Source organism: Mesorhizobium hunchu (genome assembly GCF_040081975.1).
Lineage (GTDB): Bacteria > Pseudomonadota > Alphaproteobacteria > Rhizobiales > Rhizobiaceae > Mesorhizobium > Mesorhizobium hunchu.
In genome coordinates this window covers 1-56,588 of record NZ_JBEBMG010000012.1, presented here as the reverse complement: position 1 = coordinate 56,588, position 56,588 = coordinate 1, and the positions used below count along the sequence as shown (strand labels likewise).

General features: G+C 64.2%; 51 protein-coding genes (1 of these 51 running past the window's edge). 23 read left to right on the top strand and 28 right to left on the bottom strand.

The features are described 5' to 3' along the window. The 3 genes in view from ABMA46_RS18240 to ABMA46_RS18230 are tightly spaced (each overlapping or abutting the next) and all read left to right on the top strand, a layout consistent with a single transcriptional unit that may run on beyond the window. On the top strand, positions 1–1,232 hold the 3' portion of the coding sequence (locus tag ABMA46_RS18240; RefSeq protein WP_349001428.1) for a sugar ABC transporter ATP-binding protein. Its footprint begins 304 nt before the window's first position; 1,232 of the gene's 1,536 nt are visible here — the last part of the coding sequence; its start codon lies beyond the left edge, outside the window; it ends in the stop codon at positions 1,230–1,232. Beyond that, positions 1,229–2,203, top strand: coding sequence for an ABC transporter permease (locus ABMA46_RS18235; RefSeq protein ID WP_349001427.1), 975 nt, complete (start codon positions 1,229–1,231; stop codon positions 2,201–2,203). Before ABMA46_RS18240 ends, ABMA46_RS18235 begins: the two co-directional genes overlap by 4 nt. Beyond that, a complete protein-coding gene (locus tag ABMA46_RS18230) occupies positions 2,200–3,189 on the top strand; it encodes an ABC transporter permease (RefSeq protein WP_349001426.1) in 990 nt (329 codons plus the stop codon). The genes ABMA46_RS18235 and ABMA46_RS18230 overlap by 4 nt, the downstream gene beginning before the upstream one ends. A 34-nt stretch (positions 3,190–3,223) precedes the next feature. Here the strand turns inward: ABMA46_RS18230 and ABMA46_RS18225 are convergent, their stop codons facing one another. From ABMA46_RS18225 to ABMA46_RS18215, 3 genes are all read right to left on the bottom strand, one after another. After that, positions 3,224–4,453, bottom strand: coding sequence for an NAD(P)/FAD-dependent oxidoreductase (locus ABMA46_RS18225; protein WP_349001425.1), 1,230 nt, complete (start codon positions 4,451–4,453; stop codon positions 3,224–3,226). 18 nt (positions 4,454–4,471) lie between these two features. Further along, on the bottom strand, positions 4,472–4,786 hold the full coding sequence (locus ABMA46_RS18220) for a MocE family 2Fe-2S type ferredoxin (protein WP_349001423.1): 315 nt from the start codon (positions 4,784–4,786) through the stop codon (positions 4,472–4,474). Between the two features lie 80 nt (positions 4,787–4,866). Then, a complete protein-coding gene (locus ABMA46_RS18215) occupies positions 4,867–5,982 on the bottom strand; it encodes a fatty acid desaturase family protein (RefSeq protein WP_349001422.1) in 1,116 nt (371 codons plus the stop codon). Positions 5,983–6,150: 168 nt separating this feature from the next. On the opposite strand from ABMA46_RS18215, the gene ABMA46_RS18210 reads away from it, so the two are divergent. Beyond that, complete coding sequence (locus tag ABMA46_RS18210; RefSeq protein ID WP_349001421.1) at positions 6,151–7,182, top strand: LacI family DNA-binding transcriptional regulator; 1,032 nt, start codon at positions 6,151–6,153, stop codon at positions 7,180–7,182. Between the two features lie 175 nt (positions 7,183–7,357). Here ABMA46_RS18210 and ABMA46_RS18205 read toward each other — a convergent pair whose 3' ends face one another. The 10 genes from ABMA46_RS18205 to ABMA46_RS18160 form a co-directional block, all read right to left on the bottom strand. Beyond that, a complete protein-coding gene (locus tag ABMA46_RS18205; RefSeq protein WP_349001420.1) occupies positions 7,358–8,155 on the bottom strand; it encodes a transporter substrate-binding domain-containing protein in 798 nt (265 codons plus the stop codon). Between the two features lie 51 nt (positions 8,156–8,206). Beyond that, positions 8,207–8,935, bottom strand: a complete 729-nt coding sequence (locus tag ABMA46_RS18200; RefSeq protein ID WP_349001419.1) for an amino acid ABC transporter ATP-binding protein — start codon at positions 8,933–8,935, stop codon at positions 8,207–8,209. Continuing rightward, positions 8,913–9,572, bottom strand: coding sequence for an amino acid ABC transporter permease (locus tag ABMA46_RS18195; protein WP_349001418.1), 660 nt, complete (start codon positions 9,570–9,572; stop codon positions 8,913–8,915). The genes ABMA46_RS18200 and ABMA46_RS18195 overlap by 23 nt, the downstream gene beginning before the upstream one ends. 8 nt (positions 9,573–9,580) lie before the next feature. Continuing rightward, positions 9,581–10,264 carry an amino acid ABC transporter permease gene (locus tag ABMA46_RS18190; protein ID WP_349001417.1) on the bottom strand — a complete coding sequence of 228 codons (684 nt, stop codon included), beginning with the start codon at positions 10,262–10,264 and terminating at the stop codon, positions 9,581–9,583. Further along, positions 10,261–11,016, bottom strand: coding sequence for a 2-dehydro-3-deoxy-D-gluconate 5-dehydrogenase KduD (gene kduD, locus ABMA46_RS18185; RefSeq protein ID WP_349001484.1), 756 nt, complete (start codon positions 11,014–11,016; stop codon positions 10,261–10,263). Before kduD ends, ABMA46_RS18190 begins: the two co-directional genes overlap by 4 nt. An 11-nt stretch (positions 11,017–11,027) precedes the next feature. Beyond that, positions 11,028–11,864, bottom strand: a complete 837-nt coding sequence (gene kduI / locus ABMA46_RS18180; protein ID WP_349001416.1) for a 5-dehydro-4-deoxy-D-glucuronate isomerase — start codon at positions 11,862–11,864, stop codon at positions 11,028–11,030. A 24-nt stretch (positions 11,865–11,888) separates the two neighbouring features. Beyond that, positions 11,889–12,653, bottom strand: a complete 765-nt coding sequence (locus ABMA46_RS18175) for a GntR family transcriptional regulator (protein ID WP_349001415.1) — start codon at positions 12,651–12,653, stop codon at positions 11,889–11,891. 669 nt (positions 12,654–13,322) lie between these two features. Continuing rightward, a complete protein-coding gene (locus tag ABMA46_RS18170) occupies positions 13,323–14,195 on the bottom strand; it encodes an efflux RND transporter periplasmic adaptor subunit (protein ID WP_349001414.1) in 873 nt (290 codons plus the stop codon). Continuing rightward, positions 14,192–14,401, bottom strand: coding sequence for a DUF1656 domain-containing protein (locus tag ABMA46_RS18165; RefSeq protein ID WP_349001413.1), 210 nt, complete (start codon positions 14,399–14,401; stop codon positions 14,192–14,194). The genes ABMA46_RS18170 and ABMA46_RS18165 overlap by 4 nt, the downstream gene beginning before the upstream one ends. A gap of 7 nt (positions 14,402–14,408) precedes the next feature. Next, complete coding sequence (locus tag ABMA46_RS18160) at positions 14,409–16,454, bottom strand: FUSC family protein (RefSeq protein ID WP_349001412.1); 2,046 nt, start codon at positions 16,452–16,454, stop codon at positions 14,409–14,411. A gap of 263 nt (positions 16,455–16,717) precedes the next feature. On the opposite strand from ABMA46_RS18160, the gene ABMA46_RS18155 reads away from it, so the two are divergent. Then, entirely contained in the window at positions 16,718–17,173 is a 456-nt protein-coding gene (locus ABMA46_RS18155; RefSeq protein WP_349001411.1) for a MarR family winged helix-turn-helix transcriptional regulator, read from the top strand. Between the two features lie 48 nt (positions 17,174–17,221). Here the strand turns inward: ABMA46_RS18155 and ABMA46_RS18150 are convergent, their stop codons facing one another. After that, on the bottom strand, positions 17,222–18,178 hold the full coding sequence (locus ABMA46_RS18150) for a sugar-binding transcriptional regulator (RefSeq protein ID WP_349001410.1): 957 nt from the start codon (positions 18,176–18,178) through the stop codon (positions 17,222–17,224). Between the two features lie 250 nt (positions 18,179–18,428). Then, positions 18,429–19,958: a glycerol-3-phosphate dehydrogenase gene (locus ABMA46_RS18145; RefSeq protein ID WP_349001409.1), complete on the bottom strand. Its 1,530-nt coding sequence runs from the start codon at positions 19,956–19,958 to the stop codon at positions 18,429–18,431. Positions 19,959–20,764: 806 nt separating this feature from the next. Between ABMA46_RS18145 and ABMA46_RS18140 the strand changes: the two genes are divergently transcribed. The 8 genes from ABMA46_RS18140 (at position 20,765) to ABMA46_RS18105 (ending at position 30,102) form a co-directional block, all read left to right on the top strand. Then, positions 20,765–21,421 carry a DUF2291 family protein gene (locus ABMA46_RS18140; RefSeq protein ID WP_349001408.1) on the top strand — a complete coding sequence of 219 codons (657 nt, stop codon included), beginning with the start codon at positions 20,765–20,767 and terminating at the stop codon, positions 21,419–21,421. Continuing rightward, entirely contained in the window at positions 21,418–22,971 is a 1,554-nt protein-coding gene (locus tag ABMA46_RS18135) for a sugar ABC transporter ATP-binding protein (protein WP_349001407.1), read from the top strand. The genes ABMA46_RS18140 and ABMA46_RS18135 overlap by 4 nt, the downstream gene beginning before the upstream one ends. 13 nt (positions 22,972–22,984) lie before the next feature. After that, positions 22,985–24,037: an ABC transporter permease gene (locus tag ABMA46_RS18130; protein WP_349001406.1), complete on the top strand. Its 1,053-nt coding sequence runs from the start codon at positions 22,985–22,987 to the stop codon at positions 24,035–24,037. A gap of 108 nt (positions 24,038–24,145) precedes the next feature. Next, entirely contained in the window at positions 24,146–25,093 is a 948-nt protein-coding gene (locus ABMA46_RS18125; protein WP_349001405.1) for a D-ribose ABC transporter substrate-binding protein, read from the top strand. A gap of 123 nt (positions 25,094–25,216) precedes the next feature. Continuing rightward, on the top strand, positions 25,217–26,074 hold the full coding sequence (locus ABMA46_RS18120) for a DeoR/GlpR family DNA-binding transcription regulator (protein ID WP_349001404.1): 858 nt from the start codon (positions 25,217–25,219) through the stop codon (positions 26,072–26,074). Positions 26,075–26,150: 76 nt separating this feature from the next. Beyond that, complete coding sequence (locus tag ABMA46_RS18115) at positions 26,151–27,677, top strand: FGGY-family carbohydrate kinase (protein WP_349001403.1); 1,527 nt, start codon at positions 26,151–26,153, stop codon at positions 27,675–27,677. After that, a complete protein-coding gene (locus tag ABMA46_RS18110; protein WP_349001402.1) occupies positions 27,674–28,441 on the top strand; it encodes a DeoR/GlpR family DNA-binding transcription regulator in 768 nt (255 codons plus the stop codon). The genes ABMA46_RS18115 and ABMA46_RS18110 overlap by 4 nt, the downstream gene beginning before the upstream one ends. Beyond that, positions 28,438–30,102 carry a glycerol-3-phosphate dehydrogenase/oxidase gene (locus ABMA46_RS18105; protein ID WP_349001401.1) on the top strand — a complete coding sequence of 555 codons (1,665 nt, stop codon included), beginning with the start codon at positions 28,438–28,440 and terminating at the stop codon, positions 30,100–30,102. Before ABMA46_RS18110 ends, ABMA46_RS18105 begins: the two co-directional genes overlap by 4 nt. 78 nt (positions 30,103–30,180) lie before the next feature. Here the strand turns inward: ABMA46_RS18105 and ABMA46_RS18100 are convergent, their stop codons facing one another. The 6 genes from ABMA46_RS18100 to ABMA46_RS18075 are packed head-to-tail and all read right to left on the bottom strand — an operon-like array spanning position 30,181 to position 38,069. Continuing rightward, positions 30,181–31,476 (bottom strand): NAD(P)/FAD-dependent oxidoreductase, encoded by a 1,296-nt coding sequence (locus tag ABMA46_RS18100; protein ID WP_349001400.1) that lies wholly within the window; start codon positions 31,474–31,476, stop codon positions 30,181–30,183. A gap of 57 nt (positions 31,477–31,533) precedes the next feature. Further along, positions 31,534–33,096 carry an ABC transporter substrate-binding protein gene (locus tag ABMA46_RS18095; protein ID WP_349001399.1) on the bottom strand — a complete coding sequence of 521 codons (1,563 nt, stop codon included), beginning with the start codon at positions 33,094–33,096 and terminating at the stop codon, positions 31,534–31,536. 20 nt (positions 33,097–33,116) lie between these two features. Next, positions 33,117–34,445, bottom strand: coding sequence for an MmgE/PrpD family protein (locus ABMA46_RS18090; RefSeq protein ID WP_349001398.1), 1,329 nt, complete (start codon positions 34,443–34,445; stop codon positions 33,117–33,119). 20 nt (positions 34,446–34,465) lie between these two features. Next, the gene (locus ABMA46_RS18085; RefSeq protein ID WP_349001396.1) at positions 34,466–36,250 is read right to left on the bottom strand and encodes an ABC transporter ATP-binding protein; all 1,785 of its coding nucleotides are present in this window, start codon (positions 36,248–36,250) and stop codon (positions 34,466–34,468) included. After that, a complete protein-coding gene (locus ABMA46_RS18080) occupies positions 36,250–37,131 on the bottom strand; it encodes an ABC transporter permease (protein WP_349001395.1) in 882 nt (293 codons plus the stop codon). Before ABMA46_RS18080 ends, ABMA46_RS18085 begins: the two co-directional genes overlap by 1 nt. Next, positions 37,128–38,069 (bottom strand): ABC transporter permease, encoded by a 942-nt coding sequence (locus tag ABMA46_RS18075; protein WP_349001394.1) that lies wholly within the window; start codon positions 38,067–38,069, stop codon positions 37,128–37,130. Before ABMA46_RS18075 ends, ABMA46_RS18080 begins: the two co-directional genes overlap by 4 nt. Positions 38,070–38,296: 227 nt before the next feature. Here ABMA46_RS18075 and ABMA46_RS18070 point away from each other — a divergent pair, with 227 nt between their 5' ends. Further along, positions 38,297–39,073, top strand: coding sequence for an IclR family transcriptional regulator (locus ABMA46_RS18070; RefSeq protein WP_349001393.1), 777 nt, complete (start codon positions 38,297–38,299; stop codon positions 39,071–39,073). Between the two features lie 120 nt (positions 39,074–39,193). Here ABMA46_RS18070 and ABMA46_RS18065 read toward each other — a convergent pair whose 3' ends face one another. Continuing rightward, positions 39,194–40,384 carry a GNAT family N-acetyltransferase gene (locus ABMA46_RS18065; protein ID WP_349001392.1) on the bottom strand — a complete coding sequence of 397 codons (1,191 nt, stop codon included), beginning with the start codon at positions 40,382–40,384 and terminating at the stop codon, positions 39,194–39,196. A gap of 248 nt (positions 40,385–40,632) precedes the next feature. Here ABMA46_RS18065 and ABMA46_RS18060 point away from each other — a divergent pair, with 248 nt between their 5' ends. Further along, positions 40,633–42,384 carry an alpha/beta hydrolase gene (locus tag ABMA46_RS18060; RefSeq protein ID WP_349001391.1) on the top strand — a complete coding sequence of 584 codons (1,752 nt, stop codon included), beginning with the start codon at positions 40,633–40,635 and terminating at the stop codon, positions 42,382–42,384. Here the strand turns inward: ABMA46_RS18060 and ABMA46_RS18055 are convergent. Next, complete coding sequence (locus ABMA46_RS18055) at positions 42,381–43,178, bottom strand: polysaccharide deacetylase family protein (protein WP_349001390.1); 798 nt, start codon at positions 43,176–43,178, stop codon at positions 42,381–42,383. The genes ABMA46_RS18060 and ABMA46_RS18055 overlap by 4 nt on opposite strands. Before the next feature lie 70 nt (positions 43,179–43,248). After that, the gene (locus ABMA46_RS18050; RefSeq protein WP_349001389.1) at positions 43,249–44,421 is read right to left on the bottom strand and encodes a glycosyltransferase; all 1,173 of its coding nucleotides are present in this window, start codon (positions 44,419–44,421) and stop codon (positions 43,249–43,251) included. 247 nt (positions 44,422–44,668) lie between these two features. On the opposite strand from ABMA46_RS18050, the gene ABMA46_RS18045 reads away from it, so the two are divergent. The 7 genes from ABMA46_RS18045 (at position 44,669) to msrA (ending at position 52,445) form a co-directional block, all read left to right on the top strand. Continuing rightward, positions 44,669–46,102, top strand: coding sequence for a lipopolysaccharide biosynthesis protein (locus tag ABMA46_RS18045; RefSeq protein WP_349001388.1), 1,434 nt, complete (start codon positions 44,669–44,671; stop codon positions 46,100–46,102). A gap of 222 nt (positions 46,103–46,324) precedes the next feature. Then, a complete protein-coding gene (locus ABMA46_RS18040) occupies positions 46,325–47,887 on the top strand; it encodes a GumC family protein (protein WP_349001483.1) in 1,563 nt (520 codons plus the stop codon). 44 nt (positions 47,888–47,931) lie between these two features. Beyond that, positions 47,932–48,954 (top strand): glycoside hydrolase family 5 protein, encoded by a 1,023-nt coding sequence (locus ABMA46_RS18035; RefSeq protein WP_349001387.1) that lies wholly within the window; start codon positions 47,932–47,934, stop codon positions 48,952–48,954. Positions 48,955–49,012: 58 nt separating this feature from the next. Next, a complete protein-coding gene (locus tag ABMA46_RS18030; RefSeq protein WP_349001386.1) occupies positions 49,013–50,305 on the top strand; it encodes an O-antigen ligase family protein in 1,293 nt (430 codons plus the stop codon). Between the two features lie 4 nt (positions 50,306–50,309). Further along, positions 50,310–51,344: a glycosyltransferase family 4 protein gene (locus tag ABMA46_RS18025; RefSeq protein ID WP_349001385.1), complete on the top strand. Its 1,035-nt coding sequence runs from the start codon at positions 50,310–50,312 to the stop codon at positions 51,342–51,344. Between the two features lie 142 nt (positions 51,345–51,486). After that, the gene (gene msrB / locus ABMA46_RS18020; RefSeq protein WP_349001384.1) at positions 51,487–51,936 is read left to right on the top strand and encodes a peptide-methionine (R)-S-oxide reductase MsrB; all 450 of its coding nucleotides are present in this window, start codon (positions 51,487–51,489) and stop codon (positions 51,934–51,936) included. Beyond that, entirely contained in the window at positions 51,933–52,445 is a 513-nt protein-coding gene (msrA, locus tag ABMA46_RS18015; RefSeq protein WP_349001383.1) for a peptide-methionine (S)-S-oxide reductase MsrA, read from the top strand. The genes msrB and msrA overlap by 4 nt, the downstream gene beginning before the upstream one ends. Positions 52,446–52,648: 203 nt before the next feature. On the opposite strand, the gene ABMA46_RS18010 is transcribed toward msrA, so the two are convergent. Then, positions 52,649–53,587 carry a DUF4238 domain-containing protein gene (locus ABMA46_RS18010; protein ID WP_349001382.1) on the bottom strand — a complete coding sequence of 313 codons (939 nt, stop codon included), beginning with the start codon at positions 53,585–53,587 and terminating at the stop codon, positions 52,649–52,651. 71 nt (positions 53,588–53,658) lie between these two features. Further along, the gene (locus tag ABMA46_RS21405; protein WP_425475770.1) at positions 53,659–54,225 is read right to left on the bottom strand and encodes an HNH endonuclease; all 567 of its coding nucleotides are present in this window, start codon (positions 54,223–54,225) and stop codon (positions 53,659–53,661) included. 698 nt (positions 54,226–54,923) lie between these two features. Between ABMA46_RS21405 and ABMA46_RS18005 the strand changes: the two genes are divergently transcribed. Beyond that, positions 54,924–55,559, top strand: coding sequence for a recombinase family protein (locus tag ABMA46_RS18005; protein WP_349001381.1), 636 nt, complete (start codon positions 54,924–54,926; stop codon positions 55,557–55,559). Between the two features lie 339 nt (positions 55,560–55,898). Here ABMA46_RS18005 and ABMA46_RS18000 read toward each other — a convergent pair whose 3' ends face one another. Together ABMA46_RS18000 and ABMA46_RS17995 are read right to left on the bottom strand one after the other, a co-directional pair. Then, the gene (locus ABMA46_RS18000; protein WP_349001380.1) at positions 55,899–56,342 is read right to left on the bottom strand and encodes a hypothetical protein; all 444 of its coding nucleotides are present in this window, start codon (positions 56,340–56,342) and stop codon (positions 55,899–55,901) included. A 112-nt stretch (positions 56,343–56,454) separates the two neighbouring features. Continuing rightward, a partial coding sequence (locus tag ABMA46_RS17995) for an integrase core domain-containing protein (RefSeq protein ID WP_349001482.1) occupies positions 56,455–56,588 on the bottom strand: 134 nt, incomplete at its 5' end.

The window sequence follows — 56,588 nt, the reverse complement described above, 5'->3', positions numbered from 1 at the left end:
TCAGGCTGACGCGCACGCCCGTCGAGCCGTTCCGAAATTGGGTGCGCGAACTCGGCGTACCGGATCTCAACCTCGGCGACATGGCGCGCGACGTTCCACTGGCGATCCTGCGCGTGCTGGATCTGGCGCGCGCGCTGGCTGTCGAGCCGGACGTGCTGCTGCTCGACGAGATGACGGCGGCGCTGCCCGCCAACCTCGCCGAACGGGTGCTCGACGTGGTGCGCCGCCAGGCCGCCGCCGGCCGCTCGGTGATCTTCATATCGCACCGCTTCGTCGAGATTTCCGCCCTGTGCGACCGCGCCACGGTGTTGCGCGACGGCCGGACCGTCGGCGTCGTCGACATCGAGCCGGGCGTGGAGGAGAAGATCGTCGAACTGATGCTCGGCACCCGCGTCGACAAGAGCCGCCCGGCCTCCGCCTCGCAATCCGCATCACGGCAGGTCGGCGAAAAACCACGCATCAGCGTGCGCAACCTCAGCATCGGCACCAAGCTCAACGACATCTCCTTCGACCTCTCCAACGGCGAAGTCGCGGGCGTTGTGGCGCTGGAAGGGCAGGGGCAGGACGAACTGTTCGGCGCGCTCGCCGGGTCGATCCGCCCTGCCGGCGGCACCATCAAGGTGGACGGTGCCGCCGTGCGGTTCGGCCATCCCGCGGATGCCATCCGTGCCGGTATCGCCTATGTGCCCGGCGATCGCTCCGAGGCGCTGCTGATGCAGCGTTCCGTGCGCGAGAACATCGCCCTGCCGTTCAGCGCGCGGCTGCGCAACTGGGGGCCGATCGGCTCGCAGCGCGAGCGTGGCGCGGTATCCATGGCCATTGAACGGCTGCAGATCGACACCCGCGCGCAGCGCGAGGTGCAGCGGCTTTCCGGCGGCAACCAGCAGAAGGTCACCATCGCGCGCTGGGTGGCGGCGGACGCCCGCACCATCCTGTGCTTCGACCCGACGCGCGGCATTGATGTCGGCACCAAGCAGGAGATCTACAAGCTGCTGCGCGAACTGGCGGCACAGGGCAAGTCGATCCTTTTCTACACGTCGGAACTGGAAGAGGTGCGGCGCGTCTGCGACCGGGTGATCGTCATCTTCGGCGGCCGCGTGGTCGATATATTGCCCGTGGAGATCGCCGACGAGGCGGCGCTGACGCGGGCCTCCTACGGCCTGCCGCGCGGAGCGGCGGCGGATGTCGGCGTTCTCGCCGCCACCGCGCAGAAAGAGGCGGGTACGCCGTGAGTTCGTTTCTCCGTCGTCAAAGCTGGGTAGTCGGGCTCTTCGGCCTGCTGATCGTTCTCTTCATCCTGACCAAGGTGATCCAGCCCGGCTACGGCTCCGGCGACTTCGGCTCGTTGGCCCGGGCGGTGCTGCCTTACGCCTTCGCCGTCGCTGCGCAGACCGTCGTGGTCATCGCCGGTGGCATAGACCTGTCGGTGGCATCGCTGATGGCGCTGACAAGCGTCATCGCCGCCTCGATGATGAACGGCGCCAGCGAGGAATATGCGCTGTTCGTGGTGCCTTTCGTGCTGGTGGTCGGCCTGCTGGTCGGCGCCCTGAACGGCCTGCTGATCGTCGTGACACGCGTGCCCGACATCGTCGTGACGCTGGCGACTCTGTTCATCCTGCAAGGCGCGGCGCTTATGGTGCTCGAAGCGCCGGGCGGCGCTGCGGCCGAATGGCTGAAGGCGTCGATCGTCGGCACCATCGGCATTCCCGGCATCCCCGAAAGTATCACGGCCTGGATACCGAAGGCGCTGGTCGTCCTGCTCGTCTGCCTCGGCCTTGTCTGGATTCCGTTGAAGCGCTCGGCGCTCGGCCTGTCGATCTACGCCATCGGCTCGAGCGAACTGGCTGCCTTCCGCAGCGGTGTGTCGGTGGCGCGCACCCGCATCGCCGCCTACGCCGTCGGCGGCCTGTTCGGGGCCATGGGCGGCCTGTCGCTGACCATGAGCACCGGCATCGGAGCCCCCATCCCAGGCCCCTACCTGCTGGCCAGCGTCGCGGCGGTGGTTCTGGGTGGCGTCACCCTCGGCGGCGGCAAGGGCGGTCTGGTCGGTCCGATCGTGGCGGTGTTCATCCTGCGGCTGATGCGCACGGATCTGACCCTGCTCGCCATCGACCCCAACGTGACATCGATCGTGGAAGGAACCGTCATGGTGGCCGTCGTCATGCTCGGCGCCTTCCTCGCCATGCGGGAGCGCAGGCCATGAGCAGCGTCACCTCCACCACCCAGCCGGTTTCGCTCGGCCGCCGCATCAAGCGCTTCATGAGCGACCAGCCGCTGGTGCCGCTGGTCATCCTCCTGATCGCCCTGGTGGCCGTATTACAGATTCTGCGGCCGGGCATCGTCAACGAGCGCTGGCTGGCCAACACGATCAAGTTCTCCATACCCCTGGCCCTGCTGGCGGGCTCCCAGACCATGACGATGCTGACGGGCGGCATCGACCTGTCGGTCAGCACCGTCGCCACCATGGCCGCCTTCATCATGGCCTCGCAGGCAGCGGCGCACGGCGCACCCGTGGCGGTGATGCTGGCTCTGCTGCCGGCCCTTTTAATCGGCGTCGCCAACGGTATCGGCGCCGGCGTCTTACGCGTCCACCCGCTGATCATGACGCTGGGCACAGGCCTGATCGGCGCCGGTTGTTTGCAGGTCTACCAGCGCACCGTCATCGCCACGGGCACACGTATCCCCGACCTGTTCACCTGGCTGGGAACCGGCGTGACCTTCGGCATTCCCAATGCGCTGGCGCTATTCATCCCGGTCGCTGCGCTCATCCTGTTCATCCAGAAGCGCACCGGTTTCGGCCGCCTGCTTTATGCTGTCGGCGACAACGAGAAGGCCGCCCGGCTTTCCGGCGCGCATTATTGGCAGGTCATCCTGGCGCTCTACGTCTTCTCGTCGCTGCTGGCCGGCGTCGCCGGCCTGCTCTATGTCGGCCTGATTCGGGCGCCCTCGTCGCTGTCGCTGGCCGAGCCGCTGCTTCTGCCTTCGGTGGCGGCCGCCGTCGTCGGCGGCACGTCGATCTTCGGCGGGCGCGGCGGCTATACCGGCACCATCGTCGGCGCGCTGATCCTGACGGTGCTCACCACCCTGCTGACGATTTTGCAGATGCCGGAAGGCGCGCGCCGCGTGCTGTTCGGCGCCATCATTCTTCTGGTCACCGCCGTCTATCTGCGCATCACGGAAGACCGCTGACCTCTTCGTGCGGCCGCCATCCGGCCACGCGCGATCAGCCGGCGAGCAGCTTCTTCAGCTTGATGTCGGGGGAGGCGAGGGCGTCAGGATCGGGCCGTGCCCTCTTGGCGATCAGCATCTCTGCCAGCCTGATGTCACGCGCCACGGCGTTGTCGGGGCCGATGCCGCTTGCCGCGACCAGACGCCCGTCCCCGGCGAGATGGAAGAGGATGAAGGCATTTTCGCTGATGTCGCGGCGGACGGCGGTCTCTGCCTCGTCGCAAAGCCCGGCTATCTGCATGGTTAGCTCATATTGATCCGACCAGAACCATGGCACGGAGGAAACCGGCAGGTCGAGGCCGAGCATATTCGCACCGGCGAGCGCGCCCTGATCCTGTGCGTTGCGCCAGGCTTCTAGCCTCACGCGCCGTCCGCCATAGACGGAAAGAGGGAATGAGCAGCAGTCGCCGGCGGCGAAGATATCCGGGTCGGAGCTGCGCAGCATGGCGTCCACTGCGATGCCGTTCTCGATCCTGAGCCCGGCCTGTTCGGCCAACCCGGTGTTCGGCACGGCACCGATGCCGATGACGGCGAGGTCGGCATCGATCACGCGGCCGTTGGCGAGCGTCAGGCGTACTTTTTGGCCGTCATCGTCGATCGCGGCGATGCCGCTGCCGCAGACGATCTCTGCGCCGTGGGCCTCGTGCGCCGCATGAACGACAGCGGCAATCTCGGTCGGTACGCCGCGCATGAGAATGCGCGGCTGTGCCTCGACGACGGTGACCGCAGCGCCCAGTCGGCGCGCCGCGGCTGCCAGTTCCAGTCCGATGAAGCCGCCGCCGACGATGACGATGCGGCTTTGCGGCTTGAGGTGCTGCCGGATAGCCAGCACATCGCTGAACGTTCTCAGATAGACGCAACGCGCGCCGAGTCCCGGCATCGGCAATCTGCGCGGCGTGGCGCCCGTCGCCAAAAGCAGCCTGTCATAGGCAAGCTCGCCGCCTTTGGCCAGTTTCACCCGCTTGGCCGCCCTGTCCACGGATGCGACCGTGACGGGACGCAGATGGGTTATGGATTTGTCCGCCAACTCGGCTTCGCTGGCGATCGCCTGGACCGCCGGGGTATCCGCCATCATGGCGTCCTTGGACAGCGGGGGGCGCTCGTAAGGCAGGTGCGGCTCGTCCCCGACCAGCGTCACCGGACCGTCATAGCCGTGCTCGCGCAGCGCCAGCGCCGCGCGCGCGCCGCATTCCCCGGCGCCAACAATGACCATTCCCCCGTCCATGGGCCTATCCTGTCCGGCCTATCCGACCTGAATCAGCACCTTGCCGCCTTCGACCTTCACCGGATAGGTCTTCAGGTTGACGCAGACGGGCGCGCCCTTGGCCTCGCCGGTCTTGTAGTTGAAGCGGCCGTTGTGCTTCGGGCACTCGATGATGTCGTCCATCACCAGTCCGCCGGAGAGGTGGACCTGCTCGTGCGTGCACAGGCCGTCGGTGGCGAAGTAATCGTCGTCCGGCGATCGGTAGATGGCGAAGGTGCGCCCCGCATGGTCGAAGCGGATGACGTCTTCCTCGTCGATGTCTTCGGCGCCACAGGCCTCGATCCATTCACTCACGTCTGCGTCTCCCTGGATAGTGTCTCTGGGTTGTAGCAGAGGCGGCGCCCGCCGCGCCGCCTCCATGAGCCTTGGGAGGCTTATTCGGCTGCTGCCAGCACGCGGTCGTCCTGATGCAGTTCCTCGCGATAGGGTTTGGCGGTCTGCGGCAGCTCACGCCTGAGATGATAGTCCTCGTAGCGGAGCTGGCGCAGGAAGGCCGGAATCATCTCCCTGTAGCCGGCCCATATGGAAGGGCAGGGCGCCGGCAGGTCGTGCCTGATCAGTTCATGCAGCTTCGGCAGCGCATGGTAGGGTACCATCGGGAACATGTGGTGCTCCACATGATAGTTCATGTTGAGATAGATGAAGCGGCTGAGCGGGTTCATGTAGACGGTGCGGCAGTTCAGCCGATGGTCGATGACGTTGTCGGCCAGCCCGCCATGCTGCAACAGGCCGGTCATCACCATATGCCATGCGCCGTAGAGGCGCGGCAGGCCGATCAGCATCAGCGGCAGCCATGAGTGCAGATAGACGGCGAGCGCAACGGTCGCGCCATAAATGACCAGCCAGATGCGGGCGACGCGGATCGCCTTGGGCCGCTCGGATTCGGGGATGAAAGTGGCTTCCTCGGCACCGATGATGCCGGCGGCATTGCGCACCATGTCGACCATCGCCTGCCAAGCGTCGAGGATGCCGAAGAAGTTGAGCACCAGCCGCGCGAGATCCGGCGGCCGCATGACGGCGATCTCGGGATCGCGGCCGACGATGACGGTGTCGGTGTGGTGGCGGGTATGGCTCCAGCGCCAGGTCACCGGATTGCGCATGATCATGAAGCAGGCCGCCTGGTAGACGGCGTCGTTCATCCACTGCGTGCGGAAGGCGGTGCCGTGGCCGCATTCATGCCAACGCGAGTCCGACGAGGAGCCGTAGAGCACGCCGTAGACGAAGAAGAACGGCACGCACCACCATGTGCCCCAGAACCAGATGCCGCCGGCAGCGCTTAGGAGGAAGGCGGCGATCCAGACGAGCGTATCGCAGATGGCCGGGCCGTCCGAGCGCTTCATCAGTTCCTTCATCTGCTTGCGCGGTACGTCGGTGTGATACCATTCAGCGGCCGCCAGCCCGTTCTCGACGGCAAGCCGGGAGTCGCGGCCGATCAGGCTGTAGTCCCGCTTCGTCGGCCGTACGGCGGCATCAGTGACGGCTATGCCCATCCTCATCTCCCTTGCAGCGCCCCCTGCTGGATCACATGGCCGGGCCGCATGGTGTGCAGGCTCGAAGGTAGCAGGCATCGCTAAATTGCTCAACATTCATCATTCATATTGCAATGATTTCTATCATTATCTATCATTCTTCCATTCAACCTGCCCAACCGGACGAACATGGTGAAGCGACCGACCATTGCAGATCTTGCTCGCGCCGCCGGCGTCAGCATCGCGACCGTCGATCGCGTCCTCAACGGCCGGCTGCCGGTGCGCGAGGACACGACCCGGCGCGTCTACGAGGCGGCGACGGAAATCGGCTTTCACGCCGCCGACCTGATCGGTCGGCGTCTGCACCGGGACCTGCCGGAGCTTCGGTTGGGCTTCCTGCTGCTCAGGCCCGACGATCCTTTCTACCGGGCCTTCGCCGCCGAGCTGCAGGCCACGGTTTCGCGCTCGCATCGCTTCCGCGGCACGGCAGTGATCGACTTCGCCGAGACGCTTTCGCTGGACGAGATCGTCGAGAAGCTGCGCCGGCTGGCGGCACGCTCGCGCGCCGTTGCCGTCGTCAGCCCGGACCATCCGACGCTGACCAGGGCGGTGGAGGAGTTGAAGCGGCGCGGCATCCCGGTTTTCGCCCTGCTGTCGGACTTCGCCGCCGGCGTGCGGGCGGGCTATGTCGGCATCGACAACCTCAAGGTCGGACGCACCGCAGCATGGATGATCGCAAACAGCGCGAAGCGCCCGGGCAAGGTCGCGCTGTTCGTCGGCAGCCATCGGTTCCACGGCCACGAGTTGCGCGAAATCGGCTTCCGCGCTTTCTTCCGCGAGCACGCGCCGGACTTCACCGTCATGGAGACGCTGGTCAACCAGGAATCGTATCGGCTCGCCCACGACGCTCTGGTCGAACTGCTGCGCCGGCACGACGACCTCGCCGGCTGTTACATCGCAGGCGGCGGCGCGGAAGGAGGGATTTCGGCGCTGCGCGAGGTCCGGCCGGCGCATAGGCCGATTATGATCTGTAACGAGATCACCGCCGACCGGCGGGTCGCCCTTGCCGAAGGGCTGCTGACCATGGTGATCGATACGCCGCTCGGGCCGCTCTGTTCGGAGTTGGTGGAGCTTATGGCGCACGCACCGGAAGGCGGGGCGGCGGGCACGCAGGGGCAGACCTTCGTGCCGTTCGGCGTCTACTTGCCGGAGAGTGTCTGAAGGTTTGCCAGTTGAAAACCAGCCTGCCTGGACTGCGCGCAAGCCTGGCGATCTTGCGATAGCGTAGCGGCAAGCGTGGGGCCACTGCTGCCGCTTGTCTGCGAGCGCCGCCGCGTCATCGAGCGGTTGCACGATCGGCTTCCCTTGGCGGGCTTGCCCGCCAAGGGAACATCCGTCAGTCCTTGCGGGTGAGAAGGTCCGCCGGCAGATCGCGGTTGTGGAATTTCTTGAACATGGCGGGAAGCTCGCCGCTCTTGAACTTCTCGGTGATCCAGTTGTTGAGCCATTCCTTCAGCTTCGGCTCGTTCTGCGGCAGGGCGATGCCGAGGTCGAGCGACTTCTGCACGAACTTCACGTCCAGCGGATCGCCGCCCTTCTTCTCGTTCATGGCAGCGAGCACGGCCGTCTGTGTCGAGACGACGTCGACCTGGCCCGATGCCACCGCGGTAATCAGCGTCGCGTCGTCCTCGAAACGGACGATCTCGGCGTCCTTGGCATTCTCGGAGACCATCATGTCGTTGACCGTCGCGCGGGTGACGCCGATGCGCTTGCCGGCGAGGTCCTTGTAGTCGCTGATCGCGACTCCCTTGGGTCCGGCGACGATGATGTCGAGCGTCGCATAGGGAATGGTGAAATCGACGGCCTTCTTGCGCTCGGGCGTGATGGCGAGGTTGGCCACCAGGATATCGGCCTTGTGGGCCTGGATGGTCGGAACGCGGGCGGCATTGGTGATCTGCACCAGTTCCAGCTTCACGCCGAGGCTGTCGGCGATCATCTTGGCTGTCTCCACGTCGGAGCCGGCGGGCTGCAACTGCGGGTCGACATAGGCGAAAAGCGGCACGCCCATGGCGGTGGCGACGCGGATCTTGCCGGCCGCCTTGATGTCCGAAAGCGCGTCGGCGCGAGCGGCCGGCGCGGTTGCGACGAAGGCGGCCATCATGGCGGCCACGCCGAATGCGAGTTTGAATTTCATGGTTGTTTCCTCCTTGGTTATGCCGACCGCCTCGCCCCTTGCGGTCTTGCTTCACAGTTCGTTGGCGAGAAAGTTCCTCAGTTCCGGCGTCTGGGGGTTGCCCAGCATGACGCCCGTGCCGGTCTCCCAGACCTTGCCGGTGTGCATGTAGATGACGCGGTCGGCGGCACGACGGGCAAAGCTCATCTCGTGGGTCACCATGATCATCGTCATGCCGCCCTTGGCGAGCTTCTCCATCACGCGCAGCACCTCGCCGGTCAGTTCCGGATCGAGCGCGGAGGTCACCTCGTCGAACAGCATCACCTTGGGCGACATCGCCAGCGAGCGGGCGATGGCCACCCGTTGCTGCTGGCCGCCGGACAATTGCTCCGGATAGGCGTCGATCTTGTCCGAGAGGCCGACCTGCTCCAGCGCGGCGCGGGCGAGTTCATGCGCCTGCGCGCCCTTGACGTGCTTTACCCGGCGCGGCGCCAAGACGATGTTCTGCTCGACCGTCAGGTGCGGGAAAAGATTGTAGCTCTGGAAGACGATGCCGACGTTCTGCCTGAGCGCCCTAAGGTCGAGATCGGGGGCGTCGACCCGCCTGCCGCAGACCTCGATCGAGCCCGACTGGATCTTCTCCAGCCGGTTGATGCAGCGGAGCGCCGTGCTCTTGCCCGAACCGGAACGGCCGATGATGGCGACGACCTCTCCGGCGCTCACCTCGAAGGAGATGCCGCGCAGAACCTCGACCAGACCGAAGCTCTTGTGCACGTCCTCAAGCTTGACGACGACTGACATTGAGCCTCCTTTCGAGCGCGCGGCTCCAGACCGAGAGCGGGTAGCAAAGAGCGAAGTAGAGAAGCCCGGCAATGCCGAAGATCAGAAAGGGCTGGAAGGTGGAATTGTTGATCACCTGCGCGGCACGCGTCAGTTCGACGAAGCCCACCACGGAGGCAAGCGACGTGCTTTTGAGCACCTGCACCAGGAACCCGACGGTCGGCGGCGTGGCGATGCGGGCCGCCTGCGGCAGGATCACGTCGCGGAGCGTCTGCCAGCGCGTCAGCGCCAGGCATTCGGCCGCCTCCGTCTGGGTGCGCGGTATGGCCTCGACGCAGCCGCGCCAGATCTCGCCGAGAAAGGCGCTGCAATAGATCATCATGGAAAGGCCGGCGGCGAACAGCGGCGGCATTTCGATGCCGAAAATGCCGAGCCCGAAATAGACGACGAACAGGATGATGAGCAGCGGCGTGCCCTGGACGATCTGGACATAGACGAAGACGAGCCGCCGCAGCAGCGCCGAATGGGAGATCCGGGCGAGCATCACGAGGAAGCCCGCCGCCCCGCCGGCCACGAAGGCGATCGCCGACAGCACGATCGTCCAGCCCATGCCCTGCAGCAGGTAGTAGAAATAATAGAGGCTGAAGCCGCCGTTCATGATGCCTCCTAAAGCGGGGTGCCGAGAAGACGGCGGCGTGGAAACAGCGCCTGGCCGAGCAGCCAGAAGCCCGATTTCAGGAGGACGGTCAGCACGAGATAAAGCAGCGCCACCACGATGTAGGTTTCCAGCGAGCGGAAGGTGATCGACTGGATGTTGTTGGCGGCCGCCGTCAGCTCCTCGGCCGAGATCTGCGAGGTGATCGACGACGATAGCATCATCAGCACGAACTGGCTGGTCAGCGCCGGATAGACGCGCTCCAGCGCCGGCCGCAGGATGACGTACCAGTAGACTTGCGGCACCGAGAGGCCGAGGGATTCGGCCGCCTCGATCTGGCCGGGATGGACGGCCTCGATGCCGGCGCGCACGATCTCCGTCGTATAGGCTCCGACATTGATGACCATGGCGAGTACGGCGGCGAAAAGCACCGGCATCCTGACACCGACGCTGGCGAGACCGAAGAACAGGAAGAATATCTGGATCAGGAAGGGCGTGTTGCGCACGAGTTCGACATAGCCGCCCGCGACGACCCTGAGCCAGGCATGTCGGCTTCCGCGCGCGATCGCTCCTGCCACGCCGATGCAAAGGCCGAGCACGGTGGCGGCGAACGTCATCTCGAGCGTCGTCAGCGCGCCGGTCAGGAAATCCGGCCAGTATGCCCACAGGCTCGAGAAGTCGAACGTGTACATCATCGGGCGAGCCAGCCTCCGTCCACCGGCAGGACCGCGCCATGCACGTAGGCGGATGCCTGCGAGGCGAGGAAAACCGCGGCGCCCCCCATGTCGGAGGCCTCGGCCCAGCGGCCGGCCGGGATGCGCGCCAGGATGTCGTGCGAGCGTTGCTCGTCCTGTCGCAGGGCAGCCGTGTTGTTGGTGACGACGTAGCCGGGCGCGATGGCGTTGACGTTGATGCCCTTGTGCGCCCACTCGCAGGCCAGCAGCCGCGTCAGCCCCGCGAGGCCGCTCTTGCTCGCCGTGTAGGAAGGAATGCGGATGCCGCCCTGGAAGGAAAGCAGCGAGGCGATGTTGATGATCTTGCCGCCCTTGCCGCGTTCCAGCATGACGCGCGCGGCCGCCTGCGACAGGAAGAACGCGGTCTTGAGATTGACGTTCATCACGTCGTCCCAGTCGCCCTCGGTGAAGTCGAGGGCGTCGGCGCGGCGAATGATGCCTGCGTTGTTGACCAGGATGTCGACCCCGCCCTTCCAGGCGACGGCCTCGGCGACGATGCCGGCGACCGGCGCGATCGAACCGAGGTCGGCCGACACGGAGCGGATCTCGACGCCGGCCTGCGCGCACAGCCTTTCGGTCTCGTCCATGGCCGAGCGGCCCACCGCGACGATGGCCGCGCCGGCCCGCCCGAGCGCCAGCGCGATGGCCTGCCCGATGCCGGTATTGGCGCCGGTGACGATGGCCGTCCGTCCGGACAGGTCGAACGGGTTCAGGCTCTCCTTCGTCACCGAAGCGCCTCCATCGGCACCATGTCCATGTCGTCGAAATCCTGGTTGTCGCCGGCCATCGCCCAGATGAAGGCGTAGTTGGACGTGCCGACGCCGGAGTGGATAGACCAGCCGGGAGACAGGATCGCCTGCTCGTTGGCGACCACCAGATGGCGGGTCTCCTGAGGCTCTCCCATCAGGTGGATGACGCGGGCGTCGGCCTGCATGTCGAAATAGAGATAGGCTTCCGAACGCCGGTCATGCGTATGGCACGGCATGGTGTTCCACATATTGTTCGGCTTCAGGGCCGTCATGCCGAGGACGAGCTGGCAGGAGGCGCACACGTCCGGATGGATCATCTGGTAGATGGTGCGCTCGTTCGCCTGCGCCGGGCTGCCTAGCTCGCGGACATTGGCCGTGGCCTGCGATATCTTGACCGTCTTGTGACGGACGTGTGCCGGCGCGCTGACCAGGTAGAACTTGGCGGGATTGGCGGCATCCACACTCTCGAAGCGGACCTCGCCGCTGCCCATCGCCACGTAAAGCGCCTCCTGCGTGTCGAGATGATGGACGGCGCCGTCAGCCTGCACGCGTCCCGCCCCGCCGATGTTGACGACGCCGAGCTCGCGGCGCGCCATGAAGCTGGTCGTGCCGATAGGCTTCGGCGCCGTCAGTTCGAGCGCCTTGACGAGAGGCATCGCGCCGCCGACCCCGAGGCGGTCGATATGGCTGTAGGTGAGGGCGATCTCGTCCGGCTGGAACAGGCTCTCGATCAGGAAATGCCGGCGCAGCGCGGCGGTGTCGAATCCCTTCGCCGCTTCCGGATGGCTGGCTTGCCTGACGTCGATCTTCATGACTGCTCCAGAATGTAATGACCGTCACGACCCGCGCGTTTGCGCCGGGGCGTCGACGAAATAGTCGGGGTTGAGGTCCTTGATATCGTCGATATCGGTGATGAGCGTGCTCAGATGCCCGCTCATATGCGCGACGGCGGCGACCGGGTCACGCGCCTCGATCGCCCTGGCGATGGCCGTATGCTCCTCGATGACGCGCAGCATCCGGCCCTCCTGCGGCAGCGTCAGGCGCCGGTAGCGATCGACCTGCACCTTGACCTGCTGAACGACCGCCCAGATACCCGGATAGCCGGCCATCTCGGCGACCGCGGCGTGAAAACGCTCGTCCGCCTGGTGGAAGGCTTCCCGGTCGCCGGCGGCTTCGCTCTCGCGCATTTTCTCGATCACGGCATGGAGGCCGATGACCTGGCTGCGGGTGGCGCGGCCGGCGGCAAGACGCGCCGCCGTCTCTTCGAGCGACGTACGGATGACGATCGCTTCGGGCAGCGCGCGCAGCGGAATATGGGCGACGAAGGTGCCCGACTGCGGGAAAATATCGACCAGTTTTTCGTTCGCCAGCCTCAGCAAGGCCTCGCGCACCGGCGTCCGGCTCACGCCGTAGGTTTCCACGATCTCCTTCTCGGCGATCGGATCCCCCGGTGCCCGCCGCATGGAAACAATGTCGTCACGCAGTCCGGCATGGATCAGCGACGCGGCGCTCGCCGGCCTGTTGGAGTCACCGACGCCGCGGCCGGTGAGCGCGCGTCTGCCACGGGCTTCGCGCACTGGGGCGGCGGCGGGATCGCTCATTCAGCCGTATCCTTCGAAACGGGCTGCAAGGCGGCGCCGGGAAGACCGGCCGGATGGAACAGGCATGTCATCGTCAGTTTGCTCGACCTCGGCACGAGGGATTTGCTCCCGCTAACTAATATATTTGATATACTAGTTGAGAGGGTTTGCAAGGGACGTCTGCCGAGAAAGTTGCGAACGCCGCGCGACAGGCCCCGGCGCACCTCTACGATCCCTCGCCGAGTGGGAGGCCGGCTTTCGCCTTGGGTGCAACGTCGCTGCCCGAGCCATCCGCCAGGTTACAGGCTTTATGAACGCTGTTGGCCAGGAGAGGGGCGCAGTCTCGTCCGCGCTATGCAGCAGTCGGGCGCAGGGGAAAGCTTCCGTTGCCGCGCGACATGGAGCTGCAGGAAGTCCTGCTTGTCGAAAAGCGAGAAATCGTCCGAGCCGCGTCGCCTGCCGCGCACAGAGCGCGTGCACGACATGCGAAAGACCGGCTGCTACTGCCGTTTGACGACAGTGGCAGGCCCGGTCCTTCTTCCTACGCCGGTCTTTCTTCCTACGATTGAGCCGAAGCGGCTGTGCCGAGAACGACCGGCGGAGAGGTGAGCATATAGTATTGGCCGGTTTGACCCAGTTTGTGATGCGAGAAACCGGCGACCCTCGACGGGTCGAACCCGTGCGGTCCGCTCAGGGGCGATCGATGACAACGGTTGCCGAGGTCCCGGCCACCAGCCTTGCCCTGTCGGCTCGATCGCCGTCCAGCGCGATGCGCACCGGCACACGTTGCGCGAGCCGCACCCAGGTGAAGGTGGGATTGACGTTCGCCAGCAGGGTGCCGGCCGTGCGTTCACGGTCTTCTATGCCCGCGGCGATGCTTTCGACATGGCCCGTCAACGGGTTCGACGATCCCATCAGCCTGATCGACGCCTTTGCGCCGACCGTGATGCGTGGAAGTTTTGTTTCCTCGAAATATCCTTCGACGCGCACCGTGTCGGTGTCGACAAGCGCCATCGTCGACTGGCCGGCGGAGACATAGTCTCCCGGACGCAGGCCGAGATTGGTGATGATCCCGTTGACCGGCGCCCGCACGGTCGAACGATCCAGGTTGAGCTGCGCCAGGTCGCGGGCAGCGCTCGCCTGCAGGCTGTCCGATTCCGCCTCGGCGACCACCGATTGCGCCTCTTCGACCTGCTGGACACTGACGACCGACAGCGTCAGGCGTTTCAGGCGGTCGAGGTTTCTTCTGGCTTGGTCGAGCGTCGCCTGCTTGCCCTCAACCGCCGCCTTGGCCTGATCGAGAGCGATGGCGAAGCGCTGGCGATCGATCTGGAAAAGGACATCGCCTTTCCTGACCGCCTGATTGTCCCTGACGAGAACGTCGGCGACCGGGCCGGAGACATCCGGCGTCACGCCCACGATATCGGCGCGCACATGGGCATCCCGCGTCCAGGGGTCGTTCATGTTCTCGTCCCAGAGCTTCCAGGCCACGCCGCACGCGGCGGCGACGATAATGGCGGTGACGAGGACCCTGCCTGCAAGGCGCAAGAAACGGAATTTCATGGAAACGACTGACCCGATAGCGACGACATGGCGCCGAGGATGAGGACATAGAGGGCGAGGTTGAACAGCGCCCGATGCCAGACGATGGAATAAAGCCCTGTCCGCGACAGCACCTGCGTGACGATGCGGGCGACGACGAAGGCCGCCAGCATGAGGACGAGAAGGGCCGGGAGATAGACGCCGAACAGGTTGATGTCGCTGTGCACGGTTTTTCTACTCGGCTGCGAGAGGAATGGTCTGGGCGGGCAACGGCAGGCTGGGTGCGGGCGCATCTTGAAACAAGGCGCGCCGCAAGCCGACCAGCGCGTCCATCGAACGGCGCGCCGGCATGGCCATGCGGCCGCAAAGCGCGGCGAGGGCAAAATCGATTTGCGAGAGCAGTCGCGGGGAGGCCTCCAGGGCCGCGCGCCGACGGACACGGCTGTCATACAGGGCGGCTATGCCGGAGAGGACCCTGTCGACCGCTCCCCTCTCTTCAACCGTCAGCCGGCGACGCATCCGCTGCAATTCGACGATGTTGAGGCCGAGCCGGATTTCGGCATAGCCGTCGATCCGCGACAGTTCCCTGTCTTCGACGCCCGCCAGCCGCGGGACGATCTGGCCGAGACGGTCGAGCATGAGGCCGGCGAGCCGGCGCTGGTCGCGCGGCCGGTCGCCTGCCGCCAGGTCGGCAAGGTCCCTCCAGCCGGCGTGCAGGAGGCGGCGGGCGGCGATCTCGCCGCCGAACGGCCGCATGACGAGGGTCCACACGAGCGCGTAGCCGACGCCGGCCAGAGCGGCGAGACCGCCGCCGGCGAAAGCGGCGAAATCAGCCGAGAAGCGGTTGCCCAGGGCAATGAAGGACGCCGTATTCACGGTGAGCAGCATGGCCAGCATGCTCAGTTGGGGGCGTGGGATAAGCGTGCCGAGCACAAGGAACGGCGGCGCGAGCACCAGGGCCAGCATCGTGAATCCCTGTATCGACGGCAGGATCGCGAAAAGATAGACGCCGGTGGCCACCAGGCTCACCGAGCACCAGACGAACATCGAACGCAGAAGCGGGGCAGGGCGGTCCTGCGCGGCGAAAAACGAGCAGGACACCGCCGCCATGAGCACGAAGCCGGATCCCTCCGCCCAGCCGGACCAGATCCAGATCGCGCTGGCGACCAGCGTGGCGGCAACGACCGAAGCCGCATAGAAGAACAGCATTCCGTAATCGTGGTGACGGGTCCGCGCGAAGGTGCGGCGCCTGCGGAAGGCAAGCCTGCCGCTGCGCGGATCGCCTTCGGCGATTTTCGCGTTCAGGATCAGGCAGTCGTGCCAGACGTCGACGATCTCGCGCAGCCTCGCCAGCGCGCTGTCGAGGATCATGCCGTTCCAGTCCGTTAGGTCGGAGGCGGGCCGCAACGCGCCGATGCGGGCGCGCAGGGCAGGGGCGCGGTCCGGATCCTGCGCTGTCTCCAGCCACGACCCGACATCGCCCAGCAAATCCGACAGGTGCGGCGGCAGTTCGCCGCCCTGCGCTTTCAGGCCATGCAAGCGGTCCGACAGTGAAGACAGCAACGGCAGCAGCAGCATGAGCCGTCCGCGCAACTGCCGCGCCTGTCGCGTGACGCCGCGCGTCTGCGGGTCGTAGCCGAGCTGGCTGATCAGGATGTCCAGACCGGATATGTCCGACGCCAGTCTTTGGCGAGCCAGCGGCGTGGACGGAGCCGCGCCCCCGCCTTGGAGGATATCGCCCGCCCATGAAGCGGCGTCGCCGAGCCACTTGGATATCCGCGAAGACAGCAGTGAGGAGAGGCCGACCGGAAACACAACCTGGGCGACGACGCTCGCGCAGACGATGCCGAGGATGATTTCCTGGCTGCGCGCCGAGGCGATGTCGAAGATCGTCTCGGGCGCATCGACCGCCGGCAGCGCGATCAAGGGAAGGGTGTAGCCCGCCAGCATGAAGACGTAGCTCCGCGGTGTCCGGTCCAGCAGGGAGATGTAGAGCAGGCTGCCGGTCCAAAGCGCCACCACCACACTCATCAGAAGGGGGCTGGTGACGAACACCGGCAGGAAGAAGACCGAGGCCGCGGCTCCGATCAACGTCCCCAGCGCCCGGTAGAGCCCCTTGGACGAGGTGGCGCCGGCCAGCGGATTGGCCACGACATAGACTGCCGCCATGGCCCAATAGGGCCGCGGGAGATCGAACCATAGCGCGATATAGAGCGCCAGCATCGAGGCGATGAACGCCTTGACCGAAAACAGCCAGTCCTGCCACGAGGGGAGCGTCATGCCGACACCCCGATGGCTGCGATCCGGCCGAACGCCGAAACGCCGTGCCGACCGGCGACGGAGACCGGACTCTCCGGTCTTGCCCGGGGGACTCGACGGGATGAGGCGTATGAATGCATTGTCGGTGGCTGGAGGGTGGGACGCGACACGAGTGGTTCAAGGGCAACGGTGTCGCCCTTCCTTTGGAAGCGGATATCGGAGCAACAGGGGTCGATATCCCGATATTGATTGTATCAAAATAGATTGTATGCGAAGAATTTTCAATGGCAGATGAACGATCCAGAAGCCGCGAATCGATCGGCCAGCTCATCACCAGCATTGCCCGCCTTTGGCGTCGCACCGCGAACGAGCGACTGGACCGTTACGGTCTGTCGCACGCCGTGGCGATGCCGCTGCTTGCTCTGTGGCAGTTGGGCGGCGAGGCGCGTCAGGGTGCCGTGGCCGAACAGGCCGGGCTGGAAGGCCCCTCCCTTGTTCGGCTCATCGATCTTCTGGTCGCCGAAGGGCTGGTCACCCGCCGCGAGGATGCCAGCGACCGGCGGGCCAAGATATTGACGCTGACCGACGAGGGCATGGTGCGCATGAAGTCGATCAACATGGTGCTTGCCGAATTGCGCCATGAACTCGTCTCGCTCATAGGAGACGAGGAGCTCGAAACGGCATCTTCGGTGCTGCGGCAAATCCAGGCCGAGCTGCGCAACCGGACGCCCGAAGGCTGAGCCGGAAACCATTGGACGGCCACAGGACTGCGGGACCTGTCGGGCCTGTCATTTTTCGAGCAGGGCCCGGGCCGTCGGCTCGTCGGTGATGAGGCCGTTGAGCTTCGCACTGGCCAGCAGCGCGCGGATCGCCTCGGTCTTTCCCGGACCGCCGGCAATGGCGACGATGCGCCCCTCATGCCCGCTTTCGAGATCGACGGACAGGGTGCGCGCCGTCAGCGTCGTTTCCAGTTCGCGACCATGTGCGTCGAAGAAGTGGCCCAACATTTCCCCGACGCCGCCGATGGCGACGATCTCCTCGATCTCGCGCGGCTCGATCATGCCAGTGGCGACGAGTTGGGTTCGCTGGTGAACCGTGCCGATGCCGACGATCTTGAGCGGCGCGCGGTTCGAGAGATCAAAGACCTCGCGCACGCCGCGCTGCGATAGCAGGACTTCCAGATCCTCGACCGAATTGGCGAAGAACGGCACCGGCATGACATAGGCCTGCGCGCCGGTTTTCTCTGCCAGCCTGTGCATCACGTCGTGCGGATTGGCCGCATAGTTGCGCGTCAGGCCGCCAAGCAGCGAGACGAAGCGGACGTGGCTGGCGTCGAAGCGCGGCATCTGGCCGATCGCGGCCGCCAGCGTGCGTCCGTGGCCGAGCCCGATAAGATCGCTCGACCCATGCTCGATCTCGCGCCGCAGGTAGCTCGCGCCGGCGAGGCCCAGGGCGCGTAGCGGCAGGCCCTCTTCCCCGAGGTCGGGCGCCACTTCGCAGGAATCCAGGCCGTAGCGGTCGCACAGCTCGTTCTCCAGCGTCACGCATTCGACGATCTCACCGTCGATCGACACCTTGACCGCCCCTTCGGCGACGGCGCGCGCGATCAGGCGGTGCGCCTTGACCGAGGGCAGGCCGAGACGCTTCGCGACCGCCGACTGGGTCAGCCCCCCGGCATAGTGCAGCCACGCGGCACGGATGGCCAGCGACTGTTCCGGATCGATTGCGCCTGCCTGTTTCAGCATGTTCGTTCCCCTTTGCGACGTTCTCTCAAGCGCTGTCTCGTCGGATTCCGGTTTTGCCCCAGAATGCGATGCTTTCGACGGTCCGCGCAATCACCTGCCAGTCATCCGATCGCCATTCTTCAAATCCGGTTCCAGCAAACTCGTCGTTGTCGCCGCCGCCGCTTTCCGTCAATGCCTTCAGGGCGGCTCAGGCTGAATGCAGCCATCTCAAGTCGTCGCGCCTGCGTGTTGTTGATAGTCGCTTTGTCATTCACGCGGCCTCTGCGAGATGCTCGGCCTCGAACCATGATGCGAAGGCGCGGCGTTGGGCATCTGTGAGGTGGAGGTGGTGCTTGGTGCGCCGGTAGAGGATGTCGTCGGGCGTGCGCGCCCACTCCCTGGCGACAAGATAGCGCACCTCCGCCTCGTAGAGCAGGCCGCCGTGGTGGCGGCCGAGATCGTCCAGGCTTGCGGCGTCCCCGACGACGTCCTTGGCGCGTGCGCCGTAGAGGCGGCCGTAGTGATGGACGAGATCGCGCCCCATCCACGGCCACGCCTCGCGCAGGCTGTCGGCGAATGTCTCGTAGTCGGCGCCGGGGATGTCGCCGCCCGGCAGCGGCGCGCTGCCGGTCCAGTCCCCGCCCATCCGCGGGAAGACGTGCCCGAGCCTGTGCAGACCCCGCTCGGCCAGTTCGCGGAAGGTGGTGATCTTGCCGCCGAACACGTTGAGCAGCGGCACGCCGCCGGTTTCGTCGAGGTCGAAGACGTAGTCGCGCGTCACGGCCGACGGATTGCCCTTGCCGTCGTCGAACAGCGGCCGCACGCCAGAGAAGGCATGGAGCACGTCGCGCCGGCGCAGCTTCTCCTTGAAGTAACGGTTGACCGCCGCGATCAGGTAGTCGATCTCGCTCTCGTCGATCTCGACGTCCTCGGCGCGGCCCTCATAGGCGATGTCGGTGGTGCCGATCAGCGCCAGCCCGTTCTCATAGGGGTTGATGAAGATGACGCGCCTGTCGTGGTTCTGCACCAGATAGGCGTTGGCGCCGGCCCAGAACTTCGGCACCACGATGTGGCTGCCCTTGACCAGGCGCACCTTGCGCGACGAATTCGATCCCGCCACACGGCCGATGACGTCCGAGACCCACGGCCCGGCCGCGTTGACCAGGCAGCGGGCGCGGAAGGTGCGGGTTTTTCCCGTCGCCGCGCCCCCCGTCGCCGCATTTGTCGTCGTCACCGTCCAGGCGCCGTCCTCGCGGCGGGCCGAGACGACGGGCGAGCGGGTCAGCACCTGCGCGCCCCGCTCGGCGGCGTCGAGCGCGTTGAGCACCACCAGGCGCGCATCGTCGACCCAGCAGTCGGAATATTCGAAGCCGCGCGTATAGCGATCGAGCAGCGGCGTCCCTTCCGGATCGCGCCGCAGGTCCAGCGTGCGCGTGCCCGGCAGCCGCCTGCGCCCGCCCAGATGGTCGTAGAGGAACAGGCCGAGCCGCACCAGCCAGGCCGGCCGGTCCTCAGGGCTGTGCGGCAGCACGAAGCGCAGCGGCCAGATGATGTGGGGTGCGGCCTTCAACAGCACCTCGCGCTCGATCAGCGCCTCGCGCACCAGCCGGAACTCGTAATATTCGAGATAGCGCAGCCCCCCGTGCACCAGCTTGCCCGAGCGCGACGACGTCCCTTCGGCCAGGTCCCCCTTCTCGGCCAGCACAACCGACAACCCACGCCCCGCCGCATCCCGCGCAAGACCAGCACCGTTGATCCCGCCGCCGATCACAAACAGATCGACGCTGTCCGGTTCAGACATCCGCTGCTCCTTCAGATCTTTGTGCGGAAACATCCGCCGCTCGACAGCAGGGCAATGCCTGTTCTCCTCCCCGTTTGCCTGCATACGCCTCGCCGCGAACGCAGCTCCATGAACGCGCGGTGGCGCATCCATACACGGCGCCCTCTCGTCCGCATTCTAAAACTATCATGGAAATAACACAATGCATGAATTTTTTTGCTGGCACCGTAGTTTTATTCAGCCATATTGATATGATCGAGACCGCGAGGAACAGCGCCCGGCGCAGCAGCTTCGCCGAGGGAGGCGCAGGCGCAAACACAAGGGGCTCGAGGCATTTCAGGTTAGCCTGCCGCACCTTGCGAGAAATGTGGCTGTGAGAAAAAACACTGTCTGATTAACCGGTTAATGACAATATTCCAGTATTGGAACGACCCCTGTACCGCATCCGCAAAGATGAAGCGCATACCCCATCCAACCACGACACCGGTCCGATGAGGCGAATTCAGGTATGGCAATACCTTTGACAATTCGCCCGCCGAAAATCGTTTTCGCAGAACAACGGGCCATATCGGAGCGGTTCCGAAACCTAACATACTTGACGCAAATATAACACGGATATAACATGAATGCGGACTGAAAACGATGCGGGAGGAAACGCGCATCACAGATCGGGGGCGGAGAGCATCGATGCAGGCAATTGGCTCGGAAACGTGCTGTCACCGCCAGGCGGGCATCGGGCCACGCGCGCCGGCAGCCGACGCCGCCTCCCTCGGCATTCACCGGTTCCATCCCAACCAAGAGCTTGAACCCAAACAAGAGCTTGAACGATGAACGTCATGCCAGCCCGAACGCCGAAAGCCCCTGCCCCGTCGCGCCGTGGCCTGACGATCGCCATCGGCCTCGGCATCGTGGTTCTCGCTGCGATCGCGCTCGACACGAAAGTGGTCGGGATCGGCTCCGACGCGGATGTGCGCAAGGAAGCTTTCTCGCCCGATCAGTTCGGCGACAAGGAATTTCCCCGTATCCAGACCTTTGTCGTGGAACACGCGGTCGACGCGGCGACCCTGGGTCCCGCGGTCCTGGCGGACAAGAAGGCGGCGGCCGCCCAGTACGGCACCGCGTCCTCGACCGGCGCCATCATGCCTGTCCGGCTGACCGGCACGGCCGGAGAAGCAAGATCCGGCGTTTACGACCTCAAGGTCGAAGGGGCACCTGAGGACATCCATGTCCGCGTGCAGATGGGGCCGGCCATCAACGGCACCGACCTGCGCGACGCGACCGGCGACATCGCGTTCGGCTCCTTCAAGAACCAGATCGAATACCAGGACGCCGGCTCCGGCATCAACCGTGCCATGAAGAAGGCCGTGCTGGACGAGATCGACACGGCAAGCCTGTCGGGCAAGACGATGGAGATTTTCGGCGCTTTCCGGCTGATCAATCCCAAGAACTGGCTCATCACACCCGTGAAGGTCACGGTCAAATGAGCGATGCTTCAGGCTCCACGCCGGCAAACGTCCCGGCAAAGGGCGAGGTCGTCCTCGCGGCCCGCAACATCGCCAAGTCCTACAGCGGGATCAAGGCGCTGAAGGGCGTCAATTTCGACATCCGCCGCGGCCAGGTGACGACGCTGTTCGGCGAGAACGGAGCCGGCAAATCGACGCTGATGAAGATCCTGTCGGGCGTCGTCCAGCCGACCTCGGGCGAGATCGTCCTCGACGGGCGGCCCATCGTCTTCTCCTCCTCCACCGACGCCCGCAACCACGGCATTTCGATCATCCATCAGGAACTCAGCCTCGCGCCCAACCTGTCCGTCCGCGACAACATCTTCATGGGCCGCGAGATCACCGGTCCGGCCGGCGTCGACTATGGAGCCGAGGAGCGCCAGGTCCGCGACCTGCTCAAGGAACTGGAGGAGGACATCGATCCGCTGACGCCGGTCGAGGAGTTGCGCCTCGGCCAGCAGCAGATCGTCGAGATCGCCAGGGCACTGTCGGTCGAAAGCCGCATCCTCATCATGGACGAGCCGACCTCTGCGCTTTCCGCCGCCGAGGTGGATGTGCTCTTCAAGGTCATCCGCGACCTGACCGCCAAGGGCGTGTCGATCGTCTACATCTCGCACCATCTGGAGGAAGCGCTGCAGATCACCGACCATGCGGTGGTGCTGCGCGACGGCAACATGACCGCCTCGGCGCCGCGCGCCGAGATCGACCTGGAATGGATCGTGCGCAACATGGTCGGCGAGAACTACGACCTCGGCAGCCCGCCGACCGGCTACGAATTCGGTCCGGTGATGCTGGCCGTGCGCGACCTGACCGTGCCCGATCCGGCCGGCGGCGGCTACAACGTCGTCGACCGCATGTCGCTCGAGGTCCGGGCCGGCGAGATCGTCTGCATCTACGGCCTGATGGGCGCGGGCCGCACCGAGCTTCTCGAAACCATCGCCGGCCGCTTCACCGCCACCTCGGGCGAGATCGTCCTCGACGGCAGGGAGATTTCCCATCTCTCCATAGGCGAGCGCATCGCGCGCGGCCTCGCCCTGGTGCCGGAAGACCGCCAGCGCGACGGACTGGTCCAGACCATGTCGGTCGGCCAGAACCTGTCGCTGGCCTCGATCCGGGAATTCACCCGGGGCGTGTTCACGTCGATCCGGCTGGAAAAGGCGCTGATCCGGAAATCGATCAGCGACGTGACGGTCAAGACCGACGGGCCGGACGCGCCGATCGGTTCGCTGTCCGGCGGCAACCAGCAGAAGGTGGTGATCGGCAAGATGCTGGCGACCGACCCCAAGGTGATCGTGCTCGACGAGCCGAGCCGCGGCATCGATGTCGGCGCCAAGGCGGAGGTGTTCCGCATTCTCGCCGCGCGCGCCGCCGCCGGCCAGGCCGTCGTCTACACCACGTCGGAAGTCAACGAATGCCTGTCGATCGCGCATCGCATCGTCATCATGCGGCGCGGCCGGATATCGGCCGAGTTCGGCGCCGACGTTTCCAAGGAAAAGATCATGGCCGCCTCGGGCGAGGCGGAGGCAGCGTGAGCGGGATCGCGACATGACCGAAACGAACGCCAAACGACTGTCTTCCACGGGGTCCGGCATCCTGAGCGGTGCCAATCCGGTCAAACTCCTGCTCAGGGGGCGGGCGTTCTTCGCCTTGATCGCGATCGTCATCGTCTTTTCGCTGCTGTCGCCGAACTATTTCACCGCCTCCAACTTCCTCATCATGTCGTCGCATGTGGCGATCTACGGCATCCTGGCGATCGGCATGCTGCTGGTCATCCTGAACGGCGGCATCGACCTGTCGGTCGGCTCGATCCTGGCGCTGTGCGGCGTCGTCGCCGGCGCGCTGATGCAGGGCGTGGTGTTGAAGCCGTTGGGCGTCATCCTGTTCCCGCCTGTCTGGGCGGTGGTCGTGCTCACCTGCGCGCTCGGCGCCGTTCTCGGCGCCTTGAACGGCGTCCTCATCGCCTGGTTCAAGGTGCCCGCTTTCGTCACCACGCTGGGCGTCATGTACATGGCGCGCGGCATCGCGCTTTTGATGACCAACGGCCTGACCTACAACAATCTCGCCGGCCGGCCCGAACTCGGCAATACCGGCTTCGACTGGCTGGGCTTCAACCGGCTGGCCGGCGTGCCGATCAGCGTCATCGTGCTGGCCGTACTGGCCGTGCTGACCGGCCTCATGCTCGCCCGTTCCTCCTTCGGCCGCTGGCTCTACGCCTCCGGTGGCAACGAGAACGCGGCCGACCTTTCCGGCGTGCCGGTGAATTTCGTCAAGATCACCGTCTACACGCTGTCCGGCGTGCTTTCGGCGATAGCCGGCCTTGTGCTGTCGTCGCAACTGACTTCGGCCGGCCCGACCGCCGGCACCACCTACGAACTGACGGCGATCGCCGCCGTCGTCATCGGCGGCGCGGCGCTGACCGGCGGCCGCGGCACGGTGCGCGGCACCATGCTCGGCGCCTTCGTCATCGGCTTCCTGTCGGACGGGCTCGTCATCATCGGCGTGTCCTCCTACTGGCAGACCGTCTTCACCGGCGCCGTCATCGTGCTCGCCGTGCTGATGAACACGATCCAATACGGGGTGCGCGGCGTCCGTCGATGACGCCGTCCCCCGACAGAGCTTCTCCGGGACGGGAACCGCAGTCGAGACCGTAACCGGAAAGAAGGCCGAGAAATCGGCGGTCCAGCAATCGTAAAAGGGAGTGAGAAAATGATCGACAAGACCAGAAGGCTGCTGATGATCGCAGCCGCCGCACTGCCGCTGATGGCGACCCAGGCGTGGGCCGAGGGCCTCATCAGCATCATCGTCACCGATCCGGCCAACCCATACTGGCTGACCGAGGGCCAGGTCGCCAAGGCGACCGCCGAAAGCCTCGGCTATACGGCTAATGTCAGCGCGCACAAGGGCGACACCAACACCGAAAGCACGCTGATCGACACCGCCATTACCAACAAGTCCGCGGCCATCATTCTCGATCCGGCCAATGCCGACGGCTCGATCGGCGCGGTCAAGAAGGCGGTCGCGGCCAACATCCCGGTCTTCCTCGTCAATGCCGAGATCAATCAGGAAGGTCTCGCCAAGGCGCAGTTGGTCTCCAACAACGCGCAAGGCGCGGCGATCGGCGCGCAGCAATGGGTCGAGGCGATCGGCGACAAGGGCAACTATGTCGAGCTGTTCGGCAACCCGGCCGACAACAACGCCGCCACCCGCTCGAACGGCTACGAGACCGTGCTGTCGCAGTATCCGGACCTGAAGAAGGTCGGCAAGGAAGTCGCCAACTGGGACCGCACCCAGGGCTACCAGAAGATGCAGTCGCTGCTGCAGGCGCATCCCGACATCGTCGGTGTCATTTCCGGCAACGACGAGATGGCGCTGGGCGCCATCGCGGCGCTGAAGGAGGCCGGCAAGCTCGACCAGGTCAAGGTCGGCGGCTTCGACGGTTCGCCGGACGCGGTCGCCGCCGTCAAGGCGGGTGAACTGCAATATACCGTATTGCAGCCTGTCGCGGTCTTCTCGGCCGAAGCCGTGAAGCAGGCCGACAAGTTCATCAAGACCGGCGAGACAGGTGCGTCCTCCGAAAAGCAGCTCTTCGATTGCGCCCTGATCACCAAGGACAATGTCGATAAATACACGGGGCCGTTCACGCTTTCCGAGTAAGGCACGACGCATGAAGGGGCGCGCGCGACGCGCCCCTTTTCCGCTGCACAAGATCCGCCAGCCCGTGAGGCGCCGCTTGCCATCTGCGCCGGATGTGCGAATGGCATCGCAGGAGAGGCTTGGATGAAACATCGCGAGAGTCGGACCGAGCAGGCGTTGAAGACCCTTGCCGGGGATGAGGTGCCGGCCGACAGCCGTCATGCGCGCCAGCTTGTCCGCCGCCAGATGATGGCCGAAGCCGTGCTGGCGGAAGGCACGATGCGCATCGAGGACCTCACCGAGCGTTTCGGCATCAGCCTGATGACCGCGCATCGCGACCTCGACGAACTGATCGAGAAGGGTTTGCTGCGCAAGACGCGCGGCGTCGTTTCGGCAGCCCCGACCAGCCTTATCGAATCGAGCGACCTCTACCGATCCTCGCGCCAGTCGACCGAAAAGCGCGCGATCGCGCAGGCGGCGGCAGCCTTCCTGGAACCCGGCCAGGCCGTCTTCTTCGACGATTCCACCACCGTCCTTCAGCTCGTGCCGCATCTCGCCGCGCGCGTGCCGCTGACGGCTATCACCAATTCCATCACGCTGATGAACGAGCTGAAGGGCACGCGCGACCTCACCCTGCTCGGACTCGGCGGACAGTTCTACAATTGGTGCAATGCCTTCATGGGGCCGGTCACCGTCACGGAGATCAGGCGGCTCAGGGCCGATTGCCTGTTCATGTCGATGTCGGCCATCACCGACGGCATGGTGTTCCACCAGTCGCCGGAAATGGTGGAAACCAAGCGCGCCATGTTCGACAGCGCCGCCATGCGCGTCCTGCTGGCCGACCACACCAAGTTCGAGCGCCGGGCATTGCACGCCATGTGTGCGCTCGACGAGTTCGACGCCATCGTCGTCGACGACGGGACGCCGCCCAGGCAGGTCGAGGCGATGAAGGCCGGCGGCATGAACGTCGTCGTCGCTTCCACCCTCAAGGACAGAACGTAACGATCATTGATGTTAATCTAACATCGTGATATGAGATTTTCTCTCAAAATCCATGCCGCTTGCATGCGAGGTCCGGATGCCCTGCCTGCTGGGAATCGATAGCGGTCTGACTGTCACCAAAGCGGTGGTTTTCGACGAGTCCGGCGTCCCGCTGGCTGTCGCCCGTCGCCGGGTCACGCAGATCATGTCGCAGCCGCGCCATGTCGAGCGCGACATGGACGGCCTGTGGCAGGCCACGGCCGAGGCGATCGCGCAGGCCGTGTCCGAGTGCGGTCGCCCGGCCTCCGACATCGCCGCCGTCGCCGCCACGGCGCATGGCGACGGGCTCTATATGCTGGGCCGCGACCGCCGGCCGCTCGGATACGGTATCCTGTCGCTCGACAGCCGGGCCGGAGACGTTGCAACCCGGTGGCAAGCCGACGGGACGGCAGAAAAGGCGCTGGCGCGAACCGGGCAGACGCCGCACGCCTCCGCTCCCTCCTCGCTGCTGGCCTGGATACGAGACCGCGAGCCGGAGCGCTTCGCCGATATCGGCCATGTGCTCGCCTGCAAGGACTGGCTGCGCTTCTGCCTCACCGGGAGCCTCGGCACCGATCTCACCGAGGCGAGCACCTCCTTCACGGCGGTCGATACGCAAGCCTACGCGCCCGACATCCTGTCGATCTTCGGCCTCGAAGCGCTCGCCGGGGCGCTGCCGCCGGTCGACCGTCCGGACCGGCCTGTCGGTGCCGTCACGGCGCAGGCCGCCCGGCAAACGGGGCTCCTCGCCGGCACGCCGGTCGTGGCCGGCCTGCACGACGTGACCGCCTCCGCGCTCGGCGTCGGCGGCTACGGCGAAGGCGTGGTCGCCGTCGTCGCCGGCACCTATTCGATCAACGAGACGGTCTCAACCGCGCCGCGCATCGACGGCCGGTGGTTCTGCCGCAACGGGCTGGCACCCGGCGAATGGAACAACATGTCGATCTCGCCGGCATCGGCGGCGAACTACGACTGGTTCCTCGACACGCTGTGCGGCGCCGAGCGGGCGGCGGCGGACGCCGACGGCCGGTCGATCCACGCTGTCGTCGGACCGGAAATCGAGGCGGCGCTGGCAAGGCCCTCGACCCTGCTCTTCCATCCCTACCTGTTCGGCTCGCCGCACGGCCCGGCCGCCAGCGCCGGATTCCTCGGGCTGCGCGGCTGGCATGACCGCGGCGACATGCTGCGGGCGGTGATCGAAGGCATCGCCTTCAACCATCGCGTTCATGTCGATGCGCTGCGCGAAGGTTTTCCCGTGCGCGAGGCGCGGCTGACCGGCGGCATTTCGCGCAATCCCACCTTCGCCCAGATCTTCGCCGACGTGCTCGACATGCCGATCACGGTGACCGACACGGAGGAAGCCGCCGCATGGGGGGCGGCTCTGTGCGCCGGCGCGGGCGTCGGCCTGTTCGCCTCGCTGCGGCACGATCCGCGTGGCCCCGCCGCGCTTGGCCGCACCTGCCGGCCGAATCCCGACCGCAGCGCCGCCTTGGACAGGCGCTACCGGCTGCATTGCGATATCGCCGACCGCCTCGCCGACACCTGGCCGGCGATCGAAGCGCTCGCGGAAGGGAAAGACCGATGAGCGCGGGCAATCGCCGGCAGGACATCGCCGATTATATCGTTCAGCATGGCGAGGCGCGCATCGACGAACTTGCGGCGGCCTTCGGCGTCTCGCGCATGACGATCCATCGCCACGTCGATGAACTGGCGCGCCAGGGCGTGCTGCGCAAGCTGCACGGCGCCGTCAGCGCGCAGCCGTCCGGCGTGTATGAAAGCCTCTTTCGCTTCCGCGCGGCCCATGCGACCGCCGCCAAGCAGGCGCTCGCATGGGCGGCGCTGGCCGAGATCGAGCCTGGCCAGGTCGTCCTGATCGACGATTCGACCACCGTCAACGCGATCGGCCCGCTCCTGCCGCAGGTCGCCCCGTCGACCGTCGTCACCAACAGCCTGCCTTTGGCCGAGCAACTGGTGGGCATGGACGACCTGAACCTGATCCTGCTCGGCGGCGAATACCACCCGACCTACAACGCCTTCATCGGCCACATCTGCGAGAGCGCGCTTGAGAAGATCAGGGTCAATCTGCTCGTCTGCTCGGCTTCGGCGATCGACGGCACCGCGGCGCTCATCCAGGACCCGCAGGTGGTGCGGGTAAAGCAGGCGATGGCCGCCGTCGCCTCGCGCACCGTACTGCTCGTCGATTCCTCCAAATTCGGCAAGGTGGCGCTGCATCTCTTCGCGGACCTCGCCGATTTCGACCTCGTCATCAGCGACGACGGTCTCCCTGCCGAGATCGCGGGCAGCCTGCGGGCGGCCGGGGTCAATCTCAGGATCGTTCCGGTGCAATGACCCAAACGCCGTCAAATGTGGATGTCCTCATCATCGGCGCCGGCATCAACGGCGCCGGCCTGTTTCGCGACCTGTGCGAACAGGGCCTGACGGTGGCGATCGTCGACAAGGCGGATTTCGGTTCCGGCACCAGCGCAGCACCCTCGCGGCTCATCCACGGCGGTATCAAATATCTCGAGACGGGCGAGTTCGGCCTGGTCGCGCAGTCGACGCTGGAGCGCAACCTCCTGCTGCGCAACGCGCCGCACGCGGTGCGGCCGCTGCCGACCGTCATCCCGATCTTTTCCTGGTTGACCGGCATCGGAGCGGCGCTGCGCACCCTTTTCGGCAGCACGACCGCCCCGCGCGGGCGCGGCGCCCTGCTGATCAAGATCGGCCTCGCCCTGTATGACTTCTACGGCGCCCGCCGCCGCGTCATGCCCCGGCACGCGTTGTGGTCGAAAGCGCGGGCGTTGACCGAGATTCCCCCGCTGACGCCGCGCATCGTCGCGGCCGGCACATATTACGACGCGACCGTCCGCCATCCCGAGCGGCTGGTGCTCGAACTCCTTCAGGACGGCATCAGGGCCAATCCCGACTCCGGGGCCTTCAACTATGCGCAATTGCGGGAGAGCGACGGTACGGTCGTGCGCTTCGCCCTGCCCGCCAGCGCCGAGCGCAGTTTCCGGCCGCGCGTCGTCGTCAACGCGGCGGGACCCTGGATCGACCATGTAAACGCGGCGCTCGGCGCCTCGACAAAGCTGATCGGCGGCACCAAGGGCTCGCACATCCTGCTCGATCACCCCGATCTGTTGCGGGCGCTGAACGGCCGCATGATCTATTTCGAGGCGAACGACGGCCGCATCTGCCTGGTGTTCGACTATCTCGGCCGCGCGCTGGTCGGCTCGACCGACATCCGCGCCGCCGATCCCGAGACGGTGCGCTGCGAGGATGACGAGATCGACTATTTCCTGGCGAGCCTGCGCGATCTTCTGCCCGGCCTTTCCTTCGGGCGCGAGCAGATCGTCTATGCTTATTCCGGCATCCGTCCGCTGCCGGCGTCGGATGCCACCGCGCCGGGCCTGATCAGCCGCGATCATTCGGCGCCCGTCATGGAGGCAGACGATAGCCGAACCTGGCCGATCGTCTCGCTGGTCGGCGGCAAGTGGACGACCTTCCGCGGCTTTGCCGAAGAGGTGGCAGACGGGCTGCTGGCGAGGCTTGGCCGGTCGCGGCGCGTGAGCACGCAGGGCCTCGCCATCGGCGGCGGCCGCGATTTTCCGGCAGACACCGCCGCGCGCGAAAACTGGCTCTCCGCCGTCACGGCCGAGACGGGGGCATCATCGGCGCGCGCCGAAATCCTGCTCGGCCGCTACGGCACGACGGCCCGCGCCGTTCTGGCGCACGAAGCCGGGCGGCAGGCCGAGCCGCTCGCCGACGCGCCCGACTACACGCTGGCGGAGATCGACTGGCTGGCGCGCAACGAACGCGTCGTCCATCTCGCCGACATCGTCATGCGCCGAACCGCACTGGCGATCACCGGGCGGCTCAGCCGCCGCGCTCTCGAACAGATCGCCGACATCGTGGCGGCCGCGTTGGGGTGGGACGCCGGACGGCGCGAGAAGGAGCTGGAAGCGACGTCGAAGGAACTCGCCCAGCGCCATCGCCTTCGCCTCGACTGACCGGAGCCGGCCGGGACCTTGCGGACCTGCGGCGTGACCGCGCATGGCGGTTTCACGGCTTGCTGACGAGAACCCCCTTCACATCTCCAGTCCCGCTTTGCGGCTTTCAAGCGCCGAGACGACGTGGAAGCCGATCGTGCGGAAGGGTTCGGGGGCGATCCAGCTTGCGCGGCCCATGCTCTGCGCCATCGCGTCGTAGGCGCCTTCGCGGCCCAAGATCAGCTCGGCGAGATGACGGCCGAGCATGGTGCCTTTGGCGATGCCGCTGCCGTTGCAGCCGCCCGACGCGTAGAGCCCTTCGTCGAGTTGCCCCCACCACGGCGCGCCGTTCATGGTGAAGGCGGTCGTGCCGCTCCACAGATATTCGAACCCTATGTCGGCCAGATCGGGCCAGCGCCTAACGAAGCGATCGCGCAGGGCGGCGGTCGCCTCGCGCTCGTCGAGTTCGGCTTCATGCGCATAGAGGCTGCGGACCATCACCCGGTTGCGGCCGATCCGGCGCAGCGTCGTGCCGAGCCGATGCGACGGCAGAAGCCCCCAGGCTTCGGACTCGCCGATCGCGCCGAGGCGGGCGTCCGCAATCTCCTCGGTTACGGCGGCATAGGTATAGATCGTCGCCATCCGCGATTTCAGATACCCGAATTTGGGAATGAAGCCGTTGGTGGCGAGCGCTAGACGCTTGCATTTCACCACGCCGCCGGCCGTCTCCACCACCCAGCCATCCTGCTTGCGGATCGCCGTCACCGGCGTGTTCTCGAACAGGGGGATGGACGAAGGCAGCGCGTCGGCAAGTCCGCGGATCAGCGCCGCCGGCTGCAGCAGGATGGTGTCCTTCATATAGAGGCCGAAGCGGTAATAGGGGGAACCGATGCGGCGCTGGATATCCTCGCGCGACAGGACGGAGTGGGCGATGTTGTTGATGCGCGCCACCTCCACCACCTTGCGCAGCGACGTCTCGCCCGCTTCGGTCGCCGCGGCGCGGATCGATCCCGAATGCTGTATGTCGCATTGGATGCCGTTGTCGTTGACGATTTTCATCAGCCAGTCGAAGGCATCGGCATAGAAGCGGCCCTGCACGCGGGCCTTCTCGGCCATTTCCATCGTGGCGTTGCGGGGCAGCAGGTGCGAGCTCGTAAAGCCGGAGTTGCGTGCCGAGGAGCCTTCGCCGACCGTCGTCGCCTCGATCACCGCAATGCGCGCCTGCGGGTCGATCTCCTGAAGGCGCCTCGCGACGGCAAGGCCGGTGTAGCCTGCTCCGATGACGGCGACGTCGACCGTCAGGTCGCGGTCGAGAGCCGGCCGCGGCAGGCGGGCCGGCAGCATGGCGTTCCAACCGCAGAGATTGGTGTATCGGGGATAGGTAAGCTTGGCCATTTCGATGCTCGGGCGAAATCCGGGGCCGCGCCGCGGCACGGCCCCGAAGGGTGAAGATCAGTCCACGAAGTGGGTCTGCTCGGTCAGCAACGGGCCCAGCGACATCGAGCCCTTCAGCTCGAAGCCCCAGTCGAGCTTGTCGGTGCGTGCCCAGACCTGCGCCGTCTCGGTGATCGGAACGCCGCAGACGTCGGCGACGATCAGCTTCTGCGCCTCCTGCCACAAGGCGATCTGTTTCTCGGGATCGACCTCGGTGCGCGCTGCCTCGATCTGCTTGTCGGCGACGCTGCAATGGCTGAAATTCGTCACCTGGGCGGGTTGCCCCATCGCGCTCTTGGAATCGTAGAACTGCGTCAGATAGATATCCGCCACCGGAAAACGCGCCGCGCTGTAGTCCACCAGAGGGCTGAGGTCCTTGCGGATCATCTGGTGCCATGTGGCATGTTCCACCGGCTGCAGGTCGAGCTTGATGCCGGCTTTCGCCAGCTGCGCCTGCAGGATCTGGTCCGTCGTCGCGTAACTCGGCATCTGGCTGGAGATCATCTTGATCGTGATGCCGTCCGGATACCCGGCTTCCGCCAGCAGGGCCTTCGCCTTCTCGACGTCGTAGGACAACAGCCCCGGGTCGGGATTGAGGCCCAGATTGTTCGACGGAATGACCGATTTCGCGACGCGCGTGAAGTCCGCTCCGCGGAATTGCGCGATCTCGGCCGCATTCACGGCATGCGCCACAGCCTGCCGCACCTTAATGTCGTCGAACGGTTTCTGTGTCCGGTTGAGGTGCAGCACCGCGAGTTCGGACGGGTCGAAGATATCGATCTTCACGCCAGGCGCGGCCTTGACGCGCTGTAGCCAGCGCTGGTCGGCGGTGCCGGCCTCGACGTCGATCTCGCCCGCGGTGAAGGCGAGGTCGCGGGCGGCGGCGGCATTCAGCAGGCGGTAGGTGATTTTCTCGATCTTGGGCTTGCCGCGGAAATAGCCCTGGTGCGCCGTATAATGAACGGCAACGCCCGGTTCCATGGACTCGAACTGGAAGGGACCGAAGCCGACCGGATTGCGGGTGAAATCGTCGCCGCGCTCCTCATACGCCTTCTTGCAGATGATGAAGCCGCCCGAATAATTGGTCAGCAGCCCGAGCATGCTCGGCACCTGGCTGGAAAGCGTGATCTTCACCGTATAGGGATCGACCGCCTCGACGCTCTTGAACGCCGTATAGTCGGAAGCGAAGGCCGAGCGCTTCGGGTCAGCCGCCTTCTTCAGGCTGAACACCACGTCTTCGGCGGTGACCTCGCCGTAGTCGTGCTGCCACTGCACGCCGTGGCGCAGCTTGAAGGTCCAGACCAGCTTGTCGTCGCTCGCCTGCCAGCTTTCCGCCAGGTCCGGCTCGATGGTCGCCGGATCGGTCGAGCCGGGCGCGAAGCGCACCAGCGCGCCGAATATCCAGGCGACCTGCGTGCGGTCCGACGTGCTGGAGGCGAAGTGCGGATCGAGATTGCCGACATCCGCGGCCGCGGCGCCGAGCCTGAGTTCCGTCTGCGCCGCATGGGCCGGCAACAGGGCCAGCCCGGTGGACGCCAGGAGAACGGCAAGCGCTCCCGAAAATAGGTGTCTGGATATCATCGTTTTCTCCTCCGTTATTGTCAGTTGGCTGCCTGCGGAAGGTCGAGCGCCGCCAGCAGCGGAGCGAACCCGACCGTGTGAAGATCCCCCACCGCGGAAATGATCCCCTGGCGGCTTCCATCGCTCAGGCTGATCCTGCCGATATTGGTGAACTTGCGCGTCACCTGGTCCCAGGTCATCGGGTTGGCGACGTCGCCGAGGGGATGGTCGATCACCAGTTCCCGGACGCCGTCGCCCTGGTCCATAAGGACGCGGGCCGGCGTGCGGACCGGGAACGATGCCGCGAAATCCGAAGACGTCTCCAGTTCGATCCTGCCGGCAAGGCCGAGGACATCCGGGTCCGTCAGGCTGCCCGGGTCGACCGGCTGCAGGGCCTCGCTGCCGCGCAGGGCGGCAAGCGCGCAACTGAAATAGAAACTGTACTGCCCGCCCTCCAGCGAGTTCGGCGCCCTCTCGTTGGCCAGCCGCAACGCCTGCGGAAAGGTCTCGATGCGCAGCCGCCTGATGTCGCGGCCCTGCTGGCGCAGCGACAGGATGGCGTCGATGGCGGCGTGCATGTACCGGCAGCACGCATAGGGCTTCAGATAGCATTTCTGGAGTTCCCATGCGCTGCCGAGGTCGTCCAGCAGCACCGCGCGGTCGTAGCGCGCTTCGTTGTCGAGCAGATCCAGCGGCCCGGTGGCCCCGGCGCGCGCGCGATAGGCGGCCGTCACCCCGGCCACGACGGCCGGCGGAATGCCCTCCTTGACGGTGCTGCCCTGGAATTTCGACGTTCCGGTCGGGAAGACGATCGGCCCTTCGCTGCCGGCTATGGCCAGCGCATGCGCCATTTTCCGGGCATCGAGCCCCAGAAGGCGGCCGGCGGCGGCCGCCGCCCCGTAACCGACCCAGCGGCCGCTGGCATAGGTTTCGATGGTGGGCGTGGGGCGGGAAGACGCCACGCGCAGCGCCACGTCGTAGCCGAGCGCGATGGCGTCGAGAATGTCGGCATCGGAGGCCGCGGTCACCTGTCCGACGGCGAGCGCCGCGGGAATGACGCCGGCGCCGGCATGGCCGGCAGCGCCGCGATGGCCGTCGTCGATGTCCAGGGCGCTGGCTGCGGCGCTGTTGGCCATCGCCGCCCCCGCGGGGCTGAGGCGCGCGCCGGTCAGCCAGACCTGGGCATCGCCTCTCCCATAGGCATCCGACGCGGCCTGGCGCGCGGCCGACGCCAGCGGCGAATTCAATCCGGCGGCGGTGGCGCCGAACAGATCGAGAAGCAGCAGCGAGATCGCCTCGCGCGTCCTGTCGGGAAGCGCGCCGGCTGGATGGCCGCTGACGAATTCGGCGAGTTGCGCCAAGGCGTGCATGATGAAGAGACTCCGGTTGTTCAGACGGTCTGGCGAATGAAATGGCCCGCGGCCGCCCTGCCCCAGCGTGCGGCGGGTGCGGTGTATCCGACGGGCTTGATGGGGCTCAGCGGCGGGCTTGCGTCGGCGATGCGGCGGGGTCGGCTCGCGCGCATGTTCGGATGCGTGATGGGTATCGCGGACAGGAGACGCTGCGTATAGGGATGACCCGGCCGGCCAATCACGTCGTCGCGCGGGCCGATCTCCACGATCTCGCCGAAATACATGACCGCGACGCGATCGCAGATACGCTCGACGGCGGCCATGTCGTGGCTGATGAACAGGTAGGAGACATCGAATTCCTTCTGCAGGTCGATCATCAATTCGATGATCTGGCCCTTGATCGCCACGTCCAGCGCCGACACGGCCTCGTCGGCTATGATCAGCTTCGGCGCCATGGCGAGCGCCCGCGCAATGCAGATGCGCTGCCGCTGCCCGCCCGAGAACTCGTGCGGCAGGCTGCGCGCTCGGGCGGGGTCCAGCCCCACCCGTTCCATCAGCCACTCCATCTTCTGCCGTGCGGCCTGGCCGGTCTCGATGCCGTGGACCTGCATCGGCTCGACGATCGCCGATCCGATCGACTGACGGGCATCGAGGGAGCCGAACGGGTCCTGGAAGATCATCTGGACCTGCCGGCGCATCCGCGCCAGGCTGCGGGGATCGCCGTAATCGACCATCTCGCCGCAGACCCGGATCTCGCCCGCATGGACGGAGGCGAGATTGATGATCGCCTTGCCGATGGTGGATTTTCCCGACCCGGATTCTCCGACCAGCCCCAGCGTTTCGCCCTTGCCGATGGCGAAGGAAACGTCCTCGACGGCATGGACCGTGCCCTTCAGGCGCCGCAGCACGCCGCCATGAACCGGGAAGCGGACGGCGAGATTGCGCGCCTCCAGCACCGGCTGGCCGTCCGTCAGGACCGGCAGTTCGCCGACCGGCTGGGCCGGCACCGTGTCGATCTGCAACTTGCCGGCGAGGCTCGGCACGGCCGCGATGAGGCTGCGGGTGTACGGGTCCTTCGGGTTGCTGAAAACCTCGTCCACGCTGCCCTGCTCGAGCACACGGCCGTGGCGCATGACAAGGACGTCGTCCGCCATTTCCGCGACCACGCCCATGTCGTGGGTGATGAACAGCACCGCCGTGCCGGTCTCGCGCTGCAACGCCTTCAGCAGGTCAAGCGTCTGGGCCTGCACGGTCACGTCGAGCGCCGTCGTCGGTTCGTCGGCGATGATCATGGCGGGATTGCAGGCCAGCGCCATCGCGATCATGACGCGCTGGCGCATGCCGCCGGAAAACGTATGCGGGTATTGCCGGACGCGCTCTTCAGGGTCGGGGATGCGCACCTTGCGCAGCATCTCCAGCACGGCCTCGCGCAGGTCCGCGCCCTTCAGCCCGCGGTGGATGCGCACCACCTCCGCAAGCTGGTCGCCGATGGTCTGCACCGGATTCAGCGAGGTCATCGGTTCCTGGAAGATCATGCTGATGCGGCCGCCCCGCACCCGGCGCATCTCGGCCTCGGTCAATTGCAGCAGGTCGCGTCCGTCCAGCCTGACGGATCCCTCGATGCGCGCGACCCCTTCCTGCAGCAGGCGCATGATCGCCAAAGAGGTGACGCTTTTGCCGGAGCCGGATTCGCCGACCAGCGCCAGCGTCTTGCCCGGCCTGATCTGGAAGCTCACGCCCTGGACCACGGGTTTCTTCGCAAAGGAGACACGCAGGTCGCTGACCTCGACAACCGGCTGATCGGTGTTGGGCTTGCCGCTCATCAGCTTGCGTCCTTCAGCCGGGGATCGATCGCGTCGCGCAGGCCGTCGCCGATCAGGTTGAGCGCCAGGACCAGCAGCAGGATCGCCAGGCTCGGATAGAGCGCGAGATGGAACGAGGAAAGGATGTTGTCGAAACCCTCCCGCACCATGCCGCCCCATGTCGGCGTCGGCGGCGCCAGGCCCAGGCCAATGAAGGCGAGCGAAGCTTCCGTGCGCACGGCGGTCGCCATCCACAGCGACGCCATCACCATGATTTCCGGCAGGATCGCCGGCAGGATGTGGCGCAGCAGGATGCGCGGTCCGGAAAACCCCATGGCGCGGCAGGCCTGCACATATTCGCGGTCGCGCTGCGCCATCACGCCGGCACGCGCGATCCGGGCAAAGGCCGGTATGGCGGTGAAGGCGATGGCGATGACGATATTGGTCAGCGTCGCGCCCATCAGGGCGACCAGCGCCAGGCCGAGGATCAGTGAGGGAAAGGCGAGCACCACGTCCATGATCTGCATCACGATGATGTCGGTCTTGTTGCCGACATAGCCGGCGATCATGCCCAGCAGCGACCCGATGATCAGCGCGACCACGATGGCGAGGAAGCCGATGGTGAGCGAATAGCGCGCGCCGAAGAGCAGGCGCGACAGCACATCGCGCCCGAACTGGTCGGTGCCGAGCAGGTTCTGCGCGTTCGGCGGCGACAGGTAGAGGATGACGTTCTGCGCGTCGGGATCGTAGGGCGCGATGAGCAGCGCGAAGATCGCGCACAGGACCAGCGCCGCGACGATGGCGACGCCGAGCCAGGTCGTCAGGTTGAGCCGCTTCAGGAACTGCCAGCGGGTCTGCGGGCGCGCGGCGGCAGCCGCCGGCGACAAGGGAGCGTCGGTCATTTGTACTGCACCCGCGGATCGAGGAAACCGTAGGTGAGGTCGGTGATGAGGTTCACCACCACGACCATAAGCGTGTAGATGACGATCATGCCCTGCAGCAGCGTGTAGTCCCGCTGGGTCAGGGCATTGAGGATCAGCTTGCCCAGTCCCGGCCGCGAGAACACGATCTCCGTCAGCACCGAATTGCCGATCAGGATGCCGAGATAAAGCCCGACCACCGTGGTGATCGGGATCATGCAATTGCCGAGCGCATGGCGCCAGATGACGGCGTGTTGCGACGCGCCCTTGGCGCGGGCGGTGCGGACGAAATCCTGGTTGAGGACTTCCAGCATCGCGGAGCGGGTGACGCGGGTGATGTAGGCCATCATGATCAGCGCCAGCGAAATCGTCGGCAGCGCCATCTGTCGCAGGCGCTCGACAAGGCCGCCGTCGCCGCCCGAACTGATAACAGGGAACCACCGCAGCTTGATGGCGAAGATCATCAACAGGATGATGGAGGCGACGAAGGCGGGCAGCGACAGGCCGACCAGCGAAACCAGCCGCAGCACGAAATCGGCCGGGCGATTGCGTCTGACGGCCGCCCACACGCCGGCGGGAACCCCCAGCAGGACGCCGAGCGCCAGCGCCGCAACGGTGAGCTCCAGCGTATAGGGCAGGACGTTGGCGATCTCCGAGGTGATCGATCGGCCGGTGATCATCGAGGTGCCCAGATTGCCCTGAACGACCCCGAGCATGAAGGACAGATACTGGACCAGAAGCGGCTTATCGAGCCCGAGCTTGTGATGAAGGGCAGCGACGCTTTCGGTGCTGGCCTGATCGCCCAGGATGACCAGCGCCGGGTCACCCGGCAGGATTCGCACGATCAGGAAGACCAGCGTGAGCACGCTGAACAGCGTCAACACCGCGAAGCCCAATCGCTTGATCAAGAACGATACCATCCGGTTGTCCTTGCCGCTCGAACGGGAGAAGCAATGGAACCGATGCTGTGGCTCCAACGGAATCCGGGAAACCCTCGCACCGCGGACTTCGAACGTTCTCCCATCGTGCGAAGCCGTATCTCGGAAGGCGAATGTCAGCGGAATTCGTGGGTTGAGTCAATAAATTCTTTTTATCAAAACAATTTTTGCGTAATGTTCCGATTATCAGAAAACTTGGGGAATAGTGCATGTCGAACACCTCGACCAATGCGGTTCGCGCGCTCGACATTCTCCTCGTGCTCGGAGATGGCGGCGCCGAAGGGGTGTCGCTGGCCGATATCGCCGCGAGGGTCGGCCATCCGAAACCCGCGGTCCATCGCAGCCTTGTTTCGCTGTTGCAAAAAGGCTTCGCAGAACCGGCGGGCAGGCATGGCCGCTACCGGCTCGGCCCGGCCATTCCAATGCTGGCGCGGCGACAGGCGCGGCTGGAGCCGCTTATCCTCAAGTTCAGGCCCGGCATGACCGAGTTCGCCCGTCGAACCGGCCATTCCGTCTACATGATGGTTCAGGCCGGCGTGGACGCCGTTTGCGCCGAACTGGTGACGCGTTCGCCGCAGCGGCAGTTCTCCATGGGCGTCGGCGGACGGGTGCCGATGGGCGTCGCCGCAGGCAGCGTCGCCCTCATGTCGATCATGACCGAGACCGAACGCCTGCCATTGCTGGACGCGAATGCCGAGCGCTATCTCAGCCACCCCTCGGTGCAATATGTCGATCGCACCATCGTGGAAGCGCAGATCCATGACGCCCAGCGCCGCGGCTATGCGGTGAACATGGCCTTATACCTTCCCGGCGAAGGCGGCCTCGGCCTGCCGGTTCGAGGCTCCAGCCTCTACGAGGTCGATGTCGCCATTTCCTTCACGGCGCCGCTGGAGATGATGACCGAGACATGGATTCCGCAAATCATCGAGGAACTGAGAGATTGCCTGGGCACGGCGATCCTCCCGCCTCCGCAGCCGGGCAGATGAGAAAACCGGGACATTGTACGGGCACGCGAGCGCTTCGTCGTCGCGGAACGGCTCGACCTGAATGCGCCCGCCGCGCAAAGCCGCCGAGCTACGTCCCCAGCGCAACCGGCCCGGATTGCCTTATCGGAAGGGCGACGTCATCCGCCGGCAGAGCCTGACCGCGGGCCGCAGGAAAGCAAACAGCCGGGGCCGGGCCATCAGCCTCTCCTTCGTCCGGGCGGCGGCATGCCGCATCGCGGCGGCAACCCGCCCCCGCGAGGTCAAGGGGAGCGACAGGGCGTAGAGATCGTGGGGCTGCCCGCCGAAACCCGTCTTGTAGTCCATCTCGCCGAGGGAGAAATCCATCATGGTCAAGCCCTGCTGGCGCGACCAGCGGACGAACTGCGCGATTATCGCTATGCCGGGCGCGCTGGCTTCCCAGCCGCCGCCGGCCATGCTGACGATCAGCAGATGAAACGTCTTCGCATGGACAAGCCCATAGGCCGTCGCGATCCATTCGCCCGCGACGGAGAGGCCGAAGACGCGCACAGGCCCTCGCCCCTGCAGGCTCCTGATCGCCGCATCCGTGTAGAACGACTGGACCTGCGGATCCGCCAGCAGGTCGAAACGGTCGAGCGCCCGGAACCGCTCCAGCCGTTGCGCGATCATCACCGGCAGCAGCGCCTCCAGATCCTCCCTGGAAGTCGCTTCCAGGAAGCGGACGTCTCCTCGTTCGGCAAGCCGCCGTGACGACTTCTTCAGGCTGCGGCGCGTGCGCCCGTTGACCAGACGCTCGACGATCGTCTCGGGGTCGCCGTCGATGGCGACGTCGAAGCTTTGCAGCGAGATGCGGCGGATGCCCGGCAAGGTTGCGAGCGGGTTGATCTCGCCCTGGATCATCGAGGGGATCAGGTCGATATACACGAGATCGGCTTTTGGAAGGCACGTCGCGATCGCCGCCCATAGCGCCTCGCCCGAGCTTTCGGTGAAGCGGTAGCCTGGAGCGATCAGCGGGGCGCTGATGTCGCAGACGTTCAGCCCCATATATTCGACGATGCTGTAGGCCGCCTTCCTCTTCAGGATGAAAGGCAGCAGCATCCTCGTCCTGCCGGATTTCGCGTCGCTCACCTCCACCACGAAGGCTGTTATGCCTTTCGGCCGCGCCAGATGTTCCTCCACGGCGCGTACCCAGTCGAACTGCTGGAAGGCCGTCGCCCGGCCTTCCGTTTCCAGAAGGCGCCAGACCGGTTCGAGCGTTTCGAGCGACTCGTGCCGGCGCGCGGTGAAGGCGTCCGAACGGTCCGATCGTTCGAGGGATTGGTTCTGGAGCATATGCAGCCGGGTCTTCTCGTTGCGGCTTCCGGTTGGCCTCTTTGGCGATGACGGCATCGTGTATAAGCCAAAGACGCAAGAAAAGGCTAATTGCGACTGGCTAGTGTCGAGTCCGGTCTCCGTTAATGCGCTCGAAACGGTGAGAAGCTATCCAATCGGCGATGCGGCCGTTTCGACCAGATTAACCCTCGATCGGCATCATCGGTGAAAAGCAGGTCCCGAAGGTGAACGGCTCCAGGAAAGACGACGTGTCCGCGCCGCAGCAACAGCACGCTGCGCTTCCCGTCGTTTTCGCGAATACCGTGGGCTTGTTCATGCCGCCGGCAAAGGACGGCGAGCGGGCCGACACCGCAGTGCTTTTCGCAAGTCCCTGGGGACTGGAGGAGATAAGCACGCGCAAGTTCCGGCGCGTGCTTGCCGAAGATCTGTCGAGACAGGGGATCGCAAGCCTGCGCTTCGACTACCCTGGAACGGGCGACGCGCTCGATCCGCCGGACTTCCAGGCAGGCTTGCGCGTCTGGGAGGACAGCCTCGTTGCCGCTGCCGACGTCCTCAGGACGGCGGGCTACGGCCGGCTGGTCGTCGTGGCGCAAGGTCTCGGCGCGGCCCTGACCTTGGGCGCCGCCCGGCGTATCCCGAACCTGGACGGCATCGCCCTGCTTGCCCCCGTCCTGTCCGGGCGGACGCATCTTCGCGAACTTGCCCTCTGGGCGAAGGTAGTCGACGGCTACCTGCAGATCAGGGAGGAGCACCGGGTCAAGCAGGGCGTCGCCATTGCCGGACTGACGATGCCGGACGAAATCGCCGCCGACATCCGCAAGCTCGATCTGAGGAAAATCCCCGATCGGATCGCGGACAACTGCCTTCTGCTGGCCCAGCCGGGGCAAGCAGGGGCAGCCGAGTTCGCGGCGCATCTGCGCGGTTTCGGCGCACAGGTCGCAGAAGGGGTCTTCACGGGCTATCAGGAGCTGGTCTCCAATCCCCTCACTTCGCAGATCCCGTCCGAAATCGTTTCGGAAATCGTCTCCTGGGCGTGCGGGCTCAAAACCGTCCTGTCCCCGAGTAAGAGGCCGGCAGGACCCGCCATCGTCGCGGCGGAAGCGCTTTCGGGCGAGGATTTCGAGGAAACGCCCCTCCGCTTCGGCAGGAACGACAGGCTCTACGGCATTTTCTGCCGCCCGAAGGGCGAACGGACCGGCGCTACGGCCATCCTGCTCGGGTCGGCCTATGATCGGCATTCGGGTTGGGGCCGACTGACGACCGAAACGGCGCGCCGCCTCGCGGCGGCCGGCGTGGCGTCGCTGCGCTTCGACGCGGCGAATGTCGCAGACAGTCCTCCCTTGGCCGGCGCTCCGGAGCAGGTTCTTTATGACGAAGTCCAGCAGGTGGATGTGCGTGAGGCTGTCGACTACGTCGAGAGCCGGAACCTGCTGCCGGCGATCGCGGTCGGCCGGTGCAGCGGCGCTTACCTGGCGTTCCAGAGCACCTTGAAGGACAGCAGGCTGCGCGGGCTGGTCGCGGTCAATCCCTATACATTCCACTGGGACGCAGCCCGCCCTTACGATCCGGCTTCGACGCCCCTGTCGCTGGAAGCCTATGGCGAAAAGATTTTCAGGTTCGACACGATCGCCCGCCTGCTCAAAGGCGAAATCAACGCCGGCCGCTCGGCACTGAAACTCAAAAAGGCGATCCAGAAGAAGCTGTCCCGGATTCTCTGGATGAAGTTTCACCTGACCTTCATGGGAACGAAGGAGCAGGTGGAGACGAAAGCCGGATTCGACAAGCTATTGAAGGACAGGATCCCCGCATCCCTGGTTTACAGTAGCGGCGACATCGGTCTGGACAACATATTGAATATCTTCAGGATCGAAGCCCCGAAACTGCCCGGTTTCGAGAATGTCGTCGTCGATCTCATCGACGGCGCCGACCATAATCTGACGCCCGGCTTTTCCCGCGAACTGTTCGGGAATCGCATCCTCGGCATGGCGTCGAAGGTCTAGCCGCCTTCGGGCTCGTCCGCGCGTGCCTGCGTGTCCGCCCCCTGCCCCGTGACGCGCCCATACGCGTCCCGGACGGTTTCGACCGTCAGCCCGCGACGGCGCACGAGTTCGACGATCTTGCGAAAATAGGTGGGCGAACAGCCGATGTCGGTCGGGTTCGCTTTCACGTCGTGGGTGTAGAATATGATCCAGCCGGGCCTTCTTTCGATCCGGTCCAGCAGCCTGCTCATGCTGTCGACGGTGCTCGAGCAGTCGTAAAGCTCCTGGGCTTTCAGATGAGCCAGATCGGCAACGCCCGCATTGACGCCCGTCTGGATGCCCCGCAGACTGGTGAACTCGTTTCGCAGCAGGAATTTTGAGCGAAGGTCGAGCCGCCCGAACGGATACGCGAACGAGGTTGGCGCGCATCCGCCGGTCAACTGGATGATCTCGCGTTTGTTGAGCGCGAGATCGGATAGGATGACGCCGTTGGAAGTCCGGTGCACGTCGATGTGCATATGCGTATGGGCGCCGATCTCATGGCCTCGGGAAAAAAGGTCCGCGGCTACGTCCGGTCCGGCAATTTCCTGCCCGTTCTCCAGCCTGCCGGCGAGACCGCCGGCGTAATAGAAGGTGCCCCGCATACCGGCATCCTCGAGCGCCGGCGCGGCGGCTTCAGCCGCCGAGAGCGGGAAGTCGTCGAAGGTGAACGACACGACCGGCCGGTCCAACCGCAGCCTGGTCGGCCGGAACGGCACGATCCGCGACAGACGGCGCGAGACCCTCCCGGGAAGTTCCCGCGCGAATTCGATCATGTCGGTGGATTTTGCCACACTGTGAGAGCCCTGGTGCCGGGCACGGCCTACGGCTGTTATGTCCATTGGATTACGGTCCATGAGGATCGGGCTCGTGTCGCGCCGGAAACGTGATATCGATCCGCTTGAGGGCATCGAGAAAAATTGCGGCAGCGCTTTCCACGGTGAAGTCTGCCGCGCGTGCTTTGCCTTTCTGGCTGTCGTCGGGCTGCGCGAGCCTCATTTCGATGGCGTCGGCAAGCGCGGCCGGATCATCGACCGGCACCAGGTCGCCCCAGCGGCCGTCCTGCAGGATTTCCCGCGGCCCGTAAGGCGCGTCGGTCGAGACCACTGGAACACCGTGGGCAAGGGCTTCGATGATGGCGTTGCCGAGCCCTTCGTGCCGGGACGAAGAAACAAAGAGCTGGCCGCGTTCGAGGAAAACGCCGGGATTGCCGTGAAAACCCGCGAGTTCCACGGCGGCGTCGAGCCCCAGCCTCTTGATCTGCGCCTCGAGATTGGCGCGATCCGGCCCCTCTCCCACGATCACCAGACGCACGGGACGGCGTTCCTTGACCAGCGCCACCGCATCCAGAAGCGTCGCGAACCCCTTCTCCTCGGAGAGCCTGCCGACGGCGACGAGGAGACCGGGTTCGACGGTGCGCGGCGTCGGCGCCAGAACCTGATCGCGCGTCTGGGTGAGGACGGCGTTCGTTCCGAGCGTTATGGCGCGCCGTTCCGGCACCCTGAAATAATTTATCAGGTCCTGCCGTACCGGCCCGGTCAACGCGACCACGAGATCGGCGCGTGGGTAGAGCCACGGCGCTGCCCGGTAGGCGAGGCGATTTTGGACGTAGGGGTCGCTGATCCTCGCCTGCAAGGGGCTCGCCACCTCGCGCAGGACGAGGCGGGGGCGCCTTGCCCTTGGAAGCAATCCGGTCGCCACGACGGCCAATGCGTTGCCGCTTGCCTCGGAGGCGACGACCACCGCGGGCTTCGTCCTGGCGAGCGCCGAAACGACCGCGGGCAAAGCCAGCGCCATCTTGAGTTTCTTGCCGCGGCCTAGATCGAGTATGTCAACATCGGGAAGGGCAAGCGAGCGGAGCGGCCCCTCCGCATCGAGCACCATGATGGAGGTGGGGATGCCGGCAGCAGCGATGCCGTTCGCCAGCAGAATCGCATCACGCTGGGCGCCGCCTCCGGAGAAGGCGCGCACCAGGAAACAGATGCCGCATTCTGCACTGTTTATATCCCTTACCCCCATGTCCCCTTTGTCGGGGCGTTCCCTTAAATTCTTCTTAAGCCATCGTTCAATAATGTCGGGGCTTCGTGTTCGGCCAGCCATGCGGCGGCGCCGACAAAGCGCAGGCGAAAGGCGAATACTGCCGTTGTTCCATATGGTCGCCGCCTGTGATGTCAGATAAATCAGGTCCGTGTCGACGCTCTTGTGACAGCCTGGGGCAAAGCGGCTTGCCAGTAGAAAAACCCAATTGTGTCCCAGGGGTGTCCGGGTGAAGGGCCTGTTTTCGTCGATCTATCTGGTTTCGCGAGTAGCGTCCGCAGCCCTCAATCTCGTTGCAATCGCCGTTTTCACGCGCCTTTCGAGTCGCGAAGTCTACGGTGAGTACCTGCTGGGTTTCGCATACGGCTTCATCGCCTACAGCCTGGCCATCCAGTGGCTGTTGGCCGCGCATTTCGGCCAGCAGACCCGCAAACATGCGGGGCGCGTCGCCAATACCGTACTGGTGATGGCCGCAACGTCGGTCGGACTGAGCCTGATCGTCATCGCGCTCGCCACCGGCCTCGGCCTCCTGCGGCCGTCCGTCGGCTTCGGCTGCGCGGCGATCCTCACCGGCCTGGCTGTCTATTTCGTCGCCAACGAGATAGGCCGCGCGCAATTGCGCGTGGTGCCGGTCACGATCGCGTCGTTCCTGCGCAGCGGCCTGACGCTCGTGTTCGGCTCCATAGCGCTGTTCCTGTTCCATACGGCGGAATCGCTGCTGCTGGCCTTGTCGCTGGCGCATATCGCCGCCGCCGTGCCGATTTTCGTCGTCCTGCGCAAATCGATCTGGGCGGACGGGTTCACCATGCCGCTGCGCCAGGACTACCTCGGAATATGGAAATACAGCTGGCCCCTGATCCTGGCCGGAGGCGCGGCGGCGGTCGGCACCAGCATCGACCGCATCGTGCTGGAAGGGTTCTTCGGCGCGGCCAAGATCGCTTCCTACGGCGTCATGCTCGATTTCATCAAGCAAAGCTTCATCATCGTCGGCGAAAGCGTCGCCATCTCCTACGTATCGGTAGCCAAGGCCCATCATGGCGATGGCACGCAGGGCGAAGCGCGGGACATGCTCAAGCTGGCCTTCACCACCACGGCCTTCCTCGCCGCCTTCGGGATCGTTTTCTTCCTGCTTCTGGGCGGGCCCATGTTCAAGGTCCTGCTCGGAAAGGACTATCTGGGCGCGACAAGCCTGATTCCCTGGCTCGCAGCCGCCAATGCGTGCCTTGTGCTGCGCTCCTACTATTTCGCCCAGGTGATCTATTTTTCCCGGTCGGTCAGGCTCGAACTGATCTCGACCCTCGTGGCCCTGATCGCCAGCGTCGCGTTCAGCTTCTGGCTGGTGCCGCTCTACGACGTCACCGGAGCCGCCATGGCCTTCACGATCACGCAGGTCGTGGCGCTGCTGAGCATCCTGGTCGCGCCAAGCACCCGTCGTCTCATGCCGGTCGACCTGCCGCGCCTCGCCATCATCGTGGTTGCGGCGTGCGGAACCCTGGCGACCGGAATGCTGTCGGCATTCGCCTTGCCCGCGAACATGGCCACCGCCGTCAATGTCGTGCTGATCGCGCTGGTCGCCGGCACCCTGCTCATACGCTGGGACATGTTCGACGCCCGCACGATCTCGCGCCGCCTTTCTCCGTTCCGCGGCCGGATGGCGGGCTGAGGTCCGCTCACCATCCGTCGAAACGCACCGGTTGCAGGGGTTGGAGAGAGACCGCTTCCGGCGGCTTTCGGCCTGCCTCCGGGCCGTCGGACCTTAAGACAAGGGTTACCACTTTCAAATAACGTCGACGAAGCCGATCAGGCCTCAGGACGAATTCGTTTGAAGCGGATGAGAGCGTCGGTCCATCCCTTGAAATGAAGCAAACCGACGAGAAATGCCGTGATGTTTCAGAATCGCCGCTTCGAGCCGCAAACACGGTGGGAAACATCCCGTGGGCGCCCCCGGATCACCGTCCTGGAACTGCTGTTGCGGGCCTGGGACGCGAAGTTCTGGGCACTGGCGGGCGGCATCCTGTTCGGAGCCCTCTGCCTCGCGGTCGTGCCTTTCATAAAGCCGGTCTATGAGGCGAGTTCCCAGATCTATATCGATCCCCACGACCTCCAGCTTCTGCAGAACGACCTGACCCCTGCGGTGTCGGGCGATTCCGCCACCCTCGTCGTCGAAAGCCAGGTCCGGGTCATGCAATCCGCGTCGGTCCTGCGGCGCGTGGTCGAGAATCTCGACCTCACGAAGGACGAGGAGTTCGGCGGAGGCGGCCGCTCCTTCCTGTCGTCGCTGCTGGGCGCGTCGTCGTCGCAGGCCCCCGGCGATCCGGTGGATCAGGCGGTCGAGCGCCTGGAGAAGAACATCAATATCGTCCGCGAGGACCGCACCTACATCATCACCGTCTACGCCAGGAGCCACAAGGCCGCTCGGGCGGCGGAAATCAGCAACGCCGTGGTGGACGCCTATCTCCAGGTGCGCGATACGCAGCGCACGGACCAGGCCAACGTTGCCGCGGACACGCTGGAAGGTCGCCTGGCCTCGTTGCAGACGGCCGTCAAGGTGCGCGAGGACGCCGTCGAAAAATTCAAGACCGACAATCATATCGTCGACACCAACGGCGTCGTTCTCGCCGAAAGCCGGCTCAGCCAGAACAACGCAGAGGTTTCGACGGCCGAAACGGCCATGAACAAGCGAAAGGTGGAGCGGGACCAGCTTCAGCAACTGCTTGCCCATCCCGAACAGTTTCTCTCGTCGCCCGTCGCGACGGCGTCTCCCGACCTGATGCGCCTGCGTGGCGAACTGGAGAGCGCCAAGGCGCAACTGACCACGCTGGAGGCGACGCTGGGAAGCCGTCATCCCAGGATACGGACCGCGCAAAGTTCCGTGGCCGCCGTTCAACGGGCGATCGACACGGAGATGCGCCGCCTCGCCCGCAACGCGAACATCGCCTATGACCGTGCGAAGTCCGAATATGACGCGGCGGTAGGCTCGCTCGGCCCGCTCGTATCGCAAGTGCAGAAGATCGATACGGCGCGGATTCAGCTGCGGCAACTGCAACGCGACGCCGACAGCGCGCGCGCCGTCTACGAAGAGGCCCTCACGCGATCGCGCCAGGCCCGCGAACAGGGCCTCGTCAACACGTTGAACGCCCAGATCATCACGCAGGCCTACGCGCCGCTGCGCCGCAAGTCCCCGCCATCCCTGAAGATCCTGCTCGTGCTCGCGGTCGGCTGCGGCATATGCCTCGGATTGGCGGCAGGCATGGGCCTCGGGATCATGCGCGACATCGCGCGCAAGCCGCTGCCGAAGCGCGACGAACGCCAGCGTCCGGCCCGGCAGGCGGAACAGCTTCGGGAGTGGCATCGCGGAAGGGACAACAGGCCCCGCTCGCTCCTGAGCATGGCGCAGGAAAGCCCCCAGCCGGAGCCACGCATGCCTCCCGGCGCCCGCCGCTGGTGATGGCGCCGGTGTCCGGACATAGGAGCCTGTCCCGGCGACGGTTCGTGGCCGGCCTGGGCGCCTTGCCGCTCGCCGGAATGAGCGGCAGCCAGGCTTTCGGCGGATCGTCGTCACGCATCGAAGTCGACGGCAATCATCTGACCTATGAAAGCCGCCCTCTTCGCCTCACCGGCATTGCCGTCGGGGACCCTATCTACATCCGCGCCGATCGTCCGGCTTCCGACTATGAAAGGATCGCGCGCGACTGGTTCGCCAATTGCGTGCGCATCAGCGTCTTCCCGGGACACTGGCGCAGCGATCCCGCCGGCACGGGCGCCGCCCTCGACAGGGAAATCTCTCTGGCGCGAGCTCAAAGCCTGTTCGTCATCATCGACTGGCATGCGATCGGGTTCCCCGGTTACTACGAACCGACGGTTCCCGCCGAATGGGGTCTTCCCCTGGACGTGCTGCTGTCGGATCTGAAGGAAGCCGCCGACTTCTGGCAGGCGATGGCGCGCCGTTATTTCCACGATCCGTGCATATTGTTCGAATTGTGGAACGAGCCGGTCGCCAGGGAAAAGCTCTGGGAAGCGACCGGCGAGCACTGGCCGCTGTTCCATGACGCCTGGACCGGCCTTGTCGGCACGATCCGCAACGACGCCGACAATATCGTGATCTGCACCGGCGGCTATTGGGCGCATGATCTCGTCGGCGTGCGCGAGCGCCTGATCGCCGACCCCCGCACCGTCTATGCCTGGCACTCCTATCCCAATGCGGAGCGCGGCGATTTCGCCGCGCGCGAGGCGACTCTGGGCGGGTTGCATTTGGTCAAGCCGGTCATCGTCACGGAATGGGGCTTCTGCCCCGAATGTACCGGCGAGCTCCACGGCACGGTCGATGACTTCGGCCGCCCGTTCGTCGAGAAATTCCTCGAAAAATACCAGATGAGCCATACCGCCTGGTGCTTCAGCCAGGGCGCGATGCCGAACCTCCTCGACGCAAGCGACGAACCGTCCACTTTCGGCCGGTTCGTGCAGGCCACGCTGAAACGCTCCTCCGTTTCCGCCGACTGGTCGCTTGCGAAATGATCGCTGAGGTGACGGCGTGAGGGATTTTGCTCAGGAGCGTCGGTCTGCAATCGCGGATATGCTCGCACGCACCGACGCAGTCTCATTGCTGGGCTGGCTCCTCTTCGTGGTGGCCACACTGGCGTTCTGGACGCAGTTGCAGCCGTTCAGGAGCCTACAGGACTATGAGCTGGTCCAGGACGTGACCCAGTCCAACGACCTGCGAAAATACACCACCCTTTTGATATCCGTGCTCGTCATCGTGTTCCTGTGGGCCGATGGCAAAGGACAGCGCATTTTCGATGTGGTGAAAACGCCGATCATCTTCTGCGTGCTGGCCTGGTCCGCTTTTACCAGCATCATTTCCCCCAACCCGGGATTGGCCATGAACCGGCTGATCCTCGCGGCCATCATCGTGCAGATCGCCTATGCGGTTCCTTTCCTCTTCAAGGACATAAGAGGCTTCGTCCATGCGCTGGGCTTTTGCGTGACGGTTGTCGTCGTGGCATCCTATGTAGGGATCGCGGTCGTCCCTGATCTCGCCACGCATACGATCCGCGACGTGACGGAGCAGACGCTGGCCGGCGACTGGCGCGGCATCTTCGCCCACAAGAACGATCTGTCCGCCATGGCGGCGTTGTTCATCTTTCTCGGCGTGCTCATGGCCCGCATCGGAAACCCGATCTGGGGCGTTTTCATCGTCGCCGCCTCGACGGGCCTTCTGATCATGTCCGGGGGCAAGACCTCGCTCCTTGTGACCATACCGTCCCTGTTCGCAGGCCTGCTGGTCGTCCGGCTGAGGTCGACGTTCCTGAGCGCGACTCTCGCCTACGGTCTGGTCCTCACACTGGTCTTCTTCACGCTCGGAGGCGTGCTGTTTCCGCAGTTGCAGCCCTTTTTCAACAGCGTGCTTCCCGACCCCAGCTTTACGGGGCGAACCGACGCATGGAAAATCGCCGTGACCGCCATCGGGCACGCGAAGGTCTTCGGCTACGGCTACATGATCTTCTGGGATCTGGGCCTTATCTACAGCATCACGACGCCGGCATCGTATGTCGCGACTTTCTCGCACGCCCATAACGGATTTCTGGACACGACGCTGTCCAGCGGATTCATCGGCCTCGCCCTCGTCGTCGTCTGGACCGTCATTCTTCCGTTCCGGCAAATCCGGCAGATCGGATCGCAGGTCCACGACGGGACGGAATATGCGTTCGTCGGCTTTTTGACGAATGTCTGGCTGTTCGGCCTGATGAACTCGTCGCTAGAGGCCATATTGTTCAATCGAAGCAACCCGGTCTGGTACACGATGCTCATCGCCCTCGGTTGCCTGCACGCGTGGTCGCAGGCAATCGACGGCAGAGATGGACGCTGAAGCCATGCGCGTTCTTCAACTCGTCTCGCGCGACGAGCCGGGCGGCGTCCAGGTCCTGACCCGGATGATCGAGGCAGGCTTCAGCGCGCGCGGCATCGAAGTCGACACCCTGGCCCTGATCCGCCAGGGGACGACAGGAGAGCGGCTGTCGCACATTGCCCATGTCGCCCGCCGCATAGCTGCGGGACGCTACGACGCGATCTTCTCCTATCACGCGGCGGCCGGTCTGGTCATGGCGACGGTCGGCAGGGCCGCCGGCGTCGGCAAGCGCCTGTCCCATCTGACGGCGATGCCCGACGCCATCCACGCGCGCTGGCGGGCTCTGGACAAGCTCGCCGGTGCGACGGGAGGCTATAGCGAGGTGATCGCGAATTCGGCCGCCACCGCCGCCGCGTTCTCAGATTATCCGGCCGCCTTCACGCGGCGAATCCATACCATCCCGCACGGCGTCGTTCCGGTCCCCGCACCCTTGCGGCAAGTGGACTGGAAAGAACGGCTCGGCATAGCGCCCGCGTCCAGGGTTCTCGTCGCCGCGGGCCGCCTCACGCCGCAGAAGAACTACGAAACGGCGATAAAGGCGCTTGCCCTGCTGCCGGACACCCACCTCGCCATTGCCGGCGACGGCCCCCTGCGCGACAGCCTGGAGGCGCTGGCGGGCGGGTTGAACGTGCGGGAACGCCTGCACCTCCCCGGCTCCCTCCAACGGGCCGAACTCGGCGACCTTTTCGCGATCGCCGACATCTATCTCTCGCCCTCGAACTGGGAAACCTTCGGATTGGCGGCGGTCGAGGCGCAGATGGCCGGCTTGCCGGTGGTCGCGAGCGATCTGCCCGTCCTGCGCGAAGTGCTCGGAGCAGCCGCCGGCCCGACGACCCTCGCCTTCCATCCCGTCGGAGACGCGCAGGCACTCGCCGCGGCAATCGACGTCATGCTTGCCAATCCTCCCGACCCGAATACGTTGCAGGCCGTCGCGGACGTGGCCAGGCGGCGATACGGCCTGGAAACCATGGTCCAAAGCTACCTGGATCTGCTGGAATAGCGGCTGACTTGTCCGGCGGGCTGTATTCGTGGGCATGAATCCCGCAAATGTGACGACGGCACATGGAATCCATAGCCGCGGCGTATTGGACAGTTTCGAGCCGAATACCCATCTAGCTTGCATGAGTTCAAAGGAGGACTTCATGGCAACCTACAACAAGACGGAAGCCGCGATCGCCAGGCTTTCGCCGGAGGAATATCGGGTGACGCAGCAGAGCGGCACCGAACGCCCCGGAACCGGCGCGCTTCTCCACAACAAGGAGCCCGGCATCTATGTCGACATCGTCTCGGGCGAGCCGCTGTTTGCCTCGTCGGACAAGTTCGAGTCCGGTTGTGGCTGGCCGAGCTTCACCAAGCCGATCGAACCGGCAAACGTGAACGAACTGCGCGACGACAGCCACGGCATGATCCGCACCGAAGTGCGCTCGGCCCATGGCGACAGCCATCTCGGCCACGTTTTCCCGGACGGGCCGACGGATCGTGGCGGCCTGCGCTACTGCATCAATTCTGCATCGTTGCGCTTCGTGCCGCGCGACGAGATGGAAGGCGAAGGATACGGAAACTACCTCAATCAGGTGGAGGATATAGGATGACCACTGAACGCGCGGTTCTGGCCGGCGGCTGCTTCTGGGGCATGCAGGACCTCATCCGCAAGCTGCCCGGCGTGATCTCCACCCGTGTCGGCTACACGGGTGGCGACGTGCCCAATGCGACCTATCGCAACCACGGCACCCATGCCGAGGCGATCGAGATCACCTTCGATTCCGCGAAGACCAGCTATCGCCGGCTGCTGGAATTCTTCTTCCAGATCCACGATCCGACCACGCTGAACCGTCAGGGCAACGACCGCGGCACGAGCTATCGCTCCGCGATCTATTTCACCGGCGACGAGCAGAAAGCCGTCGCGCTCGATACGATCGCGGATGTCGATGCTTCCGGCCTGTGGCCCGGCAAGGTTGTCACCGAAGTCGAGCCGGTCGGCGATTTCTGGGAAGCGGAACCCGAGCATCAGGATTATCTCGAGCGCATCCCGAACGGATACACCTGCCACTTCGCACGCCCCGACTGGATCTTGCCGCGGCGGCAGAACGACGCTGCCTAGCGTCACGAAGGCTCACGGCCCGGCGCCGTGAGCCTTATTGTCAAGAATGTAGAGTTGGTGGGCCCGGAGGGAGCGTCCACCACAGTCCGAAAAGCCTAGACTTCCCAACGCCTTGTGCGGGCGATGGAACAATATGCCCCACCTATATGCCGCACATTGCATGGGGGCAGGACAGTTAGCAAGAGCTATACGCGCTAGAGCGCCTACTCATGGTTAGCAGCCTCAGTCAACCCCTGTAAGAGAGGCCCATATTGCTCTTTCTGCATAGAATGCATGCGCTCAATGAGCGTCGGAACCTTTGCATTTCCCATTCGGTTCTGGATGAATCGCAGTTGGCGGTCATTTGTCCCGTAGACATACCTATTGGCTGCACCAATGACATGAGCGTTGGTTGCAGCAACCAAAGCGTCCTCTCCGGCGCTCCGTATTCGATCAATTAGTTTTCGATCCTTTGCTGCTACGAATAGTCGGCTGGGGCCTACCGGTAAGACAATATGAGATTCGTCACTTCCCAGAACATTAGTGTAGATCACAGGTCTATCTGAGGTAAGAAGCTCGAATCTTGATCTTGGAATGGTAAAAATTGACCACTCCATTGCAGCGATCCCGTGTATGAGCCTATCACTCGCCATGATCCGTCTGGCGAAATTTATCGCTCGTTGATTTGATCGCCCAACCAATTCATCAGTCATCTGCTGAAATGTACGAGTTTCGCTTTCCGGCTTTAGGCGTTCAAAGATCGGCTGAAACCCTGGGAGAACGGTCTGAGCCAACTCACGGATGATCTGCTTAACCAACTCAATGTCTTCGGGCATGCGTAAAAGTAGCGTGGCCACAAAAGAGGACCAAGCAAGACGTTGAGCAGTTGAAAACTCTTTGTCCTCCCGCATCGCAGCCAAAGCCTGTGCCGCTCGACTATCTACCGGGGAAAGAAATTCAATTTCCATCTCCTGTGCCAAGTCATCAGGTAGGCCATCGACCGCATAGAGCTTGAATATAAACCCGGTTGCCTTGGGATACTTCCGTTGAGGCTTCACCGTATTGCCATATGGCTTTTGGTATTCGACAAGGCGACCATCTCCTCCAGCCCATTGCTTTAGGTAAAATTCAGGCAAAAAATGATGTCTCAGCGGTGTTCCCATACGGATTGCCTGTAGATAACTGATATGTTTGACGTTATAATTTCTGTTGTCCGTGGATATTTCTACTTAAGTTATGTCTTCCTTATATGAGAATCTACATTTCTATGAACCTCAAACTGGAGCAATGCAGCATGTTCTTGCGCCTTCCTTAATGCCTCCTCCAACCTCAGAAGATTATCCCAATGCGTTTTCCACATTTCAGCCGGCGCCATTTCCTCTAGCGGTATGGGCTGCACGTTCCCCCATGCTTCAAAGCGTTCAAGCGCCTCGATTCTAGATTTGAGATCGGCAACCCCCCTTGTGCTAGGGGAGCCAGTGGCCTTTCCAGATATCCAAGAGCGCCATTCTTGCGCACCTTTAGATTGGTTGCAGCGACCACATGCTGGAACAAGATTCTTGTAGTCAGATATGTACCCAGTTGGACGTTTGGCCCGTACTAATGGTCGAAGATGATCCCAGTCCGAAGCGCCTGCACCGCAATATGCGCAGACAATATCGTCTTCTTGAATTCCTAGAATCTCAAGTGATTCGGCGCGCTCTGCCTCCGTAGGCGGAACCCATGGAATAATCGATTGAACAAAGCTATTCGTGATTGAAGATGTCCTCTGTGTAATCTTTAGAGGCTTCCGAAATTTCATAACCTGTTTTCCTCCCGCACCAAATCAATTGCCTTGCTTCCGCAGGACCTCGGTTAGCACGTCAACTGAAACCGACGAAATTTTTCGCAGACCTATCCAACCATTCACGACTCCCCGTTTCCCCCATAGGGGGCTACTGGATAACCCTCGTCGCTCTGTAGAGGCGTAGAGACAAGATCAACGCGAAGTCACTGTAGGGGCCGCCTATAGGCCGGGAGGGTGCCCTGCGGGACCCGAGGCTTTTCCTGCCGGCATCTGTTTCCCCTGTTTTACCTGCCGTCCGTTCTCGATATGCATATCCTGCTTACATGGAACAGAAACGGCTCTACAATACCTCTCAAGTCGACGCTCATATGATGTGCGCAGATTACTGATGGTTATGTTACCGGAAATCGATACAGAGATGGCTGGAAAAGCACATTCGGTATCGGTTTCAAACCATGATTATCATGGGAACAGAAACGGATACATACCAACTCAGCCTCCACTATATGATATAGGAATAATAACCTATAAATATAGATTGGAGATGGACGGAAGCTATCCAGCTATAGCCAGTCAGGAGTGTCCACAGGGTATAGCCTACCGGACATAGCTAGAGGATAGCTAAATCATATCCATAAGGGTTGACATAGCCTAATGGACAGGTATTTATACGGACAGTACCCTAGTTTACATACATATGGAGCCGTCCGGTTATGTCCGTCATCCTCTACGCTAGAGTTTCTACAGTCGATCAGACCATTGACCATCAGGAAGCACAAGCCAGAAAGGCAGGCTTTCAGATAGATCGGATTATAGCCGATCAAGGCCAATCCGGTTTGAATACCAAGCTCAAGGAAAGGCCGGAAGGCAAGCGGCTCTACGACATACTCCGGTCGGGAGATACCTTAGTTGTTCGCTGGGTAGATCGACTAGGGAGAAACTATCAGGATGTCTGCGAGGCAATCCGGGAGTTCATGAGCCGGGGAGTTACGATCAGAACGGTTATTAACGGCATGACGTTTGATGGCTCCACGATTGACCCAATCCAGCAAGCCGTACGGGACGCCCTGATAGCGTTCATGGCGGCGACTGCTCAAGCTCAAGCCGAGGCGACAAAGGAAGCCCAAAAGGCAGGCATTGCCCATGCTCAGCTAAAATCGGCCGACAAGTACCGCGGCAGGAAGCCGAGCTATGATAGAAAGATGTATCAGACCGTGCAGGATATGCTCAGTCAGGATGCAGGCGCGTCTGCCATAGCCAAGGCTACAGGATTGAAGCGGCAGACTGTTTTGCGCATCAGGAGCGCCCCACAAGGGGCCGAAAAGGCGCTAACGGCTTGGGGCATGTAGGTCAGCATCCAGATATGCCCTAAAACGGACAAGGAAGCCCGCTGGCGGCATTTCGAAGCGCGTCGGCTACCTTACAGCCCAAAACAGAACAAAGGCGCTCAGCGGGCAGATATGGCGGTTTTCGAAATATCTCCCAAAACCATCCTAGAAGAAATCGGTGTATATATCTCTCCGTATGATAAATGCCGGAAATAATGATAGCATACCCTCTGTGAGTATCTGTATTTTTTATAACGATTCTGTTTATTATATCAGTAGAAAATCTAATTGCATTGCAAAGTATTTTATGGATAACGCTTGTAACACGTTATTCCCAGTATGGATGCTCAATTAATTCTATCACTTGGATACAAGCTTCCAGTCCATAATATCTGCCATAGCTGAGGGAACAAATTTTACATTGATATAGGAAGCTATTAATTTCAGCATGTTTTCGGTTCTTTGTTTCTCATTTTCCAGTAGATTTGCCTGCTCCAAATTATCCGCAAATATGTCGTAGCCCATATGGCAGGTTAAAACTCTATTCCAGTATAACATCTCAAATTGTGCATCAGATTGGTTTTTCTGTGAAGAAAGAACATCATTCACAGACGATAAGCACATAGAAATCGTCTCATGCAGCATCCTTATGGCATTTTCTTTTGACTGTCTGGAGCTATACCATCTGACACTGTCAGTAGAAGCTAGTTCGTTATCTAGCCAATCGTTTTCCTTAGGCGAGAGCTTGGGGATGCGAGCATCAAGGTTCTCCCAGTATGACCTGATCGCTTCTACGTATTCCATTCTTTTCTTCTTATCGGCATAGCTCCCGTTGAAACGGCCCACAGCTAGCACTGAGGTGGTCCCGCTTGGTGAGACAGTTTGGCGGCTTGGCTAAGGTGGATCGGGTTGGTTTCTACGCCGCCAATTGCTCCGTCATTTCTGCCGTAGCATAGACCTCGTCGGGTGTCCTGCCGCCGAAGGTCGAGTGCGGGCGTCGCCGGTTGTAATAGTCGATCCAGGAGCCGATGCCGCTACGCGCCGCGCTCC

What these genes read in the sequence shown, in the direction of transcription:
- ABMA46_RS18075 (WP_349001394.1), bottom strand. Translation starts at nt 38,069, where the DNA reads ATGGTATCGTTCTTGATCAAGCGATTGGGCTTCGCGGTGTTGACGCTG.
- ABMA46_RS18025 (WP_349001385.1), top strand. Translation starts at nt 50,310, where the DNA reads ATGCGCGTTCTTCAACTCGTCTCGCGCGACGAGCCGGGCGGCGTCCAG.
- ABMA46_RS18120 (WP_349001404.1), top strand. Translation starts at nt 25,217, where the DNA reads ATGAAACATCGCGAGAGTCGGACCGAGCAGGCGTTGAAGACCCTTGCC.
- ABMA46_RS18110 (WP_349001402.1), top strand. Translation starts at nt 27,674, where the DNA reads ATGAGCGCGGGCAATCGCCGGCAGGACATCGCCGATTATATCGTTCAG.
- ABMA46_RS18210 (WP_349001421.1), top strand. Translation starts at nt 6,151, where the DNA reads ATGGTGAAGCGACCGACCATTGCAGATCTTGCTCGCGCCGCCGGCGTC.
- ABMA46_RS21405 (WP_425475770.1), bottom strand. Translation starts at nt 54,225, where the DNA reads ATGAAATTTCGGAAGCCTCTAAAGATTACACAGAGGACATCTTCAATC.
- ABMA46_RS18065 (WP_349001392.1), bottom strand. Translation starts at nt 40,384, where the DNA reads ATGCTCCAGAACCAATCCCTCGAACGATCGGACCGTTCGGACGCCTTC.
- ABMA46_RS18130 (WP_349001406.1), top strand. Translation starts at nt 22,985, where the DNA reads ATGACCGAAACGAACGCCAAACGACTGTCTTCCACGGGGTCCGGCATC.
- ABMA46_RS18230 (WP_349001426.1), top strand. Translation starts at nt 2,200, where the DNA reads ATGAGCAGCGTCACCTCCACCACCCAGCCGGTTTCGCTCGGCCGCCGC.
- ABMA46_RS18000 (WP_349001380.1), bottom strand. Translation starts at nt 56,342, where the DNA reads ATGGAATACGTAGAAGCGATCAGGTCATACTGGGAGAACCTTGATGCT.
- ABMA46_RS18140 (WP_349001408.1), top strand. Translation starts at nt 20,765, where the DNA reads ATGAACGTCATGCCAGCCCGAACGCCGAAAGCCCCTGCCCCGTCGCGC.
- ABMA46_RS18100 (WP_349001400.1), bottom strand. Translation starts at nt 31,476, where the DNA reads ATGGCCAAGCTTACCTATCCCCGATACACCAATCTCTGCGGTTGGAAC.
- ABMA46_RS18095 (WP_349001399.1), bottom strand. Translation starts at nt 33,096, where the DNA reads ATGATATCCAGACACCTATTTTCGGGAGCGCTTGCCGTTCTCCTGGCG.
- ABMA46_RS18160 (WP_349001412.1), bottom strand. Translation starts at nt 16,454, where the DNA reads ATGACGCTCCCCTCGTGGCAGGACTGGCTGTTTTCGGTCAAGGCGTTC.
- ABMA46_RS18195 (WP_349001418.1), bottom strand. Translation starts at nt 9,572, where the DNA reads ATGAACGGCGGCTTCAGCCTCTATTATTTCTACTACCTGCTGCAGGGC.
- ABMA46_RS18135 (WP_349001407.1), top strand. Translation starts at nt 21,418, where the DNA reads ATGAGCGATGCTTCAGGCTCCACGCCGGCAAACGTCCCGGCAAAGGGC.
- ABMA46_RS18090 (WP_349001398.1), bottom strand. Translation starts at nt 34,445, where the DNA reads ATGCACGCCTTGGCGCAACTCGCCGAATTCGTCAGCGGCCATCCAGCC.
- ABMA46_RS18055 (WP_349001390.1), bottom strand. Translation starts at nt 43,178, where the DNA reads ATGATCGAATTCGCGCGGGAACTTCCCGGGAGGGTCTCGCGCCGTCTG.
- ABMA46_RS18225 (WP_349001425.1), bottom strand. Translation starts at nt 4,453, where the DNA reads ATGGACGGGGGAATGGTCATTGTTGGCGCCGGGGAATGCGGCGCGCGC.
- ABMA46_RS18115 (WP_349001403.1), top strand. Translation starts at nt 26,151, where the DNA reads ATGCCCTGCCTGCTGGGAATCGATAGCGGTCTGACTGTCACCAAAGCG.
- ABMA46_RS18155 (WP_349001411.1), top strand. Translation starts at nt 16,718, where the DNA reads ATGGCAGATGAACGATCCAGAAGCCGCGAATCGATCGGCCAGCTCATC.
- ABMA46_RS18190 (WP_349001417.1), bottom strand. Translation starts at nt 10,264, where the DNA reads ATGATGTACACGTTCGACTTCTCGAGCCTGTGGGCATACTGGCCGGAT.
- ABMA46_RS18175 (WP_349001415.1), bottom strand. Translation starts at nt 12,653, where the DNA reads ATGAGCGATCCCGCCGCCGCCCCAGTGCGCGAAGCCCGTGGCAGACGC.
- ABMA46_RS18215 (WP_349001422.1), bottom strand. Translation starts at nt 5,982, where the DNA reads ATGGGCATAGCCGTCACTGATGCCGCCGTACGGCCGACGAAGCGGGAC.
- ABMA46_RS18040 (WP_349001483.1), top strand. Translation starts at nt 46,325, where the DNA reads ATGTTTCAGAATCGCCGCTTCGAGCCGCAAACACGGTGGGAAACATCC.
- ABMA46_RS18125 (WP_349001405.1), top strand. Translation starts at nt 24,146, where the DNA reads ATGATCGACAAGACCAGAAGGCTGCTGATGATCGCAGCCGCCGCACTG.
- ABMA46_RS18085 (WP_349001396.1), bottom strand. Translation starts at nt 36,250, where the DNA reads ATGAGCGGCAAGCCCAACACCGATCAGCCGGTTGTCGAGGTCAGCGAC.
- ABMA46_RS18080 (WP_349001395.1), bottom strand. Translation starts at nt 37,131, where the DNA reads ATGACCGACGCTCCCTTGTCGCCGGCGGCTGCCGCCGCGCGCCCGCAG.
- ABMA46_RS18145 (WP_349001409.1), bottom strand. Translation starts at nt 19,958, where the DNA reads ATGTCTGAACCGGACAGCGTCGATCTGTTTGTGATCGGCGGCGGGATC.
- ABMA46_RS18030 (WP_349001386.1), top strand. Translation starts at nt 49,013, where the DNA reads ATGCTCGCACGCACCGACGCAGTCTCATTGCTGGGCTGGCTCCTCTTC.
- ABMA46_RS18010 (WP_349001382.1), bottom strand. Translation starts at nt 53,587, where the DNA reads ATGGGAACACCGCTGAGACATCATTTTTTGCCTGAATTTTACCTAAAG.
- ABMA46_RS18200 (WP_349001419.1), bottom strand. Translation starts at nt 8,935, where the DNA reads ATGTCAGTCGTCGTCAAGCTTGAGGACGTGCACAAGAGCTTCGGTCTG.
- ABMA46_RS18170 (WP_349001414.1), bottom strand. Translation starts at nt 14,195, where the DNA reads ATGAAATTCCGTTTCTTGCGCCTTGCAGGCAGGGTCCTCGTCACCGCC.
- ABMA46_RS18205 (WP_349001420.1), bottom strand. Translation starts at nt 8,155, where the DNA reads ATGAAATTCAAACTCGCATTCGGCGTGGCCGCCATGATGGCCGCCTTC.
- ABMA46_RS18005 (WP_349001381.1), top strand. Translation starts at nt 54,924, where the DNA reads ATGTCCGTCATCCTCTACGCTAGAGTTTCTACAGTCGATCAGACCATT.
- ABMA46_RS18105 (WP_349001401.1), top strand. Translation starts at nt 28,438, where the DNA reads ATGACCCAAACGCCGTCAAATGTGGATGTCCTCATCATCGGCGCCGGC.
- ABMA46_RS18070 (WP_349001393.1), top strand. Translation starts at nt 38,297, where the DNA reads ATGTCGAACACCTCGACCAATGCGGTTCGCGCGCTCGACATTCTCCTC.
- ABMA46_RS18150 (WP_349001410.1), bottom strand. Translation starts at nt 18,178, where the DNA reads ATGCTGAAACAGGCAGGCGCAATCGATCCGGAACAGTCGCTGGCCATC.
- kduI (WP_349001416.1), bottom strand. Translation starts at nt 11,864, where the DNA reads ATGAAGATCGACGTCAGGCAAGCCAGCCATCCGGAAGCGGCGAAGGGA.
- ABMA46_RS18050 (WP_349001389.1), bottom strand. Translation starts at nt 44,421, where the DNA reads ATGGGGGTAAGGGATATAAACAGTGCAGAATGCGGCATCTGTTTCCTG.
- msrB (WP_349001384.1), top strand. Translation starts at nt 51,487, where the DNA reads ATGGCAACCTACAACAAGACGGAAGCCGCGATCGCCAGGCTTTCGCCG.
- msrA (WP_349001383.1), top strand. Translation starts at nt 51,933, where the DNA reads ATGACCACTGAACGCGCGGTTCTGGCCGGCGGCTGCTTCTGGGGCATG.